53 protein-coding genes and 1 riboswitch (2 of these 54 running past the window's edge) are annotated in these 55,019 nt (G+C 74.4%); of the genes, 25 read left to right on the top strand and 28 right to left on the bottom strand.

The window, feature by feature from the left end:
* The 3 genes from moaA to HHL19_RS05755 all read right to left on the bottom strand — a co-directional run.
* On the bottom strand, positions 1–911 hold the 5' portion of the coding sequence (gene moaA, locus HHL19_RS05765; RefSeq protein WP_169086077.1) for a GTP 3',8-cyclase MoaA. The gene continues 88 nt to the left of window position 1, outside the view; 911 of the gene's 999 nt are visible here — the first part of the coding sequence; it begins with the start codon at positions 909–911; the stop codon falls past the left edge of the window.
* 166 nt (positions 912–1,077) lie between these two features.
* Positions 1,078–2,730: a cation acetate symporter gene (locus HHL19_RS05760; protein WP_169086075.1), complete on the bottom strand. Its 1,653-nt coding sequence runs from the start codon at positions 2,728–2,730 to the stop codon at positions 1,078–1,080.
* Positions 2,727–3,101: a DUF485 domain-containing protein gene (locus HHL19_RS05755; RefSeq protein ID WP_169086073.1), complete on the bottom strand. Its 375-nt coding sequence runs from the start codon at positions 3,099–3,101 to the stop codon at positions 2,727–2,729. The genes HHL19_RS05760 and HHL19_RS05755 overlap by 4 nt, the downstream gene beginning before the upstream one ends.
* A gap of 275 nt (positions 3,102–3,376) precedes the next feature.
* Here HHL19_RS05755 and HHL19_RS05750 point away from each other — a divergent pair, with 275 nt between their 5' ends.
* Both HHL19_RS05750 and HHL19_RS05745 read left to right on the top strand, forming a co-directional pair.
* Complete coding sequence (locus HHL19_RS05750) at positions 3,377–4,921, top strand: S8 family serine peptidase (RefSeq protein ID WP_169086071.1); 1,545 nt, start codon at positions 3,377–3,379, stop codon at positions 4,919–4,921.
* Positions 4,922–5,019: 98 nt separating this feature from the next.
* Complete coding sequence (locus tag HHL19_RS05745; protein WP_169086069.1) at positions 5,020–6,318, top strand: CoA transferase; 1,299 nt, start codon at positions 5,020–5,022, stop codon at positions 6,316–6,318.
* Here HHL19_RS05745 and HHL19_RS05740 read toward each other — a convergent pair.
* The 7 genes from HHL19_RS05740 to HHL19_RS05710 all read right to left on the bottom strand — a co-directional run bounded on the left by HHL19_RS05740 (position 6,308) and on the right by HHL19_RS05710 (position 13,165).
* Entirely contained in the window at positions 6,308–7,351 is a 1,044-nt protein-coding gene (locus HHL19_RS05740) for a zinc-dependent alcohol dehydrogenase family protein (RefSeq protein WP_169086067.1), read from the bottom strand. The genes HHL19_RS05745 and HHL19_RS05740 overlap by 11 nt on opposite strands.
* Positions 7,352–7,366: 15 nt before the next feature.
* Positions 7,367–8,074: a lysoplasmalogenase gene (locus HHL19_RS05735; RefSeq protein ID WP_169086065.1), complete on the bottom strand. Its 708-nt coding sequence runs from the start codon at positions 8,072–8,074 to the stop codon at positions 7,367–7,369.
* Between the two features lie 142 nt (positions 8,075–8,216).
* The gene (locus HHL19_RS05730) at positions 8,217–8,927 is read right to left on the bottom strand and encodes a VIT family protein (protein ID WP_169086063.1); all 711 of its coding nucleotides are present in this window, start codon (positions 8,925–8,927) and stop codon (positions 8,217–8,219) included.
* 24 nt (positions 8,928–8,951) lie between these two features.
* Positions 8,952–10,178 carry an amidohydrolase family protein gene (locus HHL19_RS05725; protein ID WP_169086061.1) on the bottom strand — a complete coding sequence of 409 codons (1,227 nt, stop codon included), beginning with the start codon at positions 10,176–10,178 and terminating at the stop codon, positions 8,952–8,954.
* On the bottom strand, positions 10,175–11,458 hold the full coding sequence (locus HHL19_RS05720) for an amidohydrolase family protein (protein WP_169086059.1): 1,284 nt from the start codon (positions 11,456–11,458) through the stop codon (positions 10,175–10,177). The genes HHL19_RS05725 and HHL19_RS05720 overlap by 4 nt, the downstream gene beginning before the upstream one ends.
* 25 nt (positions 11,459–11,483) lie before the next feature.
* Positions 11,484–12,368: an SDR family NAD(P)-dependent oxidoreductase gene (locus tag HHL19_RS05715; protein WP_169086057.1), complete on the bottom strand. Its 885-nt coding sequence runs from the start codon at positions 12,366–12,368 to the stop codon at positions 11,484–11,486.
* Positions 12,359–13,165 carry an acetoacetate decarboxylase family protein gene (locus HHL19_RS05710; protein ID WP_169086055.1) on the bottom strand — a complete coding sequence of 269 codons (807 nt, stop codon included), beginning with the start codon at positions 13,163–13,165 and terminating at the stop codon, positions 12,359–12,361. The genes HHL19_RS05715 and HHL19_RS05710 overlap by 10 nt, the downstream gene beginning before the upstream one ends.
* A 143-nt stretch (positions 13,166–13,308) precedes the next feature.
* Here HHL19_RS05710 and HHL19_RS05705 point away from each other — a divergent pair, with 143 nt between their 5' ends.
* From HHL19_RS05705 to HHL19_RS05680, 6 genes are all read left to right on the top strand, one after another.
* Positions 13,309–14,007 carry a TetR/AcrR family transcriptional regulator gene (locus tag HHL19_RS05705; RefSeq protein WP_169086053.1) on the top strand — a complete coding sequence of 233 codons (699 nt, stop codon included), beginning with the start codon at positions 13,309–13,311 and terminating at the stop codon, positions 14,005–14,007.
* On the top strand, positions 14,004–14,978 hold the full coding sequence (locus tag HHL19_RS05700; protein WP_169086051.1) for a DEDDh family exonuclease: 975 nt from the start codon (positions 14,004–14,006) through the stop codon (positions 14,976–14,978). Before HHL19_RS05705 ends, HHL19_RS05700 begins: the two co-directional genes overlap by 4 nt.
* Before the next feature lie 64 nt (positions 14,979–15,042).
* Positions 15,043–15,276 (top strand): hypothetical protein, encoded by a 234-nt coding sequence (locus tag HHL19_RS05695; protein WP_169086049.1) that lies wholly within the window; start codon positions 15,043–15,045, stop codon positions 15,274–15,276.
* Positions 15,277–15,374: 98 nt separating this feature from the next.
* On the top strand, positions 15,375–16,217 hold the full coding sequence (locus HHL19_RS05690) for an SURF1 family protein (protein WP_169086047.1): 843 nt from the start codon (positions 15,375–15,377) through the stop codon (positions 16,215–16,217).
* Between the two features lie 44 nt (positions 16,218–16,261).
* Entirely contained in the window at positions 16,262–18,046 is a 1,785-nt protein-coding gene (locus HHL19_RS05685) for a glycoside hydrolase family 15 protein (protein WP_169086045.1), read from the top strand.
* 4 nt (positions 18,047–18,050) lie between these two features.
* Positions 18,051–18,806 (top strand): SDR family oxidoreductase, encoded by a 756-nt coding sequence (locus tag HHL19_RS05680; protein WP_169086043.1) that lies wholly within the window; start codon positions 18,051–18,053, stop codon positions 18,804–18,806.
* Positions 18,807–18,818: 12 nt separating this feature from the next.
* On the opposite strand, the gene amaP is transcribed toward HHL19_RS05680, so the two are convergent.
* The 5 genes from amaP to HHL19_RS05655 are packed head-to-tail and all read right to left on the bottom strand — an operon-like array spanning position 18,819 to position 21,068.
* Complete coding sequence (gene amaP / locus HHL19_RS05675; RefSeq protein ID WP_169086041.1) at positions 18,819–19,418, bottom strand: alkaline shock response membrane anchor protein AmaP; 600 nt, start codon at positions 19,416–19,418, stop codon at positions 18,819–18,821.
* A 5-nt stretch (positions 19,419–19,423) separates the two neighbouring features.
* Positions 19,424–20,041: a DUF6286 domain-containing protein gene (locus HHL19_RS05670; protein ID WP_240981394.1), complete on the bottom strand. Its 618-nt coding sequence runs from the start codon at positions 20,039–20,041 to the stop codon at positions 19,424–19,426.
* A complete protein-coding gene (locus HHL19_RS05665) occupies positions 20,038–20,397 on the bottom strand; it encodes an Asp23/Gls24 family envelope stress response protein (RefSeq protein WP_169086039.1) in 360 nt (119 codons plus the stop codon). Before HHL19_RS05665 ends, HHL19_RS05670 begins: the two co-directional genes overlap by 4 nt.
* Before the next feature lie 6 nt (positions 20,398–20,403).
* The gene (locus HHL19_RS05660; protein WP_169086037.1) at positions 20,404–20,595 is read right to left on the bottom strand and encodes a hypothetical protein; all 192 of its coding nucleotides are present in this window, start codon (positions 20,593–20,595) and stop codon (positions 20,404–20,406) included.
* 17 nt (positions 20,596–20,612) lie between these two features.
* Entirely contained in the window at positions 20,613–21,068 is a 456-nt protein-coding gene (locus tag HHL19_RS05655) for an Asp23/Gls24 family envelope stress response protein (protein ID WP_169086035.1), read from the bottom strand.
* Positions 21,069–21,159: 91 nt separating this feature from the next.
* Between HHL19_RS05655 and HHL19_RS05650 the strand changes: the two genes are divergently transcribed.
* Positions 21,160–21,831, top strand: coding sequence for a hypothetical protein (locus HHL19_RS05650; protein WP_169086033.1), 672 nt, complete (start codon positions 21,160–21,162; stop codon positions 21,829–21,831).
* A 6-nt stretch (positions 21,832–21,837) separates the two neighbouring features.
* Here HHL19_RS05650 and HHL19_RS05645 read toward each other — a convergent pair whose 3' ends face one another.
* The 3 genes from HHL19_RS05645 to HHL19_RS05635 form a co-directional block, all read right to left on the bottom strand.
* Complete coding sequence (locus HHL19_RS05645) at positions 21,838–22,638, bottom strand: enoyl-CoA hydratase/isomerase family protein (RefSeq protein ID WP_169086031.1); 801 nt, start codon at positions 22,636–22,638, stop codon at positions 21,838–21,840.
* A gap of 132 nt (positions 22,639–22,770) precedes the next feature.
* Entirely contained in the window at positions 22,771–22,992 is a 222-nt protein-coding gene (locus HHL19_RS05640) for a helix-turn-helix domain-containing protein (RefSeq protein ID WP_006123601.1), read from the bottom strand.
* 321 nt (positions 22,993–23,313) lie between these two features.
* Complete coding sequence (locus tag HHL19_RS05635; protein WP_169086029.1) at positions 23,314–24,912, bottom strand: ABC-F family ATP-binding cassette domain-containing protein; 1,599 nt, start codon at positions 24,910–24,912, stop codon at positions 23,314–23,316.
* Between the two features lie 277 nt (positions 24,913–25,189).
* On the opposite strand from HHL19_RS05635, the gene HHL19_RS05630 reads away from it, so the two are divergent.
* The gene (locus tag HHL19_RS05630; protein ID WP_169086027.1) at positions 25,190–26,083 is read left to right on the top strand and encodes a neutral zinc metallopeptidase; all 894 of its coding nucleotides are present in this window, start codon (positions 25,190–25,192) and stop codon (positions 26,081–26,083) included.
* A gap of 76 nt (positions 26,084–26,159) precedes the next feature.
* Positions 26,160–26,561 (top strand): VOC family protein, encoded by a 402-nt coding sequence (locus HHL19_RS05625; protein ID WP_169086025.1) that lies wholly within the window; start codon positions 26,160–26,162, stop codon positions 26,559–26,561.
* Between the two features lie 47 nt (positions 26,562–26,608).
* Here the strand turns inward: HHL19_RS05625 and HHL19_RS05620 are convergent, their stop codons facing one another.
* Entirely contained in the window at positions 26,609–28,003 is a 1,395-nt protein-coding gene (locus HHL19_RS05620; RefSeq protein WP_169086356.1) for a hypothetical protein, read from the bottom strand.
* Between the two features lie 166 nt (positions 28,004–28,169).
* Complete coding sequence (locus HHL19_RS05615) at positions 28,170–29,279, bottom strand: alpha/beta fold hydrolase (RefSeq protein WP_169086023.1); 1,110 nt, start codon at positions 29,277–29,279, stop codon at positions 28,170–28,172.
* A gap of 451 nt (positions 29,280–29,730) precedes the next feature.
* Between HHL19_RS05615 and HHL19_RS05610 the strand changes: the two genes are divergently transcribed.
* From HHL19_RS05610 to HHL19_RS05580, 7 genes are all read left to right on the top strand, one after another.
* Positions 29,731–30,996, top strand: a complete 1,266-nt coding sequence (locus HHL19_RS05610) for an inorganic phosphate transporter (RefSeq protein ID WP_169086021.1) — start codon at positions 29,731–29,733, stop codon at positions 30,994–30,996.
* Between the two features lie 39 nt (positions 30,997–31,035).
* On the top strand, positions 31,036–31,257 hold the full coding sequence (locus HHL19_RS05605) for a hypothetical protein (protein ID WP_169086019.1): 222 nt from the start codon (positions 31,036–31,038) through the stop codon (positions 31,255–31,257).
* Between the two features lie 160 nt (positions 31,258–31,417).
* Positions 31,418–31,500, top strand: a riboswitch (cobalamin riboswitch).
* Between the two features lie 54 nt (positions 31,501–31,554).
* The gene (locus HHL19_RS05600; protein ID WP_169086018.1) at positions 31,555–32,541 is read left to right on the top strand and encodes a cobalamin biosynthesis protein; all 987 of its coding nucleotides are present in this window, start codon (positions 31,555–31,557) and stop codon (positions 32,539–32,541) included.
* On the top strand, positions 32,538–34,046 hold the full coding sequence (locus tag HHL19_RS05595) for a cobyric acid synthase (protein ID WP_169086016.1): 1,509 nt from the start codon (positions 32,538–32,540) through the stop codon (positions 34,044–34,046). The genes HHL19_RS05600 and HHL19_RS05595 overlap by 4 nt, the downstream gene beginning before the upstream one ends.
* 457 nt (positions 34,047–34,503) lie before the next feature.
* The gene (locus HHL19_RS05590; protein WP_169086014.1) at positions 34,504–36,528 is read left to right on the top strand and encodes a putative cobaltochelatase; all 2,025 of its coding nucleotides are present in this window, start codon (positions 34,504–34,506) and stop codon (positions 36,526–36,528) included.
* A complete protein-coding gene (gene cobO / locus HHL19_RS37045; RefSeq protein WP_169086012.1) occupies positions 36,528–37,136 on the top strand; it encodes a cob(I)yrinic acid a,c-diamide adenosyltransferase in 609 nt (202 codons plus the stop codon). The genes HHL19_RS05590 and cobO overlap by 1 nt, the downstream gene beginning before the upstream one ends.
* Positions 37,130–38,470: a cobyrinate a,c-diamide synthase gene (locus HHL19_RS05580; RefSeq protein ID WP_169086010.1), complete on the top strand. Its 1,341-nt coding sequence runs from the start codon at positions 37,130–37,132 to the stop codon at positions 38,468–38,470. The genes cobO and HHL19_RS05580 overlap by 7 nt, the downstream gene beginning before the upstream one ends.
* A gap of 2 nt (positions 38,471–38,472) precedes the next feature.
* Here HHL19_RS05580 and HHL19_RS05575 read toward each other — a convergent pair whose 3' ends face one another.
* Positions 38,473–39,243, bottom strand: coding sequence for a ZIP family metal transporter (locus HHL19_RS05575; RefSeq protein ID WP_169086008.1), 771 nt, complete (start codon positions 39,241–39,243; stop codon positions 38,473–38,475).
* Between the two features lie 6 nt (positions 39,244–39,249).
* Here HHL19_RS05575 and cobC point away from each other — a divergent pair, with 6 nt between their 5' ends.
* Entirely contained in the window at positions 39,250–41,019 is a 1,770-nt protein-coding gene (gene cobC, locus HHL19_RS05570; protein WP_277349136.1) for an Rv2231c family pyridoxal phosphate-dependent protein CobC, read from the top strand.
* 228 nt (positions 41,020–41,247) lie between these two features.
* Here cobC and HHL19_RS05565 read toward each other — a convergent pair whose 3' ends face one another.
* Together HHL19_RS05565 and HHL19_RS05560 are read right to left on the bottom strand one after the other, a co-directional pair.
* Positions 41,248–42,288 carry an SCO1860 family LAETG-anchored protein gene (locus HHL19_RS05565; protein WP_240981393.1) on the bottom strand — a complete coding sequence of 347 codons (1,041 nt, stop codon included), beginning with the start codon at positions 42,286–42,288 and terminating at the stop codon, positions 41,248–41,250.
* Positions 42,289–42,578: 290 nt separating this feature from the next.
* Positions 42,579–43,298: a siderophore-interacting protein gene (locus HHL19_RS05560; protein ID WP_169086005.1), complete on the bottom strand. Its 720-nt coding sequence runs from the start codon at positions 43,296–43,298 to the stop codon at positions 42,579–42,581.
* Positions 43,299–43,401: 103 nt separating this feature from the next.
* Here HHL19_RS05560 and HHL19_RS05555 point away from each other — a divergent pair, with 103 nt between their 5' ends.
* Together HHL19_RS05555 and HHL19_RS05550 are read left to right on the top strand one after the other, a co-directional pair.
* Positions 43,402–45,492 (top strand): penicillin acylase family protein, encoded by a 2,091-nt coding sequence (locus tag HHL19_RS05555; RefSeq protein ID WP_169086003.1) that lies wholly within the window; start codon positions 43,402–43,404, stop codon positions 45,490–45,492.
* Entirely contained in the window at positions 45,489–46,064 is a 576-nt protein-coding gene (locus HHL19_RS05550; protein ID WP_169086001.1) for a GNAT family N-acetyltransferase, read from the top strand. The genes HHL19_RS05555 and HHL19_RS05550 overlap by 4 nt, the downstream gene beginning before the upstream one ends.
* A 1-nt stretch (position 46,065) precedes the next feature.
* Here the strand turns inward: HHL19_RS05550 and HHL19_RS05545 are convergent, their stop codons facing one another.
* A complete protein-coding gene (locus HHL19_RS05545) occupies positions 46,066–47,160 on the bottom strand; it encodes an amidohydrolase family protein (RefSeq protein WP_169085999.1) in 1,095 nt (364 codons plus the stop codon).
* A 100-nt stretch (positions 47,161–47,260) separates the two neighbouring features.
* Between HHL19_RS05545 and HHL19_RS05540 the strand changes: the two genes are divergently transcribed.
* Entirely contained in the window at positions 47,261–48,358 is a 1,098-nt protein-coding gene (locus HHL19_RS05540) for an aminotransferase class V-fold PLP-dependent enzyme (RefSeq protein WP_169086353.1), read from the top strand.
* A gap of 86 nt (positions 48,359–48,444) precedes the next feature.
* Here the strand turns inward: HHL19_RS05540 and HHL19_RS05535 are convergent, their stop codons facing one another.
* The gene (locus tag HHL19_RS05535) at positions 48,445–49,515 is read right to left on the bottom strand and encodes an alkene reductase (RefSeq protein WP_169085997.1); all 1,071 of its coding nucleotides are present in this window, start codon (positions 49,513–49,515) and stop codon (positions 48,445–48,447) included.
* Positions 49,516–49,648: 133 nt separating this feature from the next.
* On the opposite strand from HHL19_RS05535, the gene HHL19_RS05530 reads away from it, so the two are divergent.
* Positions 49,649–50,152, top strand: coding sequence for a MarR family transcriptional regulator (locus HHL19_RS05530; RefSeq protein ID WP_169085995.1), 504 nt, complete (start codon positions 49,649–49,651; stop codon positions 50,150–50,152).
* A gap of 64 nt (positions 50,153–50,216) precedes the next feature.
* Here the strand turns inward: HHL19_RS05530 and HHL19_RS05525 are convergent, their stop codons facing one another.
* The 3 genes from HHL19_RS05525 to HHL19_RS05515 form a co-directional block, all read right to left on the bottom strand.
* The gene (locus HHL19_RS05525; protein WP_169085993.1) at positions 50,217–51,275 is read right to left on the bottom strand and encodes an aminotransferase class V-fold PLP-dependent enzyme; all 1,059 of its coding nucleotides are present in this window, start codon (positions 51,273–51,275) and stop codon (positions 50,217–50,219) included.
* Positions 51,276–51,388: 113 nt separating this feature from the next.
* Complete coding sequence (locus tag HHL19_RS05520; RefSeq protein ID WP_169085991.1) at positions 51,389–52,099, bottom strand: DsbA family oxidoreductase; 711 nt, start codon at positions 52,097–52,099, stop codon at positions 51,389–51,391.
* A 91-nt stretch (positions 52,100–52,190) separates the two neighbouring features.
* On the bottom strand, positions 52,191–53,669 hold the full coding sequence (locus HHL19_RS05515; RefSeq protein WP_169085989.1) for an aldehyde dehydrogenase (NADP(+)): 1,479 nt from the start codon (positions 53,667–53,669) through the stop codon (positions 52,191–52,193).
* Positions 53,670–53,811: 142 nt separating this feature from the next.
* Here HHL19_RS05515 and HHL19_RS05510 point away from each other — a divergent pair, with 142 nt between their 5' ends.
* Together HHL19_RS05510 and HHL19_RS05505 are read left to right on the top strand one after the other, a co-directional pair.
* Entirely contained in the window at positions 53,812–54,582 is a 771-nt protein-coding gene (locus HHL19_RS05510; protein ID WP_169085987.1) for an IclR family transcriptional regulator, read from the top strand.
* 99 nt (positions 54,583–54,681) lie between these two features.
* Positions 54,682–55,019 carry the 5' portion of a penicillin-binding transpeptidase domain-containing protein gene (locus tag HHL19_RS05505; RefSeq protein ID WP_169085985.1) on the top strand. It continues 1,111 nt past the right edge of the window, so the window shows 338 of its 1,449 coding nt (coding positions 1–338); the start codon lies at positions 54,682–54,684; the stop codon falls past the right edge of the window.

The raw sequence follows: 55,019 nt of genomic DNA, 5'->3' as shown, positions 1-55,019 counted from the left end.
TTCTTCCACAGCTCGGCGACGGCCGCATCCGATGCGGACGGGGCCTCCGAGCGGAGCGCGGCCCGCAGGTCGGTCTCCTCGGTGGCGAAGAGGCAGGTGCGGATCTGGCCGTCGGCGGTGAGCCGGGTGCGGTCGCAGGCCCGGCAGAACGGGCGGGTCACGGAGGCGATGACGCCGACCGTGTGGGGCCCGCCGTCGACGACCCAGCGCTCGGCCGGGGCGGAGCCGCGCTCGTCGGAGCCCTCGGGGGTGAGGGTGAAGCGGGTGCGGAGGGACTCCAGGATGTCCCCGGCGGTGATCATGCCGTCGCGCTTCCAGCCGTGCTGGGCGTCGAGGGGCATCTGCTCGATGAAGCGGAGCTCGTACCCCTCCGCGACCGCCCAGGCGAGCAGGTCGGGGGCCTCGTCCTCGTTGAGCCCCGGCATCAGGACGGCGTTGACCTTCACCGGGGTGAGGCCGGCCTCGCGGGCGGCGGCCATGCCGTCGAGGACGTCCTGGTGGCGGTCGCGGCGGGTGAGGGTCTTGAAGACCTCGGGGCGCAGGGTGTCGAGGGAGACGTTGACCCGGTCGAGGCCCGCGGCCTTGAGGGCGGTGGCGGTGCGCTTCAGCCCGATGCCGTTGGTCGTCAGGGACATCCTCGGGCGGGGCTCCAGGGCGGCGCAGCGCTCGACGATCCCGACGAGGCCGGGGCGGAGCAGCGGCTCGCCGCCGGTGAAGCGGACCTCGGTGACCCCGAGGTCGGTGACGGCGATCCGGATCAGCCGGACGATCTCGTCGTCGGTGAGCAGGTCCGGCTTGGCCAGCCACTGCAGTCCCTCTTCGGGCATGCAGTAGGTGCAGCGCAGATTGCACCGATCGGTGAGGGAAACGCGCAGGTCGGTGGCGACTCGGCCGTACGTGTCGAGGAGCACAGGTCCCCCTCCCCTTCTCCAGGTTCGCTTCTTTTTTCGAGCCTACGCGACCGCTCGGACATCGGGCACGGGCCGATTGTCACGAGGACGGCGCCGGCCGCGTCGTAGAACTCTACGACGCGGCCGGCGGCTCGTTGCGGACCGTATACGACCGGCCGCGCTGCGGTCAGTGCTTGACCGCGGCGGCGGTGCCGATGCCGGTGAGGGACTTGACCTCCAGCTCGGCGTACTTGCCCTGGTCCGGCTCCTCCTTGGAGAGGAGCGAGCCGAGCCAGCCGAGGAGGAAGCCGAGCGGGATGGAGACCAGGCCCGGGTTCTCCAGCGGGAACCAGTGGAAGTCGACGCCCTTGAACATGGAGCTCGGCTTGCCGGAGACGACCGGGGAGAAGAGGACGAGGACGACGGAGGAGATCAGGCCGCCGTAGATCGACCAGAGCGCGCCCTGGGTGGTGAACCTCTTCCAGAAGAGCGAGTAGAGGATCGTCGGCAGGTTGGCCGAGGCGGCGACCGCGAAGGCGAGGGCGACCAGGCCGGCGACGTTGAGGTCGCGGGCGAGGGCGCCGAGGCCGATCGAGACGATGCCGATGAAGACGGTGGACCAGCGGGCCGCCCGCATCTCCTGCTTCTCGGTGGCCTTCCCGCGCTTGATCACGTTGGCGTAGATGTCGTGCGCGAAGGACGAGGAGGAGGCGAGGGTCAGTCCGGCGACCACGGCCAGGATGGTGGCGAAGGCGACGGCGGAGATGACGGCGAGGAGGATGGCGCCGGTGGTGGAGTCGGCGCCGCCGCCGACTTCCATGGCGGTGAGCGGGGCCGCCGTGTTGCCCGCCTTGTTGGAGGCCATGATCGTGTCGCTGCCGAGCAGGGCGGCGGCGCCGAAGCCGAGGACGATGGTCATCAGGTAGAAGGCGCCGATGATGCCGATGGCCCAGTTGACCGACTTACGGGCGGCCTGGGCGGTCGGCACCGTGTAGAAGCGGATCAGGATGTGCGGCAGGCCGGCGGTGCCGAGGACGAGGGCGATGCCGAGGGAGAGGAAGTCCAGCTTCGAGACGGCGCTGACGCCGTACTTGAGGCCGGGCTCCAGGAACGCCTCGCCCTTGCCGCTGTTGGTGGCGGCGGCGCCGAGCAGGTCGGAGAGGTTGAAGTCGAACTTCAGCAGGATGAGGAAGGTGATGAGGACGGTGCCCGCGATGAGCAGCACCGCCTTCACCATCTGCACCCAGGTGGTGCCCTTCATGCCGCCGATGGTGACGTAGACGATCATCAGGACGCCGACCAGGGCGACGATCGCGATCTTGCCGCCGTCGCTGGTGATGCCGAGGAGCAGCGAGACGAGGACGCCGGCTCCGGCCATCTGGGCGAGCAGGTAGAAGATCGAGACGACGATGGTGGAGGTGCCGGCCGCGGTGCGGACCGGGCGCTGGCGCATCCGGTAGGCGAGGACGTCGCCCATGGTGAAGCGGCCGGAGTTGCGCAGCGGTTCGGCGACCAGGAGCAGGGCGACGAGCCAGGCGACGAGGAAGCCGATGGAGTAGAGGAAGCCGTCGTAGCCGTAGAGGGCGATGGCGCCGGAGATGCCGAGGAAGGACGCGGCGGACATGTAGTCGCCGGAGATCGCGAGGCCGTTCTGGAAGCCGGTGAACTGGCCGCCGCCGGCGTAGAAGTCGGCGGCGCTGCGGGTCTGCCGGCCGGCCCAGACGGTGATGGCGAGGGTGGCGATCACGAAGGCGGCGAAGAGGCCGATGATCAGCGGCCGGTGCTCGGTGGTGGCGTTGCCGGCGGCGAGCAGGGCGGGCGCGGTGGCGAGGGTGCTCATGCGTCGCCCTCCATACGGGCCTTGATGGCCTCGCCCTTGGGGTCGAGACGGAGCGCGGCGTGGCGGGAGTACAGCCAGGCGATGAGGAAGGTGGTGACGAACTGGCCGAGGCCGAGGACGAGGGCGACGTTGATGTTGCCGAAGAGGCGGGTGCCCATGAAGCCGCCCGCGTAGTTGGAGAGCAGGACGTAGAGCAGGTACCAGGTGATGAAGGCGACCGTCAGGGGGAAGGCGAAGGAGCGGTAGGTGCGGCGGAGCTCGCCGAACTCCTCGCTCCGCTGGACCTCGACGAACTGCTCCGTGGTGGGCCGGGCGGGACCGGGGTCGGTCCCGGCGCCCTCTCTCGGCGGCGGCGGTGCTTCGGTAGCCACGGACTCTCCTCGTGACGCGGGGGCGGACGGCATGGTCAAGGGGGCCTCACCTGGGGGGTGCGGGAACGGGGCGCCGACTGGAGCCCCTCCCCTGCTCAACGGCACGGAGCCGGAAGCGAAGTGGTTCAGGCGAGTGGATTTCTTCCGCGGAATCTTCATCCCGTCTTCTCAACTCATTGATGAGCAGGGAAGATCAGCGATAGCTTCACTCGTCATGCACCTGCTCACCCGCAACCCCGCGCGTGGGCAGTACATACGGATGATGTGGAGAACCCATGGCTCATCTGGGATCGAGGCGCGGCCGAGTACTCGCTCTGCCTGCTGGTCTCGCGCTCACGGCCTCGCTCGGCTTCCTTCCCTCCGGCGCCGCCTCCGCCGCGGAAACGAGTGACGCTCCGGCGGCCGCCACCGTCGCGACGACGGGCGAGAAGCTCTCGTACGTCGTCAACATCGCGGGGGGCCGCTGGACGGCCTCCTCGGTGAAGAAGGCGATAGCCGCCGCCGGCGGCGAGGTCGTCATCGCCTACGAGCAGATAGGCGTGATCGTCGTCCACTCGCAGAACCCGGCGTTCGCGCGGACGATCCGCGAGGCCCGCGGTGTGGTGTCGGCGGGTGCGACCCGTACGGCTCCGCTCTCGGTGCAGCGCGACGACTCGGTCGGCAGCGACTCCGAGAAGCTGACCGCGGCCGAGGCGCTGGCCGCCGCGGCGACCGCGACCGGCGACCAGGAGCCGCTGGAACCGCTGCAGTGGGACATCCCGGCCATCAAGGCCGACAAGGCGCACCAGAAGTCCCTCGGCAGCAGCAAGGTGACGGTCGGCGTCATCGACACCGGTGTGGACGACCTCCACCCGGACCTGGCGCCGAACTTCGACGCGAAGGCCTCCGCCAACTGCGTCTCCGGCAAGCCGGACACCACGCCCGGTTCGTGGCGGCCCTCGCTGGCCGAGTCCGCCCACGGCACCCACGTGGCCGGCACGATCGCCGCCGCGAAGAACGGCAAGGGCATCACCGGTGTCGCCCCGGGCGTGAAGGTCGCCGGCATCAAGGTGTCCACCCCGGACGGCTTCTTCTACACCGAGGCCGTGGTCTGCGGCTTCGTGTGGGCGGCCGAGAACGGCATCGACATCACGAACAACAGCTACTACACCGACCCGTGGATGTTCGCCTGCAAGACGGACGAGGACCAGAAGGCCCTCATCGAGGCGGTCACCCGGGCGACCCGGTACGCGGAGAAGAAGGGCACGGTCAACGTGGCCGCGGCCGGCAACTCCCGGTACGACCTCGCCGCGGACGAGATCACCGACAAGACCAGCCCGAACGACACCGTGCCCGGCGAGCGGGTCATCGACCCGAGCGTGTGCCTCGACTACCCGGCCCAGCTGCCGGGCGTCGTGACGGTCTCGGCGACCGGCGCGAAGGGCCTGAAGGCGTCGTACTCGAACTACGGTCTCGACGTCATCGACGTCGCCGCCCCCGGCGGTGACCGCACCGAGTACCAGGCCCCGGAGGGCCCGGCCGTCAACGGTCTGATCCTGTCGACCGTGCACAAGGGCGGCTACGACTACATGGGCGGCACCTCGATGGCGGCCCCGCACGCCGCCGGTGTGCTCGCGCTGCTGAAGTCGACGCACCCGAAGGCGAGCCCGGCCGCGCTGAAGGCGCTGCTGTACGCGCAGGCCGACGAGCGCGCCTGCACCAACCCGTACGACATCAACGGCGACGGCAAGGTCGACGCCGTCTGCGAGGGTGGCAAGCAGAAGAACGGCTTCTACGGGGCCGGTCTCATCGACGCGCTGGACGCCGTCCGCAAGCGGTGACGTCCTGAGGTGACGGGGCCCCGGTGCGGCCGGCTGTGATCGGCCGCACCGGGGCCTCGGGCGTTCCCGTGGGTGGCACTGAGTGCCATAGTGCGGCTATGGACAGCACGGTTCGGAGCGGTACGGAAGCACTGTGGTCGGTCCTGGGCGGCGATCCCGCCCTGGTCGGACGGGTGGAGTTCGGCGGGGTGTCGGGGCTGCTCCCGGCACGGCTGCCGGTGATGGACCTGGCGCGGGCGGCGGTCGCGGTCTGCGGGCTCGCGGCCGTGGAGCACGCGCGCGTGGCGGGGCCGGTACGGGTGGACGACGGGGCGGTGGCCACCGCCTTCGTGAGCGAGCGTCATCTGCGGGTCGACGGGCGGGCGCCGGTGGGTTTCGCGCCGCTGTCGCGGTTCTGGCGGGCGGCCGACGGCTGGGTCCGCACCCACGCCAACTACCCGCACCACAGGGCCGCGCTGCTCGCGGCCCTGGGCGCGGCCGACTCGGTGGAGGCGGTGGCGGAGGCGATCGCCGGGCGGCCGGCGGTCGACGTGGAGACGGCGGTGTACGGCTCCGGGGGCCTCGCGGTGGCCCTGCGGACGCCCGGGGAGTGGGCGGGGCACGCGCAGGGCCGGGAGGTGGCGGCGCGGCCGCTGCTGAGCCGGGAGCGGCTCGACGGGGCCCCGCCGCGGCGCCGTCCGGGTCCGCCGCGGGTCCTGGACCTGACCCGGGTGATCGCGGGCCCGGTGGCGACGCGGACCCTCGCGCTGCTCGGCGCGGACGTGCTGCGGATCGACCCGCCGGGCAGTCCGGAGCTGCCGGACCAGCACGCGGACACGGACGTCGGGAAGCGGACGGCGGCCCTCGACCTGGACCGGCGCGCGGACCGGCGGACCTTCGACGAGCTCCTGGACGCGGCGGACGTCCTGGTGACCGGCTACCGGCCGGGGGCGCTCGAGCGGTACGGCCTGGAGCGGCCGGGCCTGGTGACGGCCCGTCTGTCGGCGTGGGGCGACTACGGGCCGTGGGGCGGGCGGCGCGGCTTCGACAGCCTGGTGCAGGTGGCGACGGGCATCGCGGTCGCGGAGGGGTCCGCGGAGGAGCCGGGGGCGCTGCCGGCGCAGGCCCTGGACCACGGGACGGGGTATCTGCTGGCGGCGGCGGTGCTGCGGTCGCTGACGGAGCGGGAGCGGGACGGCGGCGGTCGCCTCGTCCGGCTGTCGCTGGCGCAGACCGGCCACTGGCTGACGCACGGGCTGCCCCGGTACGACCCCGAGCGGTACCTCACGGAGTCGGAGGGGCCGCTCGGGCGGCTGCGGCACGCGGTGTCGCCGGTGGCGTACGAGGGCGGCCCGGCGGGCTGGTCCCGCCCGCCGGGGCCGGCCGGCGGGGACGCCCCCGCCTGGGTCACGGCTTGACGAGGACCTTGAGGGCGGTGCGCTCGTCCATCGCCTTGTAGCCGCCGGGGACGCCGTCGAGGCCCACGGTGAGGTCGAAGACCGGGGACGGGTCGAGGCGGCCGTCGAGGACGTCGGCGAGCAGCTCCGGGATGTAGGCGCGGACCGGGGCGACGCCGCCGCGCAGGGCGATGTTCCGGTCGAACATGACGGAGAGGTCGAGGCCGGTGCCGGAGCCGTGCGGGACGCCGACGTAGCCGATGGAGCCGCCGTCGCGGGTGATGTTCACGGCGGTGCGCATGGACTGCTCGGTGCCGACGGCCTCGATGACGCCGTGGGCGCCCTGGCCGCCGGTCAGTTCGCGGACGGCGGCCTCGGCGGCCTCGCCGCGCTCGGCGACGACGTCGGTGGCGCCGAAGGTCCGGGCGATGTCGGTGCGGGCGGTGTGGCGGCCGAGCGCGATGATCCGCTCGGCACCGAGCCGCCTGGCGGCGAGGACGCCGCAGAGGCCGACGGCGCCGTCGCCGACGACGGCGACCGTGGAGCCGGGGCGGACGCCGGCGCCGAGGGCGGCGTGGTGGCCGGTGCCCATGACGTCGGAGAGGGCGAGCAGCGCGGTCAGCAGGCGGTCGTCGGAGGCGGCGTCGGCGGGCAGCTTGACGAGCGTGCCGTCGCCGAAGGGGACGCGGACGGCCTCGCCCTGGCCGCCGTCGGAGCCGGCCGAGCCCCAGAAGCCGCCGTTCGGGCAGGAGGTCTGGAGGCCCTCGGCGCAGTAGTCGCAGGTGCCGTCGGACCAGACGAAGGGGGCGACGACGAGGTCGCCGGCGCGGAAGCCACGGACCTCGGAGCCGGTCGCCTCGACGATGCCGAGGAACTCGTGGCCGATCCGCTGTCCGGGCTGCCGGGCGGACTCGCCGCGGTAGGCCCACAGGTCGCTGCCGCAGACGCAGGCGCGCAGGACGCGCACGACGACGTCCGTGGGGTCCTTCACGACGGGGTCGGGCACCTCCTCCACGCGCATGTCGAAGGGGGCGTGGATGGTGGTGGCGCGCATGGTTCCTCGTCCGGGTCAGCTGGTTGTACGACGTTCACCGTACATCGCCTGGAGGGTGCCCGCGGTCAGCAGGTACTGGGCGGCGATGTAGGTCAGCATGACCCAGAAGTCCGGGGTGGGCAGCTGGGGCAGGTCGGCGATGCCGGTGGCGATGAGGGTGTCGGAGAGCAGGAAGAGCGCGCCGCCGGTGCCGACGAGGACGCCGAGCGAGGAGGAACGGTACGCCATCGCGGTGAGCAGCAGGGAGTAGCCGGCGACGGGGATCCGCAGGTCGGCGGGGAGGCCGGACCAGAGGGCGGTGATCGTGCCGGCGAGGGCGAGGGCGTAGAGCGCGCCGAGGACGGGCGAGGTGCGGCGCCGGCCGAAGAGCACCAGGTAGCAGACGTGTCCGAGGGCGAAGGAGCCCATGCCGGCGAGGAAGGCCCACTCGGCGTCGAGGAGCAGCAGGACGTCGCCGCCCCAGCCGAACAGGAGCGCGGCGAGGAGCGGTTTCGGGGCGCCTCTGGTGGCGGCGTACGCGGCGAGCAGCGGCATCAGGAGGGGCTTGGCGGCCAGGTGGCCGGCGTCCGCGCCGGCGAGCAGGGAGCCGAGGTCGACGGCGGCGGCGAGGACGAAGGCGCCGAGGAGGGTACGGGAGAGCGGGGTGCGGGAGAGCGGCGTTTGGGAGAGCGTCGTACGGGAGAGCGGGGCTGGGGAGAGCGGGGTGCGGGAGAGCGGGGTCACGCGGAGGGCTCCAGGTGCCGGGGGCGGGGCATGGCCTCGACCGTAGGGCTCGCCCCGGCGTCCCGCCAGACGCTGTTACCGACAAGTATGCGAGACGGTTCGTCGGCGGGCTTCGGCGGCTTCCGACAAGGGACCTCCCCGGTCAGACGCCCGCCGCGTCCAGGAGGGAGCCGGCCCCGTAGGTGACGGCCATGGCGAGGGCGCCGCCGGCGACGGTGCGGAGGGTGGCCCTCGGGGCGGGGGCGGCGGCGAGGCGCGCGGACCACCAGCCGGTGAGGGTGAGCGCGGCGAGGACCGAGGCGACGGTGATCCACAGCCGGACGGAGGCGGGCGGCAGGACGATCGCGAGGAGCGGGAGCAGGGCGCCGACGGTGAAGGCGAGGAAGCTGGCCCAGGCCGCGTGCCAGGGGTTGGTGAGGTCGTCGGGGTCGATGCCCAGCTCCACGCGCGCGTGGGCCCGGAGGGCGTCGCGTTCGGTGAGCTGTTCGGCGGCCTCGCGGGCGACGTCGGGGGTGAGGCCGCGGGCGGTGAGCAGCGCGGTGAGTTCGTCGAGCTCGGCCTCGGGACTCTCGTGGAGCTCCTGGCGCTCGGTGGCGAGGGCGGCGGTCTCGGAGTCGCGTTGGACGGAGACGGAGACGTACTCGCCGACGGCCATGGAGAGGGAGCCCGCGAGGAGGCCGGAGAGGCCGGCGGTGAGCAGCGCGGCCTGGGACTCGGTGGCGCCGGCGACGCCGACGACGAGGCCGGCGGTGGAGACGATGCCGTCGTTGGCTCCGAGCACGGCGGCGCGGAGCCAGTTGAGCCGGGAGCCGAGGGCGCCGCCGTGGGGCCCGTGCGCGGGGGGTGCGGTCACTTCAGGAGGGTCGCACCCCCCGGGTCACCAGACGCGGACCGACCCGCCCGGGGCGAAGGCCGGGCTGGTGGCGCCCTCGGGGACCTTCTCCAGGGGGGTGGCGATCTCCTCGACGGACGGGCCGTGGACGGCGGCGAGCCGGTCGAGGAGGGTGAGGTCGAAGCCGTAGACGCGGGCCGCGTTGCCGCCGGCCATGGCCGCGACCTCCGCGCGCGGCAGGCCCGCGTAGGCGAGGCGGAGCCCTTCGCGGGAGTACGGGGTGGTGCCCTCGTCGTGGGGGTAGTCGCTGCCCCACATGATCTTGTCGAGGCCGATCCGGTCGCGCAGCGGCACCTCGTGGGGGCGCATGAAGCTGGCGCCGACGAAGCAGTTGTCCCGCCAGACCTCGCCGGGGCTGCGCCCCATGGACGCGGCGAGCCCGGCACCGAACTTCGACTCGGCGGTGACCGCCCGGCCCGCCGCCGCGACCAGCCGCCCGTGGTAGTAGTCCAGCATCTCGACCACCCCGGGGATCCAGCCGGAGCCCTGCTCGGTGAGGACCAGCTTGAGCGCGGGGTGGCGGCGGAAGGCGCCGCCGAACACCAGGTGCCACAGGGCCCGGTGGGAGAACCAGGTGGTCTCCACCATGAAGACGGCCCGGGCGGCCGGTTCGTCGCCGAGGGGCGGGGAGGCGGAGCCGCCGTGGTGGTTGACCGGCACGTCCAGCTCCGCGCAGACGGCCCAGATGGGGTCGTACGTCTCCGAGTACAGCTCCGGCAGTCCGCTGCCGGGCGGGGTGCCGGGGAGCAGGACGCCGCCGGTGAGGCCGGCCGCGTGGGTGCGCCTGATCTCGCGGACGGCCGCGTCGACGTCGTTGAGGAGGATCTGGGCGACGCCGGCCCGGCGGCCGGGGGCCCGGGCGCAGAAGTCGGCGAGCCAGCGGTTGTGGGCGCGCAGCCCCGCCCAGCGCCGTTCGAACTCCTCCCGGGTGGGGGCCGGGGCCATGAGGGAGGCGGAGGGGAAGAAGGGCGGGATGGTGTTGGGGAAGACGACCTCGGCGACGATGCCGTCCTCCTCCAGCTCCCGCAGCCGCCGGTCGGAGTTCCAGTTGCGGTCGGCGGTGTCGGCCAGGAGGTCCTCGTACGGGTTGACGTACGTGGCGGCCCAGGCGTCGAAGTCGTCGTGGAACCGCTTCTCCAGGTAGGGCCTGTAGTCGAGGAGGTCGGCGCCGGCGTGGCAGTCGGCGGAGATCACCGTGTACCGGTCGGTCACGACACGGCTCCGATCACCGGGAAGTCGCCGCCGGTGAGCCAGTGGCGGCCGGTCTCGCGGGAGCGGGCCCAGGAGGCCTCGACGGCGGTCTGGTCGGCGGGCTGGCCGAGGTCGGCGGGGGTGGGGCCGATCCGTGTGGCTATCGGATCCAGTATTCGAATATCGAATCCGAAGACCTCGACCGCGGCAAGGCCCAGCATCCGCCGCGTCTCCCCCACCGGAATGTCGTGGAAGGTGTTCCGCAGCCAGGCCCGCGTGTTCGGCCAGGTGCCCTCCGGGTGCGGGAAGTCCGAGCCCCACAGGATGTTGTCGACGCCGATCTCGTACCGCTGCGCCAGCTCGCGCCGCTTGGTGTTGGTGGCGCAGACGAAGACCTGCCGGTCCAGGTACTCGCTCGGCGGGCGGCGCAGCTCCGCGAAGGGCGAGAGCTTCTTGCCGCCGTGGGCGCCGAGGTAGAGCCGGTCCATGAACCACAGCAGGTTCGGCAGCCACCAGCAGCCGGACTCGGCGACGCCGAAGCGCAGCCCGGGGTGGCGTTCGAAGACCCCTGACCAGAGCAGGAACCACAGCGGCCGGGCCGGCCACCAGGTGACCTCGGAGACGTAGATGCCGAGGTGGTCGCCGTACTCCTCGCGGGGCGCGGCGCCGGAGTGGGTGACGACCGGCATGCCGGTCTCGGCGGCGGCCGCCCACACCGGGTCGTACCGCCGGTCGTGGTAGGGCGGCTTGTCGACCCACATGGAGGGGATCATCAGGGCGCCGAGCCCGGACTCCTTGGCCCGGTGGATCTCGGCGACGACCTCGCGCGGGTCGGCGGTGACGGGCAGCAGGGCGACGCCGCAGTGCCGGGCGGGGGCATGGGCGACGAACTCGGCGAGCCAGCGGTTGTGCGCCCGGGCGCCCGCCATGCCGAGTTCGGGGTCCTGGTCGCCGGAGAGGCCGAGGCCGACGCCGAAGGGCGCGGCGGTCCCGCTGTCGACGGCGTCCGCGTCGGGGAAGACGACCTCGGCGGCGACCCCGTCGCCGTCCAGCTCCTTGATCCGCTGCGCGTGGTCCCAGCCGCCGCGCAGCCCCTCCTCGTGGTCGCTGAACCACGCGTTCGCGAAGGACTCGTTGCGGACCCCGAGGCGGGTCATGGCCTCCCGGCGGGCCTGGCGTCCGGCGAGGAAGTCGTCGAAGGCCCGGTGGAAGCGGGACTCCAGATAGGGCCGGTACTCCTCGGTGGGGAGCCCGGCGTGGCAGTCGGACGAGACGATCAGATACGGATCCTCATGGCTCATGGTGCGCACAGCCCCCTCAGGCCGGTCAGTCGAGGATGAAGCTCTCCAGATAGGTCGGGTTCGCGCGGTCGAGCATCGAGCGGGAGCGCGCCCGGATCTGCCGGTCGCTGTGCTCGCTCGCCGGGAGCATCCAGAACCGGTCGGCCCTGATCCCCTCGACGACGTGCTCGGCGACCTCCTCCACCGGGGTGAAGGCGATCTCGTGGCCGGCCTCCTTCATGGCGGCCTCCCACTGGTCGAGCGAGCGGTACGGGGTGCGGCGCGGGCGCTCCTTGGCGTACCGCTCGGGCCGGTTGCGGTGCGACTCCCACAGGCCGGTGCGGAGCATGTGGGGCCCGGGGAAGAGGACGGAGGCGCCCACGCGCGCGTGCTCCGCCTTCAGATGGGCGTAGAGGGACTCGGTCATGGTGACGACGGCGGCCTTGGTGACCGCGTAGACGGAGGCCGTGGGCAGCGGGGCGATGCCGCCGTCGCCGGAGGAGGTGTTGACGACGTGGCCGGGTTCGCCGCTCGCGAGCATGCGGGGGACGAAGGCCTGGATGCCGTGGAAGACGCCCCAGACGTTGACGGAGAAGGCCCATTTCCAGTCGTTGGGCTCGTGCTCCCACATGCGGCCCTCGGCGCCGGAGCCGACGCCCGCGTTGTTGCAGAGGACGTGGACGGCGCCGAAGGTGTCGAAGGCGGCGTCGGCGAAGGCCCGTACGGCGTCCGGGTCGGAGACGTCGACGGTACGGGCGAGGATCTGCGCGCCGCCGTCCATGAGTTCGTCGGCGGTCTCGGCGAGCGGCCCCTGCTCGACGTCGCCGAGGACGACCGCGAGGCCCTCGGCGGCAAAGCGGCGGGCCATCGCCCGCCCGATGCCGCTCGCGGCGCCGGTGACGACGGCGACCTGTCCCTCCCTCAGCTCCATCGGGCACTTCCTTCCGGGGGGCCGTCGAGGATCTGCGCGGGGTCGTCGTAGCGCTGGTGGACGTAGGGCAGCAGGGCCTCGGCGGAGACCCGTTCGGCGACCCGGCCGCGCTGGTCGGAGGTCTTCTCGCCGAGGGTGATCTCGACGAGCCGGCGGACCGGGAGGTCGGCGACGGGGTCGTACATCGACTCGCGCAGGACGACGTCGCCGGTGATCCGCTCCAGCTTCCTGACCTTCTCGCGGCGGAGGCAGTGGACGAGGACCGGGTCGGCGTCGAAGCCGGAACCGTCCACGCCGGGCAGGAACTTGAAGTAGAAGTCGGTCTTCTCGGCCGGTCCCGGGACGGGGAGCGGCCCCGAGACGGCGCCGCGGACCTCGACGAAGGCGATGCCGTGCCGGGCGAGCCGGGCGCCGACCACGATCCCGTCGCGCTCCACGACGACCTCGCCGAGCTTCTTCGGCTCGCCGAAGACCTCGCGGCCGCCGATCAGGGCCCGCTCGTGGGTCATCGGCATGACCAGCGGGTACCAGCCCTCGGTGTCGCCGTGGGCGGCGGCCACCGAGACCGAGCCGGCGCCCAGGGGGTAGCCGGGCAGGTCGACCTTGCTGATCGTGACCCGGACGAGGGGGCGCCCGGTGGGCCCCAGCGGCGGCGGCAGGACCGCCGCCACCGCGTCGGGGTCGGTCTCCCAGACGGCGACGACGCCGGTGGACCAGATGTCGGGGAGCCTCGCCGCGGCAGCCCGGGCGGCGGCGCCCTCCGCCTCGGTGCGCGCCCCGTACCGTACTCGTGCCATGTCGTACCACCCTTCCGGACGGATACGGCCCCCGGCCTCCCGGACGTACCGGGGCGAAGGCCTGTAACACTGTTACACCGCCGCCGGGGAGGGGTAAAGACGCGTGGCGCGGCGAATTGACGGGACGTCAGGGGGGATGACGGATGGCACGCCAGACGCTCAGCCGCGAGGAAGTCCTGGACGCGGCGGCGGCCCTGGTGCGGGCGCACGGCCCGGACGGGCTGACCATGCGCGGCCTCGCCGCCGCCCTCGGCACGGCGGTCACCTCGATCTACTGGCACGTGGGCAACCGCGAGTCGCTGCTCGACGCGCTGGCCGAGCGGACGGTGGCCGACCTCGGCGCGATCCGGCCGCGCGGCGAGGGGCCCGTGGAGCGGATCGGCTCGGTGGCGCACGCCCTGCGCCGGGCGCTGCGGGAGCGGCCGCACCTGGTGGCGATGGTCCACGAGCGGGGCCTGACGGAGCGGATGTTCCTGCCGGCCCAGCGGGCCCTGGTCCGGGAGGCGCACGCGGCGGGGCTGCGCGGCGAGCGGGCCGCGGAGCTGGTGCGGGCGGTCACCTTCCAGGCCGTCGGCTACGTGCTCGTGGAGCGCAACCGCGAGCGGGCGCCGGTCCAGTCGCCGGCCGAGGAGGAGCTGTGGGGCGCCGGGGCGGCCGGCGCCGATCCGCTCCTCGCCCGCGCCCTGGCCGCCCCGCCCGACCCGGACCGGCTCTTCGCCGCCTCGGTGCGCGCCCTGGTGGAGGGGCTGCTGGCGGGCCCCTCGACACCTTCCCCAGGGGACATCACGGACATTCAGGACAGCGGGGGCGGCGCTGTCGGTCGCGGGCCGTATTCTCAATGACCATGCTCGACGACCGTACGACAGCAGCGACGTGGCCGGCCGCCTACCCGCGGGGGTACGCGGTCGTCGACGTGGAGACCACCGGTCTCGCCCGCGACGACCGGATCGTGTCCGCCGCCGTCTACCGCCTCGACGCGCAGGGCGAGGTGGAGGACCACTGGTACACACTGGTGAACCCCGAGCGGGACCCGGGACCGGTCTGGATCCACGGCCTCACCAGCGACGTCCTCGAAGGGGCACCGCTCTTCGCGCAGATCGCCGAGGAGTTCTCGGCCCGCCTCGACGGCCGCGTCCTCGTCGCGCACAACGCCATGTTCGACTGGCAGATGATCGCCAGGGAGTACGCGCGCGCCGAGCGGACCGCGCCCGTCAAGCAGCGGCTGTGCACGATCGCCCTCGCCAAGGAGCTGGCGCTGCCGCTGCCCAACCACAAGCTGGCCACGCTCGCCGCCCACTTCGGTGTGGTGCAGCAGCGCGCGCACGACGCCCTCGACGACGCGCGCGTGCTCGCCGAGGCCTTCCGCCCCAGCCTCCACGCGGCGGCCGAGCGGGGCGTGCGACTGCCGCTCCTCGAATGCCGGCCGCTCACCGAATGGGCGTCGGCGCCGGCCCGCCCGCTGATCGGCCGCCAGTCCTCGTACGGGGCGGGGAGCTGGCGCCCCTCCCGGAAGCGGCCCGCCTGCCCGTACCCCAACCCCGGCCGGTACGAGAGCGACAAGCCGCTCAAGCAGGGCATGCGGGTGGCCTTCTCCGGCGACACCTCCGTCGACCGCGAGCTCCTGGAGGACCGCACGGTCGAGGCCGGGCTGCACGTCGCCACCTCCGTCTCCCGGCTCACCAGCCTGCTGGTCACCAACGACCCGGACTCCGCCACCTCCAAGACGGTCAAGGCGAAGGCCTTCGGGACCCCGATCGTCGACGAGGCCGCCTACGCCCATCTGCTGCGGGACGTGGCCCCGGCAGACGGGTGACACCCCGCCCCCGGCGGGCGCGCCGCGCGGCGCGCGCGGCCCCCGGGGCACCACCCTGTGGCGCATGGCACGTTGTGAGGTCTGCGGAAACGATTACGGCATGTCCTTCGAGGTGCACGCGCAGGGCGCGGTGCACGTCTTCGACTGCTTCTCCTGCGCCATCCACCGCATGGCGCCCATCTGTGAGCACTGCCGGGTCCAGATCATCGGACAGGGCGTCGAGGCCGACGGGAAGTGGTACTGCGGCGCCCACTGCGCCCGCGCCGAGGGGAAGGCGGGCATCGTCGACCGGGTGTGAGCCCCCGGTCCCCTGACGAAGAAACGATCCTGGACGGGTGGCGCCGGTCACCCGACCCGGTGTGCGGACGCCCCACGCCCGTGTCGTACGGTCGTGGGGTGTACCGCTTCCTGTTGTCCCGGCAGTGGGTGATCCTCACCCTCGTCGCCCTCGTCCTCATCCCCGTGATGATCGAGCTGGGCTTCTGGCAGTTCCACCGGCACGAACGCCGGGTCGCCCAGAACACCCTGATCGCGGACAACCTGAAGGCCGCGCCGGTCCCCGTCGAGGAGCTCACCTCCCCCGGGCACGCCGTCCCCCGCGCCGACTACTGGCGCCGGGTCACCGCCACCGGCACCTTCGACACCGCGCACGAGGTCGTCGTCCGCCGCCGTACCTCCTCCGACGACCGGGTCGGCGCGCACGTGCTCACCCCGCTGGTCCTCCAGGACGGCCGGATCGTCCTGGTCAACCGCGGCTGGGTGCCCGGCGCCGCCAACCAGCGCGACTACCCCGAGGTCCCGCCCGCCCCCCGCGGCCGGGTCACCGTCACCGGCCGGCTCAAGGCCGACGAGACCACCGGCGCCAGCGGCATCAAGGACCTCAAGGGCCTGCCGGACCGTCAGGTGATGCTCATCAGCAGCGCCCAGCAGGCCGAGCTCATCGGCCGCGAGGTGCTCGGCGGCTACATCGAGCAGACCGCGCCCGCGTCGGCCGGCGGCTCCCCCGAACAGATCCCCGAGCCCGACCACGACTCGATCGGCGCGCACATGGCGTACGCGGTCCAGTGGTGGCTCTTCGCCGCCGGCGTACCGGTCGGCTGGCTCGTCCTCGTACGCCGCGAGAAGCGCGACCGCGAAGCGGAGGGCGCCGCCGACGGAAGCGACGGGGACCACGGCGACGGCGACGGGACGACCCCGGCGGCCCCGCAAGAGGCCGGCGACGCGATCCAGGCCACGTAGGGCCCGCTGATTGACCGCCGTCGCTTCCGGGAACAGCCCAGAGCGTGACCCGACGCATCGACGACTACGCCCTGATCGGCGATCTCCAGACCGCCGCGCTCGTCGGACGCGACGGTTCGATCGACTGGCTGTGCCTGCCCCGATTCGACTCCGCCGCCTGCTTCGCCGCCCTCCTCGGCGACGAGGACAACGGCCACTGGCGGATCGCCCCCCTGGGCGCCACCACCTGCTCCTCCCGCCGCTACCTCGACGACTCCCTGGTCCTGGAGACCCTCTGGGAGACCCGCACCGGCACCGTCAAGGTCACCGACTTCATGCCCCAGCGGGACCGCGCCCCGGACGTCGTACGGATCGTCGAGGGCGTCCGCGGCCGCGTCGAGATGGGCGCCGTGCTCCGCCTCCGCTTCGACTACGGCTCGATCGTGCCGTGGGTGCGGAAGTCCGAGGGGCACCGGGTCGCGGTCGCCGGGCCCGACGCCGTCTGGCTGCGGAGCGAGCCGCAGGTCAAGACCTGGGGTCAGCAGTACGCCACCTGCTCCTCCTTCACCGTCACCGCCGGCGAACAGGTCGCCTTCGTCCTCACCTGGCACCCCTCCCACGAGCGGCGGCCCGCCCTCGTCGACCCCTTCGAGTCCCTGGAGCACTCGCTCGCCGACTGGCGGGAATGGGCCGCCCGCTGCGCCTACCGGGGGCCGCACCGGGACACCGTGGTCCGCTCCCTCATCACCCTCAAGGCGCTCACCTACGCCCCCACCGGCGGGATCGTCGCCGCCCCCACCACCTCCCTGCCGGAGGAGATCGGCGGGGTGCGGAACTGGGACTACCGGGCCTGCTGGCTGCGCGACTCCTCCCTCACCCTCGGCGCCCTGCTCGCCGCCGGATACGCCGACGAGGCCGCCGCCTGGCGCGACTGGCTGCTCCGCTCCGTCGCCGGCGACCCCGCCGACCTCCAGATCATGTACGGCCCCGCCGGCGAGCGGCGGCTGCCCGAGACCGCGCTGCCCTGGCTGCGCGGCTACGCCGACTCGACCCCCGTACGGATCGGGAACGCGGCCGTGGAGCAGTTCCAGCTCGACGTGTACGGCGAGGTCATGGACACCCTGTACCTCGCCCGGGAGGCGGGCATCCCCGCCGAGCGGCACGCCTGGAACCTCCAGCTGAGCCTGCTCGGCTTCCTGGAGTCGCACTGGCGCGAACCCGACGAGGGGCTGTGGGAGGTCCGCGGCCCCCGCCGCCACTTCACCCACTCCAAGGTGATGGCCTGGGTCGCCGCCGACCGGGCGGTGCGCACCCTGGAGGCGGACCCCTCGCTGCCCGGCGAGCCGGGCCGCTGGCGGGCGCTGCGCGACGAGATCCACGCCGAGGTCTGCGCGCGGGCGTACGACCCCGGGCGGAACACCTTCACCCAGGCGTACGGCTCGCGGGAGCTCGACGCCGCCACCCTGCTCATCCCGCGGGTCGGCTTCCTGCCGCCGGACGACCCCCGGGTGGTCGGCACGGTGGACGCGGTGCGCGCCGAGCTCACCCACCGGGGCCTGCTGCGCCGCTACAGCCCCGACTCGGGCGCGGTCGACGGGCTGCCCGGGCGGGAGGGCGCCTTCCTCGTCTGCTCCTTCTGGCTGGCCGACGCCCTGCGGATGACCGGGCGCCCCGCCGAGGCCCGGGAGCTCTTCGAGCGCCTGGTGGGGCTCGCCAACGACGTGGGGCTGCTGGCGGAGGAGTACGACCCGGTGGCGGGCCGGCAACTCGGCAACTTCCCACAGGCCTTCAGCCACATCGGCCTGGCGGGTACGGCACTCGCGCTGGCCGGGGACGAGGCGGCAGGATAGGCCCATGGATCTTGGACTGAAGGACCGCGTGTACGTCGTCACCGGCGCGACCCGGGGGCTGGGCCGGGCCACCGCGGAGGCGCTGCTCGCCGAGGGCGCCCGGGTGCTGGTCACCGGCCGCCACGAGGATGCCGTCGCGGCGGCCGTCGCCGAGCTGGGCGAGGGGGCGGCGGGGCTGGCCGCCGACAACGACGACCCGGAGACCCCGGCCCGGCTGATCGCGGAGGCCCGCGCCCGCTTCGGCGCCCTCGACGGCATCCTGATCAGCGTCGGCGGCCCGCCGCCGGGCTTCGGCGCGGACAACACCGACGAGCAGTGGACGGCGGCCTTCGGCACCGTCTTCCTCGGCGCGGTGCGGCTCGCCCGGGCGGCGGCCGAGACGCTGGGCGAGGGCGGCGTGATCGGCTTCGTCCTGTCCGGCTCGGTGTACGAGCCGATCGCGGGCCTGAGCATCTCCAACGGGCTGCGTCCCGGGCTCGCCGGCTTCGCCAAGTCCCTCTCCGCCGACCTGGGCCCGCGCGGGATCCGGGTGGTCGGCCTGCTGCCGAGCCGGATCGACACGGACCGGGCGCGGCAGCTCGACGCGCTCTCCGGCGACGCGGAGGCGGCCCGGGCGGCGAACGAGGCGAGGATCCCGCTGCGCCGCTACGGCACCCCGGAGGAGTTCGGCCGCACGGCCGCCTTCCTCCTCTCCCCCGCCGCGTCCTATCTGACGGGCGTGATGCTGCCGGTGGACGGCGGCGCCCGGCACGGCTTCTGACCGCAGGCCGTCTCAGGTCACCCGGCGGGCGTGGTGCTTGACCGCGCGGAGCCGGGCCTCGGTGGGCAGGGCGGCCAGGCCCGCGGACGTACGCGCGCGTGCCAGGGCCTCGCCGCCGAGCCCGGCCAGCGCCTCGCCGGGGGAGGCGTACGGCTCCAGGAGGAGCGCGACCCGGGTACGGGGGGCGGTGCGGCGGCCGGTGAGGGCGACCCGGGCCTGGGCGACGCCCTCCTGCGCGGCGGCGTCCGCCTCCAGGACGCTCTCCAGGGCCCGGCCGCGCAGCACGGCGGCGTCGCCGTCGCCGGTGTCGACCAGGACCTCGGTGAGCCGGGCCCGGCGGAACTGGGCGATGAGCCACCACAGGGCGAGCAGGACGAGGACGCCGAGGACGGCGATGACCGTCGGCCACCACCAGCCCTCCCCACGCCACCGCTGCCGGCGGGCGGCGGTCAGGAGCACGTCGTCGGGGCCCGACCAGGGCCACCAGGACGGTACGGGCAGGTCGAGTCCCGCGGCGAGGACGGCGCCGCCGGCGAGGACGAGGAGCAGCCCGGCGAGGCCGAGCAGGGCGCGGTTGACGCGCCGGAGGACGGCGGTGACCGGTGCGTGCACGGGCCTCACCCCTTCTTGGACGGTCGGTCCACCCGTACGGTCAGCGTGGGCCGGTGGGCGAGCCCGAGCTCCTCGACGCCGTCGGTGAGGACGGACTCGACGTCGGCGCGGACGTCGTCGAGCGGGCGGAAGTGGGAGACGGCCCGGACGCCGACCTTGGCGCGGCCGACCCTGACCTTCACGGACTGCACCCCGGAGACCTCCATGGCCCGGTCGCGCAGGGCGAGCGCGGCGGCCTCCCGGTCGAGTCCGGCGCGGACGTCGGGGTGGGTGCGGCGCATGGGGAGGACCGAGCGCAGGCCGGGGGTGGAGGCCAGGACGAGGAGCCAGACGCCGAGGAGGACGGCGCCGGCGGCGATCGCGAGGGTCCCGGCGTCGTCGAGGGGCCGGGTGGCGAGGTCGTCGGCGAGCTCGCGCCGCCAGCTCATGGCGGTCCGGTCGGCCCGGACGGCGGCCACGTCGTAGAGGAGCAGCCCCGCGCCGCCGAGGACGACGGCGGCGAGCAGGGCGGCGGGGACGCGGCGGACGGCCCAGAAGCGGCGGACCCGCTCGCTCTCCGTACCGCCTCCGTCGTCCTCGGTGAGGACGGGCACCCCGTCGGTGGGCTGTTCGGGTGAGGTCATGCCAGGCGGCCCTTCCGGGCGGCGGGCGCGGTGCGCGGGGAGTGGAGGCGCTCGACGTGCACGGCGACCTCGTGGACCTCCATGCCGACGAGTTCCTCCACCCGGCCGCGGACCCGGGCCCGGACGGCGCCGCAGCGGCGGCCGACGTCCGTGGGGTAGTCGAGTTCGAGGCTGACCGAGATGCGGGCGGCGTCCCGGTGCACGACCACCGAGGCGTGCGGCCGGTGGCCGCCCTCCGGCACTCCGCCCAGGGCCTCCTTGGCGGCCTGGGCGGAGATCTTGGCGACCACGCGGTCGGCGACCGTGGTCGCGCCGCGTTCCCGCACCGGCGGGCGTTCCGTGACGTCCGTGGACACCCGCCGTCACCGCCGCCGGTCGCCGCGGTCGCGGCTGCGCAGCAGGTCGCCGGGTTCGAGGTCGCCGTCGAGGAGGCGGCCGACCACGAAGCCGACCGCGCCCAGGGCCGCGACCAGGAGAAACGCCCCGAAGCCGCCGAAGTATCCGGCGAAGCCGAGACCCATGCCGGCCAGCAGGCCGACCACCGCCATGCTCATGATGAACCCCTTTCCGGCTACTGGAGCCGGGACTCCGGCTCGTCTTCCTCTTCGTCGGGCAGCTTCACGTCGCTGACCGCGATGTTGACCTCGACGACCTCCAGGCCTGTCATCCGTTCGACGGCCGCGATCACGTTCTCGCGGACGGCTCCGGCGACGTCGGAGATGGAGACGCCGTAGTCGACGACGATCTCCAGGTCGAGGGCGGTCTGCACCTCGCCGACCTCGGCTTTGACGCCCCGGGTGACGCTCGCCTTGGCGCCGCCTCCGCCGGGGACGCGGTCGCGGACGGCGCCGAAGGTGCGGGAGAGCCCGCTGCCCATGGCGTGGACGCCGACGACGTCGCGGGCGGCCATGCCCGCTATCTTCTCGACCACGCCGTCGGCGATGGTGGTCCGGCCCCGGGTGGCGGCCGCGCCGCCGCCCTTCTTGGTGACCGTGGGGGACTCCCCGCTGCGTTCGCTGTCCGTCATGATTAAGCCCCTTTCAGGATATTTCGGGGTTCTTCGCCCACACTAAGGGCGGTTACCCGATGCCGCTCCGGGGATACGGCAGGCTGGGGCAATGACCACGGGTGACGGTTGGACGACGGCGGTGCGCGACCGCCTGGCGCCGGGCAGGCTGCTGCCGCTCGGCACGGCGGCGGACGGCGCGTGGCTCGCGGAGCGCGCGGCCCGGGAGGCGCTGGGCCGGGCGGTGGCGGGGGTACGGGACGCGGTGCCGGGCGCCCTGCGGATCGGCGCGGCGGGGCCCGCCGGGGACCCGGGCCCGTTCCCGGTGCCGCCGGGCGGGCTGCCGGCCGGGCCGCTGCGGATCGAGGCGGAGTTCGCCGCGGTGGCGGGCGGGCGCTCGCTGCCGGAGACGGCGGAGGAGGTACGGGCGCTGCTGCTCGCGGCGGCGCGGGAGCTCGGCCTGGCGGTGACGGAGGTCGACCTGCGGGTGACGGACCTCCTGGAGGAGGCGCCCGTACCGGAGCCCGCTCCCCCGCCGCCGGCCCTGACCTCGCCGGCCACCGACGACCCGGTGGCCCTCGCGGTGCTGCGGGCGCCGGGCGTGGCGGCGATGACGGACGCACTGGGCCCACCGGTGCACCGGACGCCGGAGGCGGTCCGGGTGGAGTGCGCGGTGTCCGCGGACCGCCCGGTGCCGGAGACGGCCCGGGCCGCGCGCGAGGCGGCGGCCGCGGCGGCCCCGGAGGGCGCCGCGGTCACGGTGGTGGTGACGGAGCTGCGCTAGGGCCTGTCAGTCGCCGAGGCCTGCGAGGTCGCGGAGGCGGCGGGCCTGGGCGGCGCGCTCGGCGGTGCGCTGGTCCTCGTAGGAGCGGCCGATGGCACCCTGGAGCAGCGCCTTGGTCTCGACGACCGCGTCGCGCGGTGCGGCGAGGAGGGCGGCGCTCAGGTCCCGTACGGCCGCGTCGAGCTCGGCGGCGGGCACGGAGATGTTGGCCAGGCCGATGCGCTCGGCCTCCTCGGCGTGGACGAAGCGGCCGGTGGCGCAGATCTCCAGCGCGCGGGCGTAGCCGACGAGGGAGACGAGGGGGTGCGTCCCGGTGAGGTCGGGGACGAGGCCCAGGCTGGTCTCGCGCATCGCGAACTGCACGTCCTCGGCGACGACCCGCAGGTCGCAGGCGAGGGCGAGCTGGAAGCCGGCGCCGATGGCGTGGCCCTGGACGGCCGCGATGGACACGAGGTCGCTGCGGCGCCACCAGGTGAACGCCTCCTGGTACTCGGCGATGACCGCGTCGAGGTCCGCGTCGGACCCGCGCGCCATGTCGAGGAAGGACGGCTCTCCGTCGAAGCCCTCGGGCGTGAAGGCCTGTCGGTCGAGTCCGGCGGAGAAGGACTTGCCCTCACCGCGCAGGACGACGATCCGCACGCTGCCCGGCAGCGACCGGCCGGCTTCCGTCAACGCCCGCCACAGAGCGGGAGACTGGGCGTTGCGCTTCGCCGGGTTGGTCAGGGTCACCGTGGCAACGGCGTCCTCGACGGTGAGCCGTACACCGTCCTTGTCGAAGACGAGCTGGGAGTCGTCGGGCGTGGTCATGGGGCGCCTCCGGTTCCAATGCAGCACTGCATCCGATGCTAAGTGACTGCACAGTAACCACCCGGCCGGTCGCAGGACCGACCGGGTGCCCACCGGGAGGATCCCGGTGGACGGGTCGAGCCGCCCCCGGCGTCAGGCCGAGGCTGCCTTCTTGCCCCGGGTCGCGCCGCCGCGACCACGCAGCGTCACTCCGGATTCACTGAGCATCCGGTGGACGAATCCGTAGGAGCGGCCCGTTTCCTCGGCCAGCGCCCGGATACTCGCCCCGGAGTCGTACTTCTTCTTCAGGTCTGCCGCGAGCTTGTCGCGCGCGGCGCCGGTCACCCGGCTGCCCTTCTTCAGAGTCTCGGCCACCCGTGCCTCCTCATGGGAAGTGCGCTCTGGACTTCTCATGATCACCCCTCCCCGGCATCCTGGCCACCCATTCGACAAGGTCCGTCGTGCCGGGTTTGCGGACGAGTACGTCGTCCGCACGATCGGAAGCTGACATTCCGCAGGGCCGGATCGCATCCCTCGAAGGAGTGGATCAAGGGACCGCCAGGTCAGGCCTACTGAGGGAACAAACGTGCGACGCGGGCCCTGCCGGAAGGATTCGGCAGAGGCCCGCGCCGGGGGTACGAGACCTTCTCACTCAGATGACGGATCCGGCGATGAGCCGAATGATCCAGCCGGGGCTCAGGCGAGCGCGACCAGGTCCGCGTAGTCCGGACCCCAGAGGTCCTCGACGCCGTCCGGGAGCAGGATGATCCGCTCCGGGTCGAGCGCCTCGACGGCGCCCTCGTCGTGGGTGACCAGGACGACCGCGCCCTTGTAGGTGCGCAGCGCGCCGAGGATCTCCTCGCGGCTGGCGGGGTCGAGGTTGTTGGTGGGCTCGTCGAGCAGCAGCACGTTGGCCGAGGAGACGACCAGGGTCGCGAGGGCGAGCCGGGTCTTCTCGCCGCCGGAGAGCACCCCGGCGGGCTTGTCGACGTCGTCGCCGGAGAAGAGGAAGGAGCCGAGCACCTTGCGGACCTCGACCAGGTCGAGGTCGGGCGCGGCGGAGCGCATGTTCTCCAGGACCGAGCGCTCCGGGTCCAGGGTCTCGTGCTCCTGGGCGTAGTAGCCGAGCTTGAGGCCGTGGCCGGGGGTGACCTCGCCGGTGTCGGGCTGCTCGACCCCGCCGAGGAGGCGGAGCAGGGTGGTCTTGCCGGCGCCGTTGAGGCCGAGGATGACGACGCGGGAGCCCTTGTCGATGGCCAGGTCGACGTCGGTGAAGATCTCCAGGGAGCCGTACGACTTGGACAGACCCTCGGCGGTGAGCGGGGTCTTGCCGCAGGGCGCGGGCTCGGGGAAGCGCAGCTTGGCGACCTTGTCGGAGACGCGGACCGCGTCCAGGCCGGAGAGGAGGCGCTCGGCGCGCTTGGCCATGTTCTGCGCGGCGACCGTCTTGGTGGCCTTGGCGCGCATCTTGTCGGCCTGCGAGTTGAGGGCGGCGGCCTTCTTCTCGGCGTTCTGGCGCTCGCGCTTGCGGCGCTTCTCGTCGGCCTCGCGCTGCTGCTGGTAGAGCTTCCAGCCCATGTTGTAGACGTCGATGACGGAGCGGTTGGCGTCCAGGTAGAAGACCTTGTTGACGACGGTCTCGACGAGGTCGACGTCGTGGGAGATGACGATGAAGCCGCCGCGGTAGGTCTTCAGGTAGTCGCGCAGCCAGACGATCGAGTCGGCGTCGAGGTGGTTCGTCGGCTCGTCGAGGAGGAGCGTGTCGGCGTCCGAGAAGAGGATCCGGGCGAGCTCGATGCGGCGGCGCTGACCACCGGAGAGGGTGTGCAGCGGCTGGCCGAGGACCCGGTCGGGCAGTCCGAGGGCGGCCGCGATGGTGGCGGCCTCGGCCTCGGCGGCGTACCCGCCCTTGGTGAGGAACTCGGTCTCCTGGCGCTCGTACTGCTTGAGGGCCTTCTCGCGGGTGGCGCCGGAGCCGGTCGCGATCCGCTCCTCGTTCATCCGCATCTTGCGGATGAGGACGTCGAGGCCGCGGGCCGAGAGGACGCGGTCGCGGGCGAGGACGTCGAGGTCGCCGGTGCGCGGGTCCTGCGGGAGGTAGCCGACCTCGCCGGAGCGGGCGATGGTGCCGCCGGCGGGCTGGCCCTCGCCGGCCAGGCACTTGGTGAGGGTGGTCTTGCCGGCGCCGTTGCGGCCGACCAGACCGATGCGGTCGCCCTTGGCGACGCGGAAGGAAGCGTTCTCGATGAGGATGCGGGCGCCGGCGCGCAGCTCGATGCCGGAAGCGGTGATCACGGACAGACTCCAGGGCGGTGGGAAGACGGCGGAAGAGACGGCTGGTGGCGGGCGTCGACGCCGCTAATGCACCCAGAGGAGAACGGCCATGCGGCCAGTCTAACGGGCTGATGCAACTGGTTTTCGGCCACACGGGCGACGGAGGACAGAGAGGGACTTATCTCTCATCACCCAGAGGATCGCCTGAATCACTGACAAAAAGAGCGGATCGGTCGAGATCATTCGATACTCGGCGGAGGGCGGCGGTCCGGCCGCCGCGGCGACGCGGAGGTGGACCGTGCAGTTCGACGACGACGCCCGTCTGGACACCACCGAGGTGAAGGACGTCCGCGGCAGCCGCGTCCCGGGCGGGAGGGCCACCGTCGGCGGCGGGATCATCGGCTTCGTCGCCCTGATCCTCGGCCTGCTCCTCGGCGTCGGCCCCGACCAGCTCGGGCTCTCCGGCGGCGGCGAGGACACGCCCGCGGCCAGCTCCTCCTCCGCGGCGCAGGTGAGCCAGGACTGCCGGACCGGCGCGGACGCCAACAGCCGGCAGGACTGCCGGACCGTGGCCGTGGTCAACAGCCTCCAGGACTACTGGCGGGGCGAGTACACCCGCAGGGGCGGCACCTACGCCCCCGCCTCCACCGTCCTGTTCAGCCGGCGGGTCGCCACGGCGTGCGGCGCGGCGAGCTCGGCGGTCGGCCCCTTCTACTGCCCCGGCGACCGGCAGGTCTACCTGGACCTGGGCTTCTTCGAGGAGCTGCGGACCACGTTCGGCTCCAGCGGCGGACCCTTCGCCCAGGCGTACGTGGTGGCCCACGAGTACGGCCATCACGTCCAGAACCTGATGGGGACGCTCAGCCGCTCCCAGGACGGGCGGACCGGCGCCGACTCCAACGCGGTCCGCGTCGAGCTCCAGGCGGACTGCTACGCGGGCGTGTGGGCCCGGCACGCGACGACCACCCCCGACGAGTCCACCGGACGGCCGCTGCTCACCCGGCTCGACGACACCGACATCCGGGACGGCCTGGACGCGGCGGCGGCCGTCGGCGACGACCGCATCCAGGAGCGCTTCCAGGGCCGGGTGACCCCGGAGAACTGGACGCACGGCTCGGCCGAGCAGCGGCAGCAGTGGTTCCGCACGGGCTACCGGACCGGCGACATGGCCCAGTGCAACACCTTCCGCTGAGGGGCGACGCCGACTGCAAGACTGTGCCCCAGGTCACATCCGACCGAGCGGGTTCGATCGAGAGGGAGTGAGCGGGATGTCCGAGGCACCCGACATCTGTCCGGCGCTGACGTACCGGGACGCGAAGGCGGCGATCACGCTGCTCACGGAGGCCTTCGGGTTCACCGCCACCGCGGTGTACGAGGGCGAGGACGGCCTGGTGGCCCACGCCGAGCTGGCGTACGGGAACGGGATGGTGATGCTCGGCAGTTCGGGCACCGGCAGCGAGTTCGACAAGCTGATGGCCGGTTCCGGTCCGGTGGGCGTCTACGTCCGGGTCCGCGACGTCGACGAGCACCACTCCCGCGCCGTCGCCCACGGCGTGGAGATCCTGATGCCGCCCACGGACCAGGACTACGGCTCCCGCGACTACATGGCCCGAGACGGCGAGGGCAACGTCTGGAGCTTCGGGACGTACGCGCCCGGCGCGGCGGACTGACCCCGGGGATCCGGCGGGCGGGCGCCGGAAGGGCGCCCGCCCCGGGTTCAGAGCGTGCCGGTGTGGACCTGGAAGGCGGCCCGGCGGACCGCCTTGGCCAGGGCCGGGTCGGGGTGGGCGGCGGCGAGGGCCACGAGCACCTGGACGGTCCTCGGGTGGCCCACCGCCCTGACCTCCTCCAGGAGGGCGGGCACGGTGCCCTGGACCGCCGAGTCCAGGTGCCGTACCAGCAGCTCGCTCTCCCCGTGGTCGGCGACGGCGGCCGCGGTGTCCACCCAGAGCCAGGTCGCCTCCTCGCGGGTGAGGACCTCCGGGGCGTCGTCCGGGTCGGTGCCCTCGTACTCGGCGAGCCACAGCAGCGCGTACGGGCGCAGCGGGGGCTCGGCGACCGCGGCGCGGACCTCCGCCTCCGCGGGGGCGCCGACGACCCGCAGCGCCTCGAAGGCCAGGCCGCGCAGCAGGGCGTCCTCGCCGCGCGCGGCGGCGAGGAGCTCGGCGACCGCGCCGGCCAGCGGGCGGGCGGCGAGCCACGCGCGGTACTCGTCACGGGCCGGGCCCGGGGTGAGCCGGGCGCAGCCGCGGAGCATGTCGGCGGCGGACTGCTCGATGTTGCCGGCGGGGCTCTGCGCGGCGACGCAGATCTGCTCCAGCTTGACCCACACCGCCCAGTTGCCGAGCGGGGTCAGGGTCGCGTGACGTCCCTCCGGGCCCGCCTCCCCGTCCAGGGTGAGCGCGCCGACCTCGGCGAGGCCTTCGAGGGCCCAGTCGAGCAGGGCGGGCAGCCGCTCGGCGGGGGGCGCGGGGTGCGCGGGCGCGCCGTCGTCCGGCACCTCGCAGCGCTCCTCGCGGAGTTCGTCGACGCGCTGGCCGAGAAGGTCGAGGAGGGCGGGGAGGAGGACGGGGCCCTGGGAGAGCTGGAGCAGCGACAGGACCTGCGGCACGGCCTCCACGACCTCGGCGACCGCGCCGGGCGAGACGCCCTCGGGGGCGGGGTGGACCAGCGACCAGGCGTCGAGGAGCGCGACCCAGCCGCGCAGCACGGCGGAGTCGTCCCGGTCCCAGGCCTGGAGCCGCCAGCCGGGGCGGACGGTGGCGCCGTGCAGCTCGACGAGGCCGGCGAGCCGGGCCCGGTCCCAGCCGGCCCGGACCCGATCCGGCGTCAGGTCGAGGGCGGCGGCCGCCTGTTCGGCGGTGGTCGCGCTCGGGGCGGCAGCGGCGGAGGGGGAGCCGGAAGCGGCGGAAGCGGAGGGCGGCGGGGCCGTCGCCGCGCGTAGACCCGGCTGGGGGCCGCGCGGGGCGGCTGCCCAGCGGGCGATCCGCACGGCGTCGGCGAGGACGAGTCTGGCCTGGCGGGCCAGTTCCGCGCGGGGCGGGGTGCCCTCGGGCGGCCTCGGGGCAGGCCGGGTGCGGCGCGTCGTCGCGGCCCTCCGTGCGGTGGCCAGCGAGCGCGGACGGACGAGGCGGAGTCTGGAGTTGCGCGCCAATGGTTCATCGGGCTTTCGAGACGTCACGGGGGCAGTCTTCCCGCTGACGGCCCGAAAGCCCAATCGGAATCCGCCACGCCGTCACGATCGGGCCGCCGGGGGCGCGCGCCGGGCCGTGGGGGCGCTACATGAGGGGGGTCAGATAGCGGCGCAGGGCCTCTTCGTAGCGGAGGGGGTTCGCGTTCCACATCGCGGTGTGGGGGGCTTGGCGGACGGTCAGCAGGGTCACCAGGTCCGGGCGGCGCGCGGCGAGCTCGACCGACCGCTCCCAGGGGGAGATCGTGTCGTCGGGGCCGTGCGCCAGGAGGACCGGGATGCGGAGGTCCGCCGCGTGGTCGGGGTGCGGTCCGGTGCGGCCGAGGGCGGCGCGGACGGCGAGCGGGACCAGCGGGGCGGGGACGCCCCGGGCGGTGGCGAGGTTGCGGACGGTGGCCTCCCAGTCGAGGACCGGGGAGTCCAGGACCAGGCCGGCGATGCGGTCGCGCACGCCCGACTCGGCGGCGGCGCGCAGCGCCATCGTGGCGCCGGTGCCCCAGCCGTGCAGGACGATCTTGGTGGCGCCGCGGCGGACCGCGTACCGCAGGACCGCGTCGACGTCGCGCCACTCGGTGTCGCCGAGCTGGGCGAGGCCGTCCGCCGGGGCGGGGGCGCCCCGGTCGCCGCGGTAGGCGGGGACGAGGACGGGGACGCGGCGGCGGGCGTAGAAGGGGACGAGGTTCAGCGTGTGCTCGCGGCCCGCGCCGATGCCGTGCAGGGCCACCACCCAGGTGGAGCGCGGGCCGGTGACCAGCCAGGCGGGGAGCGGGCCGAGCTCGCCGGGGATCTCGATGTCCTCGTGCGGCAGGCCGAGGGCGGTCTCCGGGGTGCCGGTGTGCAGCTGGGGGGTGAGGCGGACCCTGCTGCCGGGGCCGAGCGCGCCGCGCTCGACGCGTTCGAGGCGGCGGACGACCGTGTCGGCGGTGTGCGGGACGCGGTCGAGGACCGGCCCGGCGACCGCGTGCAGGCCGGGCGCCGTCATCCCGTACGTACCGGGGCGCAGCGAGGCGAGGCTGCGGGTGAGGGTGACCCGCTCGGGTCCCGTGGCGTGCACGGTGAGCTTGGGGTCTCCGGGGAGGGGCCGGCCCGAGGCCGCCTTGAGGGCGACGTCGCTGGCGTGGCGGCCGGCCGCCACGGCGGCCGCACCGAGACCGATCAGGGTGGTGACGGCCGCTGCCGTCGCTGTAGCCGGGCGCACGTTCCCAGTCTCGGGAGGGGGCGGCGAGGCCGCCACCGGGCGGGGGCCGGGCGGGGGCCGGGTGGGGGCCGGGCGGGTGTCCATCCGGTGTTCCTCCGGCGTTCCCCGGGGGTTCTCCAGGCGTTCCCCGGGCGTTCCCCGGTGTCCGCGCTCGTCGCTCCCGAGGGTGACGTGGGTCTCCTCGGGAGGTGGCCCGTGGGGATGAATACGTCCAGGGGGTGGGACGGAGGGACGGGGGCGGGGAGGAGGGTGGGCCGGGTGGGGGCCGTGAGGGGCGGGATTACCCGTGGTTCCGGGGTGACCGGATGGTGGACACAGGGGCGTCCCGGAGCGGAAGCGGAATCTCACGGCGCCGGATCGAGACACTGTGATGCCCCACCCAGTTCACCTTCCGTTCACTCAGGTTGCCTACGTTCGACGAGCCACTGACGTCAAACGATTGCCTGGGTAAATGGAACACATCACGCTGCTGCTCGCCATTGTGGTCGTGACAGCTCTCGTGTTCGATTTCACGAACGGTTTCCACGACACCGCCAACGCGATGGCCACGACCATCTCGACCGGTGCCCTCAAGCCCAAGACGGCGGTGGCCATGTCCGCCGTGCTGAACCTGGTCGGCGCGTTCCTGTCCGTGGAGGTCGCCAACACGATCTCCAAGGGACTGGTCAACGAGGAGGGCATCCAGCCCGAAGTCATCCTCGCCGCGCTCGTCGGCGCGATCCTCTGGAACCTGGTGACCTGGCTGGTCGGACTGCCCTCCAGCTCCTCGCACGCCCTCATGGGCGGCCTCATCGGCGCGACCGTCGCCTCGATCGGCTTCAGCGGTGTCAACGGCGACGTCGTCGTCACCAAGGTCCTCCTCCCGGCGATCGCCGCCCCGATCGTCGCCGGCCTGGCCGCGATGTTCGCCGCCCGGCTGACGTACCGGCTGGACCGGAACGCGGACGCCAAGACCACGGAGAAGGGCTACCGCGCGGGCCAGATCGCCTCCGCCGGCCTCGTCTCCCTCGCCCACGGCACCAACGACGCCCAGAAGACGATGGGCATCATCACCCTCGCCCTGGTCGCCGGCGGCGCGCTCGTCCCCGGCTCGAACCCGCCCCTGTGGGTCATCGTCTCCGCCGGTACGGCGATCGCGCTCGGCACCTACCTCGGCGGCTGGCGCATCATCCGCACGATGGGCAAGGGCCTCACCGACCTCCAGCCGCAGCAGGGCTTCGCCGCCCAGACCAGCGCGGCCACCGTCATCCTGGCCTCCTCCAACCTGGGCTACTCCCTCTCCACCACGCACGTCTGCTCCGGCGGTGTGATGGGCGCGGGCCTGGGCCGCAAGGGCGGCGTCGTCCGCTGGTCGACCGCCACCCGGATGTTCGTCGCCTGGGGCCTGACCCTGCCGGCCGCCGGCCTGGTCGCGGCCGGGGCCGAGTTCGTGGCCCGCCAGGGCGACTGGGGCGTCTACCTCGTCGCCGGCTTCCTGGTCGCCTCCTGCCTCGGCATCTGGCTCTACTCCCGCCGCCAGGTGGTCGACCACACCAACGTCAACGACGACGACACCACGGGCGAGCCCGCGGGCGTCGTGACCACGGCCATCGCCGCCGTCACCCCGCCGCCGGCCGGCTCCGTCGCCGCCGTCGCGGACGAGGGCCTCAAGACCACCATCCACGCGCCGGGTCCGAACGACCCCGCCGCTCCCCCGGCCCCCGCCGCCGCGGTCTGAGCCCCTCCGAGAAACCCCTAAGGAAACGGGAACCAAGCCATGAAGATCGACTGGGCAGCTCTCGGCTCCGTCTTCGGAGTCAGCCTCGTGGCGACCGTCGCCCTCGTGGGCCTCTTCACCCTCGGGATCGTCGGCCTCGGCAAGCAGGAGAAGGCCGCCGCCGAGGGGGGCTCCGCCGTCCTCGCCAGGACCGGTGCGTACGCCTGCTTCGCGCTGTGCGCCGCGGCCGTCGCGTACGGCATCTATCTGATCGTCGCCTGACACCCGCGACGACCCCGGGCCGGGCCCGCTCCTCCACGTGAGGGCGGGCCCGGCCCTCGTGTCTGTGGCGCTCCGCACAGTGACCCGTCGCAGGTCAAGGGTGAGTTGACGGCCGTTCGCGGGGCGTGGTGGACTTCCGGGGCCAATACGGCGGCAATGGAGAGGAAGCCCGGTGCGATTCCGGCGCGGTCCCGCCACTGTGACCGGCCCCGGTGAACAGCCCGGGCCGGGAGTCAGGAACTCTCGCCGCCGGTCACGTCGACCCAGGGCGCGGACCCTGAGTGAGGACACGCCGCCATGCCCGGCCGCACCCCCGTGGTCTCCCGGACCACCGCAGTCTTCGCGTACGGAGCGGCCGCCGGCCTCGCCGTCGACCTGGCCCTCGGCGACCCGCGCCGCGGCCACCCCGTCGCCGCCTTCGGGCGGGCCGCCGCCGTCGTCGAGAAGCGCCTCTGGCGCGACCACCGGGGCCGGGGCGCCCTGCACACCGCCGTCTGCGCGGGCGGCGCCGTCGCCGCCGGGGCGCTGGCCGCCCGTGCGGTACGGGGCAGCCGTACCGGCTCCGCCGCGCTGACCGCCGCCGCCGTGTGGGCCGTCGTCGGCGGTACGACCCTGGGCCGGGAGGCCCGGGCCATCGGCGGAGCGCTGGCGGCCGGCGACCTGGAGGTCGCCCGGGAGCGGATGCCGCACCTCGTCGGACGCGACCCGCAGGCCCTGGACGGGCCCGCGATGGCCCGTGCCGTCGTCGAGTCCGTCGCCGAGAACACCTCCGACGCCGTCGTCGGCGCCCTCGTCTGGGGCGCGGTCGCGGGCGTGCCCGGGCTGCTCGGCTTCCGGGCCGTCAACACGCTGGACGCCATGGTCGGCCACCGCTCCCCCCGCTACCGCCGCTACGGCTGGGCCTCCGCCCGCCTCGACGACCTGGCCGGCTGGCCCGGCGCGCGGCTCACCGCCGCGCTCGCGGTCCTCGCGGGCGGCGACCGGCGCGGAGCCGTACGGGCCTGGCGGGCGGACGCGGGACAGCACCCGAGCCCCAACGCCGGACCCGTCGAGGCGGCGTTCGCGGGGGCGCTCGGGGTACGGCTCGGGGGGACGCTCTCGTACGGCGGGCGGGTCGAGCACCGGCCCGTGCTCAACGGGGAGGGGCGGCCCGTGGAGGTCGCCGACGTCGACCGGGCCGTCCGGCTCTCCCGCCGGGTGACCTGGCTGACCCTGGCCGCCTGCGTGGGCGGCCGGCTGATCACGGACAGGATCACGGACACGGTGAAGCGGAGGACGAAGTGAGGGGTGGGGGGCTGCTCGTCGCCGGAACGACCTCCGACGCGGGCAAGAGCGTCGTCACGGCGGGCATCTGCCGGTGGCTGGTCCGGCAGGGCGTCAAGGTCGCGCCGTTCAAGGGGCAGAACATGTCCCTCAACTCCTTCGTGACGCGGGAGGGCGCCGAGATCGGGCGCGCGCAGGCCATGCAGGCACAGGCGGCGCGCGTCGAACCGACCGCGCTGATGAACCCGGTACTGCTCAAGCCGGGCGGCGACCGGTCCAGCCAGGTCGTGCTGATGGGCAGGCCGGTCGGCGAGATGAGCGCCCGCGGCTACCACGGCGGGCGGCAGCAGACGCTCTTCGAGCCGGTGCTCGCCTGCCTGGAGGAGCTGCGGGCCACCCACGACGCGGTGATCTGCGAGGGCGCCGGCAGCCCGGCCGAGATCAACCTGCGCCGCACCGACATCGTCAACATGGGCATCGCGCGGGCCGCCCGGCTCCCCGTGGTCGTCGTCGGCGACATCGACCGGGGCGGGGTCTTCGCCCAGTTCTTCGGCACGACGGCGCTGCTCGCGCCCGAGGACCAGGAGCTGATCGCCGGATACCTGGTCAACAAGTTCCGCGGCGACGTGACGCTCCTCGAACCGGGCCTGGACATGCTCCACGGCCTGACCGGACGCCGGACGTACGGTGTGCTGCCGTACGCGCACGGGCTCGGCATCGACGAGGAGGACGGCCTGCGGGTCTCGCTGCGCGGCACCGTCCGCGAGTCGGTCGTCGCGCCGCCGCTCGGTGCGGACGTGCTGCGGGTCGCGGTCTGCGCCGTACCGCTGATGTCGAACTTCACCGACGTGGACGCGCTGGCCGCCGAGCCGGGCGTGATCGTGCGGTTCGTGGACCGGCCGGAGGAGCTGGCCGACGCGGACCTCGTGGTCGTGCCGGGCACGCGGGGCACCGTCAAGGCGCTGGCGTGGCTGCGCGAGCGGGGTCTCGCCGACGCGCTCGCCCGGCGGGCCGCGGAAGGCCGTCCCGTGCTCGGCGTCTGCGGCGGCTTCCAGGCGCTCGGCGAGCACATCGAGGACGAGGTCGAGTCGAGGGCGGGCGCCGTGGACGGGCTCGGGCTGCTGCCCGTACGCGTCCGGTTCACGCGCGAGAAGACCCTCGCGCGGCCGGTCGGCGAGGCGCTCGGGGAGCGGGTCGAGGGGTACGAGATCCACCACGGCGTCGCGGAGGTGCTGGGCGGCGACCCGTTCCTCGACGGCTGCCGGGTCGGCGCCGTCTGGGGCACCCACTGGCACGGCTCCCTGGAGAGCGACGGCTTCCGCCGGGCGTTCCTCCGCGAGGTCGCGGCGGCGGCCGGCCGCGCCTTCGTGCCCGCGCCGGACACGTCCTTCGGCGCGCTGCGCGAGGAGCAGCTGGACCGGCTCGGCGACCTCGTCGAGGAGCACGCCGACACGGACGCGCTGCTGCGGCTCATCGAGCACGGCGCCCCGAAGGACCTGCCGTTCGTACCGCCGGGTGCGCCGTGAGGGGGCGCGCGGCGGAGGCGCCGTGCGGGCGGGCCGCGCGGCGCACCGCGCCCGCCCTCCGGCCGGGCTGTGGCTCCCACCCGCACCACCCGTGCGGCCGGGAATGTCCCCTGCGGGTGGCCCCCGTGGGCGGCTGCCCACCATGGGCGGCCGCCGGGCCGGTGGCAGGAGCGGCGGCGGGCCATCCGGCCCACGTACGCGCTGCCCGGCGACAGACCCTGAACAGCCGCTCGACGTCGGCGGGCGCCGGGCCCGTGGCAGGAGCCGCAGCGGGCCTTGCGGCCCACGTAGCCCCTGCCCGGCGACAGACCCTGGGCGGGTGTTCGCCGGTGGCGGGTGGCGGGGCCGGGGGGTTCGTCTCCGGGTGGTCGTTCCCGGGATCGTGGTCGGGGTGCCGCGGTGCGGGGGCTGAGCTTGACGAAGCCGCATATACGTCTTTCCGAGGAGTGATCGCTCGATGAGCAACCGGTATCCGTTCACCGCCGTCGTCGGAATGGACGATCTGCGGCTCGCGCTGCTGCTCAATGCCGTCAGCCCGGCCGTGGGCGGCGTCCTCGTGCGGGGGGAGAAGGGGACCGCCAAGTCCACCGCCGTGCGGGCGCTCGCCGAGTTGTTGCCCGAGGTGGCCGTCGTCGCCGGGTGCCGGTTCAGCTGTGATCCCGGCTCGCCCGATCCGGGGTGTCCGGACGGGCCGCACCTGGACGCGGCGGCGGAGGCTCGGGCCGCGCGGATGGTGGAGCTGCCCGTGGGAGCGTCCGAGGACCGGCTCGTGGGGGCGCTCGACATCGAGAAGGCGCTCGCCGAGGGGGTCAAGGCGTTCGAGCCGGGGCTGCTCGCCGCCGCGCACCGGGGGATCCTCTACGTCGACGAGGTCAACCTCCTGTCCGATCATCTGATCGACCATCTCCTGGACGCCGCCGCCATGGGCGCCTCGCACGTCGAGCGCGAGGGCGTCTCCGTGCGGCACGCCGCGCGGTTCCTGCTCGTCGGGACCATGAACCCCGAGGAGGGCGAGCTGCGGCCGCAGCTGCTCGACCGGTTCGGGCTGACCGTGGAGGTCGCCGCGTCGCGCGATCCGCAGGAGCGGGTCGAGGTCGTGCGGCGGCGGCTCGCGTTCGAGGACGATCCCGTCGGGTTCACCGCCCGCTGGGCGGGCGAGGAGGCCGCGCTGCGCGAGCGGATCGTCGCCGCGCGCGAGCTGCTCCCGAAGGTCGTCCTCGGAGACGCCCCGCTGCTCCAGATCGCCGCCACCTGCGCCGCGTTCGAGGTCGACGGCATGCGCGCGGACATCGTGATGGCCCGGACCGCGACCGCGCTCGCCGCGTGGGCGGGGCGGGACGAGGTGACCTCCGAGGACGTGCGGCAGGCCGCGCTGCTCGCGCTCCCCCACCGGCGCCGGCGCAACCCCTTCGACGCGCCTGGGCTCGACGAGGACAAGCTCGACGAGACCCTTGAGGAGTTCAAGGGGGACGAGAACGACGACGATCCCGACCCGGGGCCCGACGGGCCCGGGGACGGGGGGCCCGGCGACGGGGGGCCCGATGGTGGTGGCGGCGGGGTGCCGCCGCAGGCCGAGGGCGGGGACGTACCGGAGGAGGCTCCCGCCCCGGGGCCCGGTCCCCAGGGGGCGGGGGAGCGCGCCGCCGTGAAGGCCGCCGAGCCGTTCCGCACGCGCATGCTGTCCGTGCCCGGCCTCGGTGACGGGGCCGCCGGGCGGCGGTCCCGGGCGCGGACCGAGCACGGGCGGACCACCGGCTCCACCCGGCCCCGGGGGGCGCTGACCAAGCTGCACCTGGCCGCGACCGTACGGGCCGCCGCCCCGCACCAGCGGGCACGCGGGCGGTCGGGGACGGGGCTCGTGGTGCGCCGGGACGATCTGCGGCAGGCGGTGCGGGAGGGGCGCGAGGGGAACCTCGTGCTGTTCGTCGTGGACGCCTCCGGATCGATGGCGGCGCGCAAGCGCATGGGCGCCGTGAAGGGCGCCGTCCTGTCGCTGCTGCTCGACGCGTACCAGCGGCGCGACAAGGTGGGCCTGGTGACCTTCCGGGGGCGCGGCGCCGAGCTGGCGCTGCCGCCGACGTCCTCCGTGGACGCGGCCGCCGCCCGCCTGGAGGAGCTGCCCACCGGAGGCCGTACGCCGCTCTCCGCCGGGCTGCTGAAGGCCCATGACGTGCTGCGGGTGGAGCGGCTGCGGGACCCCTCGCGCCGGCCGCTGCTCGTCGTCGTCACCGACGGCCGGGCGACCGGCGGGGGGCCCGACCCGGTGGGCCTCGCCGCGCGGGCCGCGCGGCTGCACGCCGCCGACGGCACCGCCGCCGTCGTCGTGGACTGCGAGGCGGGCCCGGTGCGGCTCGGTCTCGCCGGGAACCTCGCCCGTGATCTGGGCGGCACCGCCGTCACCCTCGACGAGCTGCGCGCCGACGCGATCGCCGGGCTCGTACGGGAAGCACAAGTCAACCGCTCTGTCAGGAGGGCCGCTTAATGCCGCAGGGACAGCCGACCGTCGTGCCCGACGACGGCCTCACGACCCGTCAGCGCCGCAACCGTGCGCTGGTGATGGTGCACACGGGCGTCGGCAAGGGGAAGTCGACGGCCGCCTTCGGGATGGCGCTGCGCGCCTGGAACCAGGGCTGGCCGATCGGGGTGTTCCAGTTCGTGAAGTCCGCCAAGTGGAAGGTCGGCGAGGAGAACGCCCTCAAGGCGCTCGGCGAGACCGGCAAGGGCGGCACGGTCACCTGGAACAAGATGGGCGAGGGCTGGTCCTGGATCCAGCGCGAGGTCGCCGAGGGCGAGCAGTCGCACGAGGACAAGGCGCGCGAGGGCTGGGAGCAGGTCAAGCGGGACCTGGCCGAGGAGAAGTACAAGTTCTACGTCCTCGACGAGTTCGCGTATCTGCTCCACTGGGGCTGGATCGACGTCAAGGAGGTCGTGGAGGTGCTGCGGGACCGTCCGGGGCAGCAGCACGTCGTCATCACCGGGCGCAACGCGCCGCAGGAGCTGGTGGACTTCGCCGATCTCGTCACCGACATGTCCAAGGTGAAGCACCCGATGGACGCCGGCCAGAAGGGCCAGCGGGGCATCGAGTGGTAGCGCGTCTCGTCATCGCGGCCCCGTCGTCGGGGGCGGGGAAGACCACGGTCGCGACCGGCCTGATGGCCGCGTTCGCCTCCCGTGGGCTTTCCGTCTCCCCGCACAAGGTGGGGCCCGACTACATCGACCCGGGCTACCACGCGCTCGCCACCGGCCGCCCGGGCCGCAACCTCGACGCGTACATGTGCGGGACGGAACGGATCGCGCCGCTCTTCGCGCACGGCGCGCGCGGCTGCGACCTGGCCGTGGTCGAGGGCGTGATGGGGCTGTACGACGGCGCCGCGGGGCAGGGCGAGCTCGCCTCCACCGCGCAGGTCGCCAAGCTGCTGCGGGCGCCGGTGGTGCTCGTCGTGGACGCGTCCTCGCAGTCGCGGTCGGTGGCGGCGCTCGTGCACGGCTTCGCGTCCTGGGACCCGGAGGTGCGGATCGGCGGGGTGATCCTCAACAAGGTCGCCAGCGACCGGCACGAGACGCTGCTCAGGGAGGCCCTGGAGGAGTCGGGCGTGCCGGTCCTCGGCGTGCTGCGGCGGGCCCCCGCCGTCGCCACCCCCTCGCGGCACCTCGGCCTGATCCCGGTCGCCGAGCGGCAGGCGCAGGCGGTGGAGGCGGTGGCCGCGCAGGCGGAGCAGGTGCTCGCCGGGTGCGACCTGGAGGGGCTGCTCGCGCTCGCCCGGTCGGCGCCGCCGCTGTCCGCGGAGGCGTGGAGCCCGTCCGCCGTGGCGCCCCCGGCGGGCGGTCGGCCGGTCGTCGCCGTCGCCGGCGGCGCCGCGTTCACGTTCTCGTACGCCGAGAACGCGGAACTGCTCACCGCCGCCGGCGCCGAGGTCGTGACCTTCGACCCGCTGCGGGACGAGGCCCTCCCCGAGGGGACGCGCGGGCTCGTCGTCGGGGGCGGGTTCCCCGAGATGTACGCGGCGGAGCTCGCCGCCAACGAGCCGCTGCGGAAGGCCGTGGCGGAGCTCGCCGCGTCGGGGGCGCCGGTCGCCGCCGAGTGCGCGGGGCTGCTGTACCTGGCGCGGTCGCTCGACGGGACGCCGATGTGCGGGGTCCTCGACGCGGACGCGCGGATGTCGGAGCGGCTGACGCTCGGGTACCGGGACGCGGTGGCCGTCGGCGACAGCGTGCTCGCGGCGGCCGGGACCCGGGTGCGGGGGCACGAGTTCCACCGGACGGTCATCGAGCCGGGCGCGGGCGCGCAGGCGGCCTGGGGGCTGCGGCAGCCGGAGCCCCGGGTGGAGGGCTTCGTGCGGGGCGGGGTGCACGCGAGCTATGTGCACACCCACTGGGCGGGGGCCCCGGGGGTCGCCGCGCGGTTCGTCGGGCACTGCGTGTGAGCTCAGCCGCCGGAGAGGCCCACCACGAGCCAGATGAAGCCGACGCCCGCGACCGTGCAGAGCAGGGTGGTGCGGGCGGGGTGTTCGTGGTGGGCCTCGGGCAGGATCTCGGCGGCGGCGAGGTAGAGCAGGGCGCCGCCGAAGAAGCCGAGATAGCTGCCGAGGAGTTCCTCCGGAAGAGTGAGGAAGGTGGCGAGGGCGGCGCCGGCGACGGGGGCGAGCGCGTCGGCGAAGAGCATCGCGAGGGCCTTGCGGCGCTCGTTCCCGTAGACGCTGGTGAGCGTGTACGTGTTGAAGCCGTCGGCGAAGTCGTGGGTGACGACGGCCAGCGCGACGGTGGCGCCCATGCCGCCGCCGACCTGGAAGGCGGCACCGAGCGCGATGCCGTCCATGAGGCTGTGCAGCACCATGGCGCCGGCCGCCACGAGCCCGACCTGCGGGCTCCGCTCCCCCGCCTTCGCCCCGTGGCCGGGTCCCTCCCCCGGCTTCTTCCCCGTGTCGGCGCCGTGGGCGGCCCGGCGGGTGGCGAGGAGGCGCTCCACCACATGGGCGAAGAGGAAGCCGCCGACGAAGAGGAGCAGGGCCTGGGGGACTCCGAAGACCTCCTCCCCGGCGGCCTCCAGGGCCTCGGGCAGCAGGTCGAGTCCGACGACGCCGAGCATGAGCCCGCCCGCGAGGCCGAGGACGAGGTGCCGGCGGTCGGTGACGCGCTGCGCGACCCAGCCGCCGAAGAGCGTCATCAGGAACGCGCCGAGCGCGACGAGCACAGCCATGGCCCCTTGGTAGCGGATGGGGGGCCGGTTCTGCACATCGGCGTCGGCGCCCGCTCGGGCGCGACGGAGGCCGAGGTCCTGGCGCTGGTCCGGGAGGCGCTCGCGGAGGCGGGGCTCGCGGCCGCAGGGCCGGGGGACGGAGCGGAGCCGGGGGACGGGACGGGTTCGGGTGGGCCGTCCCGGGGCCGGATCGGGGCGGCCGGGACCGGGGACCGTACGGCGGGGACGGGTGCGGGTGCGGGCGGGGGCCGGTACGCGCGTGTGGCCGGGGCCGCGGAGGCGGGCGCGGCGGGGCCCGGGGAGGCTGTGGTGTACGCGCGCGTGGCGGGGTTCGCGACGCTGCACGCGCGCGTGGCGGAGCCGGGGATCGTGGGGGCGGCCGCGCGGCTCGGGGTGCCGGTGACCGGGTTCGCGGCGGAGGAGCTGGCCGGGGTCGCCGTGCCGCACCCCTCGGAGGCGCCGCTGGCGGCGACGGGGACGGCGTCGGTGGCGGAGGCGGCGGCGCTGCGGGCGGCGGGGCCGGGGGCGGTGCTGGTGGTGCCGAAGCGGAAATCACGCCGCGTGACCTGCGCAATCGCGACGAATGTCCCGTTTCGTTCGGACGAAGTGACGTCCGTCGCACGGTTGTTGCCCTTGACGTGCGGGTACATCGCTGGCGAGCCTGGCACACCCCACATCCCCACCCCCCACGCGACGGCGGACATGGACACCCACACGGACGGCCCGCACACGGGCACCCACGCCCACGACCTGCGCCATCACGGCGACGCCGAGGTCCGCGACGAGAAACTCGTCGACCTCGCGGTCAATGTCCGCACGGCGACCCCGCCGGACTGGCTGCGCCGACGGATCGCGCACTCCCTGACGAGTCTGGCCCAGTACCCCGACGGGCGTTCGGCCCGTGCGGCGGTGGCCGAGCGGCACGACCTCCCGCCGGGCCGGGTGCTGCTGACGGCGGGCGCGGCGGAGGCCTTCGTGCTGCTCGCGCGGGCGCTGCCGGTGCGCCGGCCGGTGGTGGTGCATCCGCAGTTCACCGAGCCTGAGGCGGCGCTGCGGGACGCCGGGCACGAGGTGCGCCGGGTGCTGCTGCGCGAGGAGGACGGCTTCCGGCTCGACCCGGCGGCGGTGCCGGAGGACGCGGACCTGGTGGTGATCGGCAATCCCACCAACCCGACGTCGGTGCTGCACCCGGCGGAGACGCTCGCGAGGCTGGCCCGGCCGGGGCGGTACCTGGTCGTGGACGAGGCCTTCATGGACGCGGTGCCGGGCGAGCGGGAGTCGCTGGCCGGGCGGACGGACCTGCCGGGCCTGATCGTCCTGCGGAGCCTGACGAAGACCTGGGGCCTCGCGGGGCTGCGGATCGGATACGTGCTCGCGGAGCCGGAGACGGTGGCGCTCCTGGAGCGGGCGCAGCCGCTGTGGCCGGTGTCGACGCCGGCCCTCGTGGCGGCGGAGGCGTGCATGTCGCGGGCGGCGCTGGCGGAGGCGGAGCACGCGGCGCACCGGATCGGGACGGAGCGGGCGCACCTGCTCGCGGGGCTCGCGGAGTTCGACGAGGTGCGGACGGTGGCGGCGGCCGAGGGGCCGTTCGTGCTGATCCGGATCGAGGGCGCGGACGCGGTGCGGGAGCGGCTGCGGCTGCTCGGGTTCGCGGCGCGGCGCGGGGACACGTTCCCGGGCCTGGACCGGCACTGGCTGCGGCTCGCGGTCCGGGACCGGGCGACGACGAATCGTTTCCTCCAGGCCCTGGACCAGGCCCTCCTGCTGGCGGGCTGAGGGCTCGAAGCCGTACCCCGGGCGTCCTCGGAGCCGCACCCCCCGGAGCCTCGGAGCCGTACCCCGACGCCCTCGGCGCCGTACCCCGACGTCCTCGGTACCGTACCCCGGCGTCCTCGGAGCCGTACGCGCGCGTGGGGCGGCCCGGGGCGGGTGGCGGCCTCGTGCCACCGCCCGCCCCGGGCCGGTTCCCCCTGCGTCCCCCTGACGCGTCTCCCCCTCGGGCGGTCAGCCCCGGGCGCGGGCGCGGAAGCGGGTCAGGGCGACGGCGCCGCCGCCGGCGAGGACGAGGGCGAGGGCGCCGCCCGCGAGGTACGGGGTGGCGGAGCTGCCGCCGGTCTCGGCGAGGTTCTGCGTCGGGGCGGAGCCGCCGTTGTTCGTCTTGATCCCGCCGTCGCCCTGGGGCTCGGTGGGCTGCGGCGAGGGCTGCCCGGTCGGCTCCTGGGTGGGCTCGGCCGTGGGCTTCTCGGTCGGCTTCTCGGTCGGCTTCTCGGTCGGCTTCTCCGTGGGCTTCTCCGTGGGCTTCTCGGTCGGGGCCGGGGCGTCGGGGGTCTCGCAGGTGGCCTCTGCGAGGGTGACCGTGCCCTTGACCTTGGCGACGCCGAGGCTGAGCGGGTTGACCTCCACGTTCAGCTCCAGGGCGGTGGCGGCCGCGGTGCGCGAGGTGGTGCCGGTGCGGGAGAGGTCGAGGGTGATCCGGCCGACGGCGGGCACGTCGACCTCGGTGCGGCCACCGGCGGTGAGCGTGATCTTCTTGCCGAGGGCGCGGACGTACCCGAGGACGTTGGACTCGGCGACCGGCTTCTTCCCGGTCTCGCAGACCGCCTTGGAGGTGACCTTCTCGACCTCGACGATGGCGAGGGCGGGCAGGCCGGGCACGTGGACGCGGGCCTTGGCGAGGTTGGCGTACCCCTCGGCCTTGCGCTCGTCGACGGTGGCGGTGGAGGTGGCGACGTCGGCGGTGAGGATGTCGACGGGCTCGCCGCCCTCCGCGCCCTGGACCTTCACGCTGAGGGCGGTCTCGCTCTCGCTCTCGGGCGCCTGGACCTCGTTGAGCGAGGCGCGGACCGGGACCTTCACGGTCTCGCCGAGGAGGGAGACGTCGAGCCCGGTGCGCAGTACGGCGGCGGTGGCGCGGCCCTCGCGGCGCTCTCCGTCCGTCGCCTGCGCGGCGGGGGCCGCGAGGAGGACGGGTCCCGCGGCCAGGGCGACGACGGTCGCGGCGGCCGCGGTGCGGCGGACGGGCGCACGGAAGGTGTTGCTGTTCAAGGTGGTGGAACCCCCACGAAAAGGCATGGCGTCGCCGGCCGCTCACCACGGGGACGGTGGCTTCGCGCGGCTGCGGCGACTGGGACACCGGAATCTTTACGCACGGAGAGTGAACCGGCAGTCGCCTGACGTGAGTTCACTCCAAAGGGGGGTTTCCGTGTTCATTTTCGAATCTTTTCGACACAACCATTCCCGGTAGCCCCATGCGTCGCGCAAGAAAACGATCCGCGGCCCGACGGGGTCACGGATCGTCAACGTCACGCCGGGGCGGAACGGTCAGGCGGAACGGTTCAGCTCGGGCGCCAGTAGCCCAGCGCGTGGACCCGCTCCTTGGGCAGCGCGAGCTCCTTGCGGACGTACCCGGCGAGGGCGCGGGTGGTCGCGGTGTCGCAGGCGATCCACACGTACGCCTCCGGTCCCGCGAGCGCGGGCAGTTCGGCCCTGACCCGCTCGACGAGGGCGGCGCCCGAGCGCTGCCGGGGGATCCGGCGCAGCTCGTGGCGGGCCGGGTCGACGCGGAAGGGCAGCTCCTCGTCGGAGGCGTGCCGGGTCTCGAACCAGATGGTGGCCGGGAGGTCCGGGTGGGCGTCGAGCAGCGAGTTGACGGCCGGCAGCGAGGCCGCGTCGCCGATGACGAGGAGCCGCTCGGGCCGGGGCTCGGGGGTCTCGAAGCCGGTGCCCTGGAGGGTGGCCTCGACGGTGTCGCCCGGGGCGCAGTCGCGGGCCCAGTGGCTGGCGGGGCCGTCGTGGAGGGCGAACTCCAGGCTGAAGGTGCCGGCGTCCCGGTCGGGGTCGACGAGGGTGTAGGCGCGCTGGTGCGGCTTCCCGGCGTTCGCGAACCAGATCCGGACCCACATCGTGGGGTGCGTCCCGGCGGCGGCGAGCAGCCCGCCGTCCGCGAAGTGGACCCGCCGGTAGTCCTCGGTGACCTGCTCGGCCCCCGTGACGGTGAACGTGAAGTCCTTGGCGCCCATCAGCTTCAGGACGGCGCCCTGCCACCCGTGACCCACCGCGCACTCCTCCCCCGGACCCATGCGTTACCTTGGGTCGACGATCAATTTAGGTCAGCCTAACCTAACGGCATCGGAAAGCACACGGACGGGATCGGTAAGGGTGAGCATCGAGGTCTACCGGGACGCGTACGGCGTCCCCCATCTGCGCGCGGCGGACCCTGAGGAACTGGCCTTCGCGCAGGGCCGGGTGACCGCCCTGGACCGGGCCTGGCAGCTGGAGGTCGAGCGCCACCGGGCGCGGGGCACCAGCGCCTCCTTCCTCGGCGCCGCCGAGGCGGGCTGGGACGCCTTCGTCCGCCGGGCCCGGCTCGCCGACACCGCGCGCCGCTGCCTGGCGCGCCTGGAGGAGAGCGACCCGGAGACCGCGGACTGGGTGCGGGCGTACGCGGACGGGGTCGACGCCGGTCTCGCCGAAGGGGCCCGCCGCGCCCCCGAGTTCGCCGCCACCGGGCTCGTCCCGGGCCGCTGGGAGGCGTGGACGCCGCTGGCCGTCTGGCTCTCCACCCACATCCTCTTCGCCGGCTTCCCGACGAAGCTGTGGCGCGAGCAGGTGGCCACCGGTCTCGGCGAGGAGTGGACCGAGCTGTTCGCCGCCGACGGGCCGGCCACGGCCGGGTCCAACGGCTGGCTGGTGACCGGGGAGCGGACCGCGAGCGGGGCCGCCCTGGTGGCCGGCGACCCGCACCGCTTCATCGAGGCGCCCGGCGTCTACCAGCAGATCCGGCTCGCCTGCCCCGCGTACGACGTCGTCGGCCTCGCCGTGCCCGGCGTCCCCGGGCTCGCCCACTTCGGTCACGCGGGCCCGGTCGCCTGGGCCATCACCAACGCCATGGCCGACTACCAGGACCTCTACCGGGAGCGGCTGCGGCGCGGCGAGGGCGGCGGCGTGGAGGCGTACGGCCCCGAGGGCTGGCGTCCGGCCGCCGCCCACACCGAGACGGTCGAGGTCGCCGGCGGCGAGCCGGTCCTCGTCGAGGTGGTCGAGACCGCGCGCGGCCCCGTGATCACCGGCGAGGAGCCGCGGGAGCCCGGTGCCGAGTGGGAGGGGCTGAGCCTGCGGTACGTGCCCCGGGTCACCGGCCGGCTCGGCTTCGAGTCCCTGCCGCGCCTGCTCGCCGCCCGTACCGTCGCCGACGTCGACGCGGCGCTCGACGCCTGGGTGGAGCCGGTGAACGTGGTGCTCGCCGCCGACACCGACGGCGGGCTGCTGCACCGGGTCGCCGGGCACGTGCCCGTACGCGACCGGGCCAACTCCCTGCGGCCCGTGCCCGCCTGGGAGCCGGCGCACGCCTGGGGACCGGAGCCCGCGCCGCTGCCCCGCGCCGAGGTGACGGACGGGTACGCGGTGATGGCCAACGCCCGCGGCCTCGCCGCGCCGCTCGGCGTGGAGTTCGCGCCCCCGCACCGCGCCGACCGCATCGCCGGACTCCTCGCCGCCTCCGCCGAATGGACCCCGGACACCACGACCGCCGTCCACCGCGACACCGACAACCGCGCGGCTGCCCGGCTGCTCGCCGCCGTGGAGGCCGCGGGCGGTGACGGCTCCGAGGGGCTCTCCCCCGCCGCCACCGGTGTACGGGAGCGACTGCTCGGCTGGGACCGCCGGATGGACGCCGACAGCGCCGACGCCGGGCTCTACGCGGCCGTGCGGGGCGCGGTCGTGCGGCGGCTCGCCGCGCACGAGGTCTTCGCGGGGCTGCGCGAGCCGGGGGCGTACCCGGAGGTGTTCCGGCCGTGGCTGTACCTCGGGCCCCGGGTCGGTCTCGCCCTGGAGACGCTCCTGGTGAGCGGGCCCGTGCCGGCCCCGGACGTGGACCGGATCGTGCGCGAGGCGCTGGAGGAGGTCGCCGAGGGCGAGCCGCCGGCCGTCTGGGGGGCCACCCACCGGCTCGCGCCCTGGCAGGCGCTGCCCGACCCGGACGACGACCGGTGGCCGGGCCTCGCCGGCGACCACGACTGCGTGCTCTCCACCTCCAGCGTCCCCGGCTACACCGACCGCGGCGCCCGGGCGTCCGCCGCCCGCTACGTGTGGGACCTCGCCGACCGCGAACGCAGCGGCTGGATCGTGCCGTTCGGCGCCTCCGGGGTGGCCGGCGACCCGCACCGCGAAGACCAACTCCCCCTGTGGCTGCGGGGCGAACTCGCCCCCGTCACCACCGACTGGAACCACCTCACCAAGGAGCAGGGATGACCACCCCCGTCTACGTCCAGACCGTCGAGGGCCTCGGCACCGTCGCCGTCCGCCCGATCGCCCCGGACGCGGACGCCCCGCTCATCCACGCCTGGGTCAACGAGGAGCGGGCCTCCTTCTGGGGCATGAACGGCACCACCGTCGAGCAGGTCAGGGACGTCTACGCCCACCTGGACTCGCTCACCACCCACCACGGGTTCCTCGTGGAGCTCGACGGCGAGCCGGTCTCGATCTTCCAGACGTACGAGCCCGAGGCGGACCGGGTGAGCGAGTGCTACGAGGTCGAGGAGGGCGACATCGGCTGCCACCTCTTCCTCGCCCCGAACACCGCCCCGTCCCCTGGCTTCACCGCCGGACTGCTCTCCGCGCTCGTCGCCTTCTGCCACCGCGACCACACCCGGATCGTGGTGGAGCCGGACGCGGCGAACGAGAAGGCCGTCGCCCGCATGGCGCGGGCCGGCTTCGAGCTGGGCCCCGAGGTCGTCCTCCCCGAGGTCGACCTGCCGGAGGTCTTCATCCCGGAGAAGCGGGCCCGGCTGGCCTTCCTCCGCCGGGCCGCCGCCTCCGCGTGAACTAGGAGATGATCCGGCCCTCGACCACGACCCGCCGCGGCGCCGCCAGGACGCGGACGTCCGCGCGCGGGTCCTGGTCGTAGACGACGAGGTCGGCGGGGGCGCCCTCCTCCAGGGCGGGGCGGCCCAGCCAGGCCCTGGCCCCCCAGGTGGTGGCGGAGAGCGCGTCGAGCGCCGGGATGCCGGCCTTCGTCAGCTCCTCGACCTCCTCGGCGACCAGGCCGTGGGCGAGGGAGCCGCCCGCGTCGGTGCCGACGAAGACCGGGATCCCTGCGTCGAAGGCGGCGCGGACGGTGTCGTACCGGCGCTCGTGCAGCCGACGCATATGGGCCGACCAGCGGGGGAACTTGGCCTCGCCGCCGTCGGCGAGGTGCGGGAAGGTCGCGATGTTGATCAGGGTCGGCACGATGGCCACCCCGCGCTCCGCGAAGAGCGGGATCGTCTCCTCGGTCAGGCCCGTGGCGTGCTCGACGCAGTCGATGCCCGCCTCGACGAGGTCGCGCAGCGAGTCCTCGGCGAAGCAGTGCGCGGTGACCCGGGCGCCGAGCCGGTGCGCCTCGGCGATCGCCGCCTCGACCTCGGCGCGCGGCCAGGACGGGGTGAGGTCGCCGACCTCGCGGTCGATCCAGTCGCCGACCAGCTTGACCCAGCCGTCGCCGCGCCGGGCCTCCCGGCCCACGTACTCCACCAGGTCGGCGGGCTCGATCTCATGGGCGTAGTTGCGGATGTAGCGGCGGGTGCGGGCGATGTGCCGGCCCGCCCGGATGATCTTCGGCAGGTCCTCCCGCTCGTCGATCCAGCGGGTGTCGGAGGGCGAGCCGGCGTCCCGGATCAGCAGGGTCCCGGCGTCCCGGTCGGCGAGCGCCTGCTTCTCGGCCGTGGCCTCGTCGACGGGGCCGTGCCGGTCGAGCCCGACGTGGCAGTGCGCGTCGACGAGCCCGGGCAGCGCCCACCCCCGGACGACGACGGCCTCCGCCGTGAGACCGGCGGGCCGCTCGAAGGTGATCCGCCCGTCCACGCACCAGAGTTCGTCCCGTACGTCCTCCGGGCCGACGAGCACCCGCCCCTTCACGTGCAACACCTCGTGATCGCTCATGCCTGCACTGTACGGCCGCGGGGTGCGGGGGCCGGGGGGAACGGTGGGCGTACGCTGGCCGGCGGCCGTACCACCGACCCGAGAAGGCACCACCGTGACCGTGACACACCCGCTGCTCGACCTGGCCCCGATGACCGCCGCGCACTTCGCGTCGATCGAGCGGCGGGTCGCCGCGCTGCTCTCCACCGAGCAGGACGTGGTGATCACCCAGGGCGAGGCGCTGCTGCCCCTGGAGGGGTGCATCCGCAGCGGGGCGCGGGCCGGTTCGACCGCGCTGAACGTGGTCACCGGTCCGTACGGGCAGACCTTCGGGAACTGGCTGCGCGACTGCGGGGCGACCGTGGTCGACCTGGCCGTGCCCTTCCACACGGCGGTCACCGCCGGGCAGGTGGAGCGGGCGCTCGCCGAGCACCCGGAGATCGACTTCGTCTCGCTGGTGCACGCGGAGGCCGCCACCGGCAACACCAACCCGGTCGCGGAGATCGGCGAGGTCGTGCGCGCCCACGGCGCGCTGTTCTACCTGGACGCGGTGGCGTCGATCGGCGCCGAACCGGTGCTGCCGGACGCCTGGGGCGTCGACATGTGCATCATCGGCGCGCAGAAGGCGATGGGCGGCCCGGCGGGCGTCTCGGCGGTGTCGGTGAGCGAGCGGGCCTGGGAGCGCTTCGCCGCCAATCCGGCGGCCCCGCGCCGCTCGTACCTCTCCCTCCTGGACTGGAAGGAGCGCTGGATCGACGGCGGCCGCAAGGCGCTGCTCCACGCCCCGGCGCAGCTGGAGATGCTGGCCCTGGAGGCGTGTGTGGAGCGGATCGAGGCGGAGGGCCTGGACGCGCTGATGGCGCGGCACGCCTCGGCCGCGGCGGCGACCCGCGCGGGCGCCCTCGCGCTGGGCGGCGGCCTGGAGCCGTACGTGTACGAGGCGGGGGACGCGGCGCCGGTGGCGACGACGCTGCGGGTCCCGGCGGGGCTCGACGCCTCCGAGCTGGTGGCGAAGGCGCTGGCCGCCGACCCGTCGCTGCCGCTGATCGCGGGCGGCGGGGCGCTGGCGAAGGAGATGGTCCGGGTGAACCACTACGGGCCCGACGCGACGCCGAACGCGGTGCAGTCCTCGCTGGCCGCGCTCGGCGCGGTGCTCGGCGAGGCGGGCCGGACGGTGGACCTGGAGGGCGCGCGCCGGGCGGCCACCGCGGCCTGGTAGGGCGGCGGTACGCGGACGGAGGGGCGGGATCCGGGGTCGTGTCCGGGTCCCGCCCCTCCGTCGTACGCGCTCGAAGGGCGGGGTGCTCAGAGGGCGGGGTAGTCGATGTAGCCCTCGGGGCCGCCGCTGTACATGGTGGCGGGGTCCGGGGCGGCGTAGGGGCCGTCGGTCTTCAGGCGGGCGGGCAGGTCGGGGTTGGCGATGAAGAGCCGGCCGTAGGCGACGAGGTCGGTGGTGCCGTCCTCGACCAGGGCGAGGGACTCGGCGCCGGTCGGGTCGGCGCCGGTGGCCGGGTTGAGGATGAAGGTGCCGGCGAAGCGCTTGCGCAGGTCGAGGACGAGCGGGCGGCGCTCCGGGGCGGTCTCCAGGACGTGGAGGTAGGCGATGCCGACGGGCTCGATCGCTTCGAGCAGCGCGGGGTAGAGCTCGTCGGTGTCGGTCTCGGCGATGTCGTTGAGGGTGTTGGCCGGGGAGATCCGCAGGCCGGTGCGCTCGGGGCCGATCTCGGCGGCGACGGCGCGGACGACCTCGGCGGCGAAGCGGATGCGGTTCCCGACCGGTCCGCCCCACTCGTCGGTGCGGTGGTTGGAGCCGGAGGCGAGGAACTGATGGATCAGGTAGCCGTTGGCGCCGTGGATCTCGACGCCGTCGAAGCCGGCCTCGACGGCGTTGCGGGCGGCGGCGGCGAAGCCGGCGACCGCCTCGTGGACCTGGTCGCCGGTGAGCTCGCGGGGGGTGGGGAAGTCCTTGGGGCCCTCGTGGGTGTAGACCTGGCCGGCGGCGGCGACGGGCGAGGGGCCGACGGGGTGGAGGTCGCCGTCGAGGAGGTCGGGGTGGCCGATCCGGCCGGAGTGCATGAGCTGGGCGAAGATCCGGCCGCCGCGCGCGTGGACGGCGTCGGTGACCTCGCGCCAGGCGGCGATCTGCTCGCGGCTGTGCAGGCCGGGGGTGTTGGGGTAGCCCTGGCCTTCGGCGACCGGCTGGATGCCTTCGCTGATGATCAGTCCGGCGGAGGCGCGTTGGGCGTAGTACTCGGCGACGATCGCCGGCGGGGTGCGGTCCTGGCCGTTCGCCCGGCTGCGGGTCATCGGGGCCATGGCGATCCGGTTGGCGAGGCGGGTGCCGGCGAGGTCGACGGGGTCGAAGGCGGTGGTCATGGCGGTCTCCCGAACCTAATATGTGGTCGGCCAATCATGTGGCCCGAAGTCACTGTACGCATTGATTGGCCAGCCAAGCAAATACTCGCGCGCTGTACCCTGAGGAAGGTAGAGCCGCCCCGAGGAGCCCCTGATGACCGCAGTCGAGCCCGCCTGCACCGAGCAGCTGCCGTCCGCCGCGCGCGGCGGCCCGGTCGGCATGACCCTCGCCCGGGTCTCCCGGACGCACCGGATAGCCATGGGGCGGCGGCTGCGCGAGCTCGGCCTCTACCCGGGCCAGGAGCTGATGATGATGCGGCTGTGGGACTGCGGGGCGGCCCGCCAGTCGGAGTTGATCCAGTCGCTCGGCCTGGACCCGTCGACCGTGACGAAGATGCTCCAGCGCCTGGAGCAGTGCGGTTACGTGCACCGCTCCCCCGACCCCGCCGACCGGCGGGCGGTGCTCGTCGAGGCGACGGAGGAGGGGCAGGCGCTGAAGGCCGGCGTCGAGAACGCCTGGTCCGACCTGGAGGCCAGCTCGCTGGCAGGCCTCGACCCGGCCGAGCGGACCGAGCTGGCCCGCCTCCTCGGGGTCCTCGCGGAGAACCTGCGCGCGGAGGCGGGCGACGCGGGCGACTGCCCGCCGGTGAACTGCTGAATCCGATGAACCGCTGAACCGGATGAACCGCTGAACCGCCGGGCGGCGAACCGCCGGGCGGCTTTCAGCCCGCCAGGACGTCCAGGGTGCGGTCGACGTCCGCCGCCGTGTTGTACAGGTGGAACGAGGCCCGCAGATTGCCGGAGCGGTCCGAGAGGACGATGTCGGCCGCCTCCAGGGCGTCGGCGCGGTGGCCGAGACCGGGGACGGCGACGACCGTGGAGTCGTCCATGACCGGCCGGTGCCCGAGGGAGAGCAGTCCGGCGCGGAAGCGGGCGGCGAGCCCCTTGTCGTGGGCCTCGATCCGCTCGATGCCGATCTCCTCCAGGAGCGCGAGCGAGGCGGCCGCGCCGTGGTACGAGAGGAAGGCCGAGGGCTCGTCGAAGCGGCGTGCGGAGCGGGCGAGTTCGCGCACCGGACCGTAGCTGTTGACCCACCGCTCCTCGCCGGTGACCCAGTTCGCGTGGATCGGCAGCAGGCCGTCCTGGGCCTCCTCGGTGACGGTGAGGAAGGAGGCGCCGCGCGGGCAGAGCAGGTACTTGTAGGCGCCGGCGACCGTGTAGTCCCACTCCCCCGCCCGCAGCGGCAGCCAGCCCGCGGACTGGGTGGCGTCGAGCAGGGTGCGGGCCCCGTGGGCCGCCGCGGCGGCGCGGACGGCGGCGAGGTCGGCGGTCCGCCCGTCCGCCGACTGCACGGCGGAGAGGGCGACCAGGGCGGTCTCCGGGCGGACGGACTCGGCGAGCCGCTCCAGCGGCACGAAGCGGACCTTCAGGTCGCCGCGGACGGTGAAGGGCGTGATGAGGGAGGAGAAGTCGCCCTCGGGGAAGAGGATCTCGGCGCCGGCGGGCATCGACTGGGCGATCATCCCGGAGTGCACGGCGACCGAGCTGCCGACCGCGACCCGCTCGGGGGCGACCGAGACGAGCCGGGCGAAGGAGGCCCGGGCCTCGTCGACGACGTCGAAGCTGCCGGCGCCGCCCGCCCGCCCGTCGGCGGTCTCCTGGGCGAGGGCGGTGACCGCCTCGACGGTCCTGCGCGGCAGCAGGGCGCAGGCGGAGGTGTTCAGATAGGTCCGCTTGGGGGCGAACTCGGCGCCGCCGAGCGGCTGATCGAGGGAGTCCATGCCCCTACCCTGGGCTCCCCACGACCCCCCGTCAATGCCGAATGATCATGGGGAACCCCCAAGCGCCGCTTATCTTCGCAGGTCAGGGCGGTGGGACGGGTCGGAGCGCTGTCTCAGTCGCGCGCCGGGACCTCGCAGCCGTCGGGGCCGCAGGCCTCCGCGTCGGCGGCCCCGACGGGCTGGAGGACGCGGCCCTGCCAGGCCTGCTCCAGGGCCTGGGTGAAGACCTCGGCGGGCTGGCCGCCGGAGACTCCGTAGCGGCGGTCGAGGACGAAGAACGGCACGGCGTTGGCACCGAGTTCGGCGGCCTCGCGCTCGTCGGCGCGCACGGCGTCGGCGTAGGCGTTCTCGTCGGCGAGGACGGCGCGCGCCTCGGCCTCGTCGAGCCCGGCCTCGACGGCGAGGGTCACCAGGGTCTCGGCGTCGAAGACGGACCGCTCCTCGGCGAAGTTGGCCCGGTAGGCGAGGTCGAGCAGCTCGTTCTGCCGGCCGCGCTCCTTGGCGAGGTGGAGCAGCCGGTGGATGTCGAAGGTGTTGCCGTGGTCGCGGCCGTCGGCGAGGTACTCCAGGCCCTCGGAGTGGGCGTTGGAGGCGACGTGCGCCTCCATGGCGCGGGCCTCGTCGAGGGTCCGGCCGTACTTCTTCGCCAGCATCTCCAGGACGGGCCCGGTGTCGCCCTTGGCGCGGTGCGGGTCGAGCTCGAAGGACCGGTGCACGACCTCGACGTCCTCGCGGTGGGCGAAGGCCGCGAGGCCCTTCTCGAAGCGGGCCTTGCCGATGTAGCACCAGGGGCAGGCGATGTCCGACCAGATCTCGACGCGCATGGGTTTCCTTCTCCGGGGGGGGCGGGCTGTCCTCTCCGCAACACCGCCCCCGCGGATTTCATTCCGCTTACGCCTCCGGATACGCCTCGGGCTATGCCTCCGGCGCGTCGCGCAGCTCCGGCGGGAGCAGGTGCTGCGGGGTGGACTGGTAGGCGATCGGGCGGAGCCAGCGCTCGATGGCGGTGGCGCCGACCGAGGTGGCGGTGGAGGTGGTCGCCGGGTAGGGGCCGCCGTGGTGCTGGGCGGCGGCGACGGCGACGCCGGTGGGCCAGCCTCCGACGAGGACGCGGCCGGCGAGCGGGGTGAGGGCGGCGAGCAGGCCGGGGGCGGCGGGGTCCTCGTCGGCGCAGTGCAGGGTGGCCGTGAGGTTGCCGGGCAGCCGGCCGAGGACGGCGGTGATCTCCGTCTCGTCGGTGTAGCGGGCGACGACGGTGACGGGGCCGAAGCACTCCTCCAGGAGGAGGGCGTGCTCACCGGCGGCGAGCCGGGCCGCGTCGACGGTGAGGACGCCGGGGGTGACGGTGTGCTCGTCGGCGGCGCCGGGGACGACGGGCGCCTCGACGCCGTCGAGGGCGGCCCGCTCGGCGACGCCGTCGACGAAGGCGGCCCGCATCCGGTCGTCGAGCAGGACGGCGGCGCCGGCCCGGGCGACGCCCTCGGTGAGCGCGGCGAGGAAGCGGTCGCCGTCGGGTCCCGCCGGGGCGAGGACGAAGCCGGGCTTGGTGCAGAACTGGCCGGCGCCCAGGGTCATGGAGCCGGCCAGGCCCGCGCCGGTCTCCTCGGCCCGCTCGGCGACCGCGCCGGGGGTGACGACGACCGGGTTGAGGGAGCCGAGCTCGCCGTGGAAGGGGATCGGCACGGGGCGGGAGACGGCGGCGTCGAAGAGCGCCCGGCCGCCGCGTACGGAACCGGTGAAGCCGGCGGCCGCGACCAGCGGGTGGCGGACCAGCTCGACGCCCGCGTCGAAGCCGTGCACCAGGACGACGACGTCCTCGGGAAGGCCGGCCTTGGCGGCGGCCCGGCGCAGCAGGGCGGCGGCCAGCTCGGAGGTGGCCGGGTGGTCGGGGTGGGCCTTGACGACGACGGGGCAGCCGGCGGCGAGGGCGCTGGCGGTGTCGCCGCCGGGGACGGAGAAGGCGAGCGGGAAGTTGCTGGCCGCGTAGACGGCGACGACGCCGAGCGGGATCTTCCAGCGGCGCAGGTCGGGGCGGGGCGGCACGGCCGTCGGGTCGGGCAGGTCGATGCGTACGTCGAGGTAGGCGCCGTCCTCGACGACCGCGGCGAAGGCCCGGAGCTGGCCGCTGGTGCGGGCGAGCTCGCCGGTGAGCCGGGGGGCGCCGAGGGCGGTCTCGGCGTCGGCGGTGGCGACGACCTCGTCGGCGGAGGCGTCGAGGAGGTCTGCGGCGGTCCTGAGGAAGGCGGCGCGGACCGTACGGTCGGCGAGGGAGTCCCGGGTGGCGTGCGCGGCGCGGACCGCGCGGTCGACGTCGGCGGCCGTGGCCTCCGTCCCGACCTGCTCGCGAGGCTTCCCCGTCCGGGGGTCCACACTCCACACTGCTGCTGCCGACACGACCACACCCCTGTTCACTATGATGAACGCCGTTCTTGTGCATGAACGCTTCAGGGTGGACTCTAGGGACGCCACGGGCGTTCCCACAAGGTCACCCGGGAGGCGGAAGGTCGTCCGGGAGTCCGGCGAGAAGGGCGGGGACATGGCGGGTGCCGACGCGAACGGTGCGCAGGTGAAGTCCGCGGTGCGGACGGTGGAGCTCCTGGAGTTCTTCGCCGGACGGCCCGGGATGCACACCCTGGCCGCCGTACAGGAGACCATGGGCTACCCCAAGTCGAGCCTGTACATGCTGCTGCGCACCCTGGTCGACCTGGGCTGGGTGGAGACCGACGCCACCGGCACGCGGTACGGCATCGGGGTGCGGGCGCTCCTCGTGGGGACCTCGTACATCGACGGCGACGAGGTCGTGGCGGCCTCCCGCGTCACCCTCGACCGGCTCTCCGACGACACCACCGAGACCGTCCACCTCGCCCGGCTCGACGGCACCAGCGTGGTCTACCTGGCCACCCGCCAGTCCCAGCACCACCTGCGGCCCTTCACCCGGGTCGGCCGGCGGCTGCCCGCGCACTCGACGGCGCTCGGCAAGGCGCTGCTCGCCGGCCACGACGACGAGCAGGTGCGGGAGCTGCTCCCGAAGGAGCTGCCGTCGGTGACCGAGCACACGATCACCGACCGGGAGCGGCTGATCGAGGAGCTGGCGCGGGTGCGCGAGCTCGGGTACGCGGTGGACCGCGAGGAGAACACCCTGGGGCTGCGCTGCTTCGCGGTGGCGATCCCCTACCGGTCCCCGGCCAGGGACGCGCTGAGCTGCTCGGTGCCGGCCGCCCGGCTGACCCCGGCGCACGAGCAGCTGATCAAGGACGCCCTCTTCGACGCGCGCGATCGGCTGACGCTGGCGACGCGGCGGCTGTGAGGGACGAAGCGGGGGCGCTTTTGTCCCGGATGAACGTTTCCTGAGAATCGGACCGCATCCGGAACGCCTGCCGCCGCCCCGTTCGTCCCTCCAGGTGCCATGAACAAGACGATCAGGCGCACCTCGGTCTTCGCGCTGCTCCTCGTGCTCGCCCTCCTCGGCCGGGCCACCTGGGTGCAGGCGTACGAGGGCAAGGCGCTCGCGAACGACAGCAAGAACCGGCGGAAGACCATCGCGCAGTACGCGCAGCCGCTCGGGAACATCGTGGTGGCCGGCTCGCCGGTCACCGGTTCGAAGCGGACGAAGAGCGGTGATCTCGCCTACGAGCGCGGCTACACGGACGGCGAGCTGTACGCGGCGGTCACCGGCTACAGCTCGCAGGCGTACGGCGCCACCCAGCTGGAGGGCATCTACTCCGGGATCCTGGACGGCACCGA

Origin of the sequence: Streptomyces sp. R302 (genome assembly GCF_012927245.1) — a bacterium.
Lineage (GTDB): Bacteria > Actinomycetota > Actinomycetes > Streptomycetales > Streptomycetaceae > Streptomyces.
This window is presented reverse-complemented; position numbering and strand designations above follow the sequence as displayed.

What these genes read in the sequence shown, in the direction of transcription:
- HHL19_RS05760 (WP_169086075.1), bottom strand. Translation starts at nt 2,730, where the DNA reads ATGAGCACCCTCGCCACCGCGCCCGCCCTGCTCGCCGCCGGCAACGCC.
- HHL19_RS05750 (WP_169086071.1), top strand. Translation starts at nt 3,377, where the DNA reads ATGGCTCATCTGGGATCGAGGCGCGGCCGAGTACTCGCTCTGCCTGCT.
- HHL19_RS05745 (WP_169086069.1), top strand. Translation starts at nt 5,020, where the DNA reads ATGGACAGCACGGTTCGGAGCGGTACGGAAGCACTGTGGTCGGTCCTG.
- HHL19_RS05740 (WP_169086067.1), bottom strand. Translation starts at nt 7,351, where the DNA reads ATGCGCGCCACCACCATCCACGCCCCCTTCGACATGCGCGTGGAGGAG.
- HHL19_RS05720 (WP_169086059.1), bottom strand. Translation starts at nt 11,458, where the DNA reads ATGAGCCATGAGGATCCGTATCTGATCGTCTCGTCCGACTGCCACGCC.
- HHL19_RS05715 (WP_169086057.1), bottom strand. Translation starts at nt 12,368, where the DNA reads ATGGAGCTGAGGGAGGGACAGGTCGCCGTCGTCACCGGCGCCGCGAGC.
- HHL19_RS05710 (WP_169086055.1), bottom strand. Translation starts at nt 13,165, where the DNA reads ATGGCACGAGTACGGTACGGGGCGCGCACCGAGGCGGAGGGCGCCGCC.
- HHL19_RS05705 (WP_169086053.1), top strand. Translation starts at nt 13,309, where the DNA reads ATGGCACGCCAGACGCTCAGCCGCGAGGAAGTCCTGGACGCGGCGGCG.
- HHL19_RS05700 (WP_169086051.1), top strand. Translation starts at nt 14,004, where the DNA reads ATGACCATGCTCGACGACCGTACGACAGCAGCGACGTGGCCGGCCGCC.
- HHL19_RS05695 (WP_169086049.1), top strand. Translation starts at nt 15,043, where the DNA reads ATGGCACGTTGTGAGGTCTGCGGAAACGATTACGGCATGTCCTTCGAG.
- HHL19_RS05680 (WP_169086043.1), top strand. Translation starts at nt 18,051, where the DNA reads ATGGATCTTGGACTGAAGGACCGCGTGTACGTCGTCACCGGCGCGACC.
- HHL19_RS05670 (WP_240981394.1), bottom strand. Translation starts at nt 20,041, where the DNA reads ATGACCTCACCCGAACAGCCCACCGACGGGGTGCCCGTCCTCACCGAG.
- HHL19_RS05660 (WP_169086037.1), bottom strand. Translation starts at nt 20,595, where the DNA reads ATGAGCATGGCGGTGGTCGGCCTGCTGGCCGGCATGGGTCTCGGCTTC.
- HHL19_RS05655 (WP_169086035.1), bottom strand. Translation starts at nt 21,068, where the DNA reads ATGACGGACAGCGAACGCAGCGGGGAGTCCCCCACGGTCACCAAGAAG.
- HHL19_RS05650 (WP_169086033.1), top strand. Translation starts at nt 21,160, where the DNA reads ATGACCACGGGTGACGGTTGGACGACGGCGGTGCGCGACCGCCTGGCG.
- HHL19_RS05645 (WP_169086031.1), bottom strand. Translation starts at nt 22,638, where the DNA reads ATGACCACGCCCGACGACTCCCAGCTCGTCTTCGACAAGGACGGTGTA.
- HHL19_RS05625 (WP_169086025.1), top strand. Translation starts at nt 26,160, where the DNA reads ATGTCCGAGGCACCCGACATCTGTCCGGCGCTGACGTACCGGGACGCG.
- HHL19_RS05610 (WP_169086021.1), top strand. Translation starts at nt 29,731, where the DNA reads ATGGAACACATCACGCTGCTGCTCGCCATTGTGGTCGTGACAGCTCTC.
- HHL19_RS05605 (WP_169086019.1), top strand. Translation starts at nt 31,036, where the DNA reads ATGAAGATCGACTGGGCAGCTCTCGGCTCCGTCTTCGGAGTCAGCCTC.
- HHL19_RS05600 (WP_169086018.1), top strand. Translation starts at nt 31,555, where the DNA reads ATGCCCGGCCGCACCCCCGTGGTCTCCCGGACCACCGCAGTCTTCGCG.
- HHL19_RS05590 (WP_169086014.1), top strand. Translation starts at nt 34,504, where the DNA reads ATGAGCAACCGGTATCCGTTCACCGCCGTCGTCGGAATGGACGATCTG.
- cobO (WP_169086012.1), top strand. Translation starts at nt 36,528, where the DNA reads ATGCCGCAGGGACAGCCGACCGTCGTGCCCGACGACGGCCTCACGACC.
- HHL19_RS05575 (WP_169086008.1), bottom strand. Translation starts at nt 39,243, where the DNA reads ATGGCTGTGCTCGTCGCGCTCGGCGCGTTCCTGATGACGCTCTTCGGC.
- HHL19_RS05550 (WP_169086001.1), top strand. Translation starts at nt 45,489, where the DNA reads ATGACCACCCCCGTCTACGTCCAGACCGTCGAGGGCCTCGGCACCGTC.
- HHL19_RS05545 (WP_169085999.1), bottom strand. Translation starts at nt 47,160, where the DNA reads ATGAGCGATCACGAGGTGTTGCACGTGAAGGGGCGGGTGCTCGTCGGC.
- HHL19_RS05535 (WP_169085997.1), bottom strand. Translation starts at nt 49,515, where the DNA reads ATGACCACCGCCTTCGACCCCGTCGACCTCGCCGGCACCCGCCTCGCC.
- HHL19_RS05530 (WP_169085995.1), top strand. Translation starts at nt 49,649, where the DNA reads ATGACCGCAGTCGAGCCCGCCTGCACCGAGCAGCTGCCGTCCGCCGCG.
- HHL19_RS05525 (WP_169085993.1), bottom strand. Translation starts at nt 51,275, where the DNA reads ATGGACTCCCTCGATCAGCCGCTCGGCGGCGCCGAGTTCGCCCCCAAG.
- HHL19_RS05520 (WP_169085991.1), bottom strand. Translation starts at nt 52,099, where the DNA reads ATGCGCGTCGAGATCTGGTCGGACATCGCCTGCCCCTGGTGCTACATC.
- HHL19_RS05510 (WP_169085987.1), top strand. Translation starts at nt 53,812, where the DNA reads ATGGCGGGTGCCGACGCGAACGGTGCGCAGGTGAAGTCCGCGGTGCGG.